Source organism: Weizmannia acidilactici (genome assembly GCF_008974185.1).
Lineage (GTDB): Bacteria > Bacillota > Bacilli > Bacillales > Bacillaceae_C > Weizmannia > Weizmannia acidilactici.
In genome coordinates, this window is sequence record NZ_BKZP01000021.1 from 1 (window position 1) to 57,671 (window position 57,671).

At 44.7% G+C, this 57,671-nt stretch carries 46 protein-coding genes and 2 pseudogenes (1 of these 48 running past the window's edge); 16 read left to right on the forward strand and 32 right to left on the reverse strand.

The window, feature by feature from the left end; genetic code table 11:
• Nucleotides 1-98 precede the first annotated feature (98 nt).
• The 3 genes from BpJC4_RS10165 (at nucleotide 99) to BpJC4_RS10175 (ending at nucleotide 2,754) form a co-directional block, all read left to right on the forward strand.
• A complete protein-coding gene (locus BpJC4_RS10165; RefSeq protein ID WP_151680658.1) occupies nucleotides 99-392 on the forward strand; it encodes a hypothetical protein in 294 nt (97 codons plus the stop codon).
• A 155-nt stretch (nucleotides 393-547) separates the two neighbouring features.
• Nucleotides 548-859, forward strand: coding sequence for an SDR family oxidoreductase (locus BpJC4_RS10170; RefSeq protein ID WP_253693660.1), 312 nt, complete (start codon nucleotides 548-550; stop codon nucleotides 857-859).
• Between the two features lie 233 nt (nucleotides 860-1,092).
• Nucleotides 1,093-2,754: a methyl-accepting chemotaxis protein gene (locus tag BpJC4_RS10175; protein WP_151697859.1), complete on the forward strand. Its 1,662-nt coding sequence runs from the start codon at nucleotides 1,093-1,095 to the stop codon at nucleotides 2,752-2,754.
• A gap of 385 nt (nucleotides 2,755-3,139) precedes the next feature.
• On the opposite strand, the gene BpJC4_RS10180 is transcribed toward BpJC4_RS10175, so the two are convergent.
• Nucleotides 3,140-3,682, reverse strand: a complete 543-nt coding sequence (locus BpJC4_RS10180) for a GbsR/MarR family transcriptional regulator (protein ID WP_151680660.1) — start codon at nucleotides 3,680-3,682, stop codon at nucleotides 3,140-3,142.
• A gap of 205 nt (nucleotides 3,683-3,887) precedes the next feature.
• On the opposite strand from BpJC4_RS10180, the gene BpJC4_RS10185 reads away from it, so the two are divergent.
• The 4 genes from BpJC4_RS10185 to BpJC4_RS10200 are packed head-to-tail and all read left to right on the forward strand — an operon-like array spanning nucleotide 3,888 to nucleotide 7,323.
• The gene (locus BpJC4_RS10185) at nucleotides 3,888-5,036 is read left to right on the forward strand and encodes a betaine/proline/choline family ABC transporter ATP-binding protein (protein WP_151697860.1); all 1,149 of its coding nucleotides are present in this window, start codon (nucleotides 3,888-3,890) and stop codon (nucleotides 5,034-5,036) included.
• An 11-nt stretch (nucleotides 5,037-5,047) separates the two neighbouring features.
• The gene (locus tag BpJC4_RS10190) at nucleotides 5,048-5,701 is read left to right on the forward strand and encodes an ABC transporter permease (RefSeq protein ID WP_151697861.1); all 654 of its coding nucleotides are present in this window, start codon (nucleotides 5,048-5,050) and stop codon (nucleotides 5,699-5,701) included.
• A 15-nt stretch (nucleotides 5,702-5,716) separates the two neighbouring features.
• The gene (locus BpJC4_RS10195; RefSeq protein ID WP_151680663.1) at nucleotides 5,717-6,628 is read left to right on the forward strand and encodes an osmoprotectant ABC transporter substrate-binding protein; all 912 of its coding nucleotides are present in this window, start codon (nucleotides 5,717-5,719) and stop codon (nucleotides 6,626-6,628) included.
• Between the two features lie 14 nt (nucleotides 6,629-6,642).
• Nucleotides 6,643-7,323, forward strand: a complete 681-nt coding sequence (locus BpJC4_RS10200; RefSeq protein WP_151680664.1) for an ABC transporter permease — start codon at nucleotides 6,643-6,645, stop codon at nucleotides 7,321-7,323.
• A gap of 638 nt (nucleotides 7,324-7,961) precedes the next feature.
• Here the strand turns inward: BpJC4_RS10200 and BpJC4_RS10205 are convergent.
• The 6 genes from BpJC4_RS10205 to BpJC4_RS10230 form a co-directional block, all read right to left on the reverse strand.
• Nucleotides 7,962-10,190 (reverse strand): alpha-galactosidase, encoded by a 2,229-nt coding sequence (locus tag BpJC4_RS10205; RefSeq protein ID WP_151697862.1) that lies wholly within the window; start codon nucleotides 10,188-10,190, stop codon nucleotides 7,962-7,964.
• A gap of 33 nt (nucleotides 10,191-10,223) precedes the next feature.
• Entirely contained in the window at nucleotides 10,224-11,969 is a 1,746-nt protein-coding gene (locus tag BpJC4_RS10210) for a solute:sodium symporter family transporter (protein WP_172968359.1), read from the reverse strand.
• Between the two features lie 314 nt (nucleotides 11,970-12,283).
• Nucleotides 12,284-14,281 (reverse strand): beta-galactosidase, encoded by a 1,998-nt coding sequence (locus BpJC4_RS10215; protein WP_151697863.1) that lies wholly within the window; start codon nucleotides 14,279-14,281, stop codon nucleotides 12,284-12,286.
• A gap of 887 nt (nucleotides 14,282-15,168) precedes the next feature.
• Complete coding sequence (gene wrbA, locus BpJC4_RS10220; RefSeq protein WP_151697864.1) at nucleotides 15,169-15,780, reverse strand: NAD(P)H:quinone oxidoreductase; 612 nt, start codon at nucleotides 15,778-15,780, stop codon at nucleotides 15,169-15,171.
• 835 nt (nucleotides 15,781-16,615) lie between these two features.
• Nucleotides 16,616-17,815, reverse strand: a complete 1,200-nt coding sequence (locus BpJC4_RS10225) for an MFS transporter (protein ID WP_061086993.1) — start codon at nucleotides 17,813-17,815, stop codon at nucleotides 16,616-16,618.
• The gene (locus BpJC4_RS10230) at nucleotides 17,812-18,240 is read right to left on the reverse strand and encodes a MarR family winged helix-turn-helix transcriptional regulator (RefSeq protein ID WP_151680668.1); all 429 of its coding nucleotides are present in this window, start codon (nucleotides 18,238-18,240) and stop codon (nucleotides 17,812-17,814) included. Before BpJC4_RS10230 ends, BpJC4_RS10225 begins: the two co-directional genes overlap by 4 nt.
• A 354-nt stretch (nucleotides 18,241-18,594) precedes the next feature.
• Between BpJC4_RS10230 and BpJC4_RS10235 the strand changes: the two genes are divergently transcribed.
• Nucleotides 18,595-18,927 carry a hypothetical protein gene (locus tag BpJC4_RS10235; RefSeq protein ID WP_151680669.1) on the forward strand — a complete coding sequence of 111 codons (333 nt, stop codon included), beginning with the start codon at nucleotides 18,595-18,597 and terminating at the stop codon, nucleotides 18,925-18,927.
• A 19-nt stretch (nucleotides 18,928-18,946) separates the two neighbouring features.
• Here the strand turns inward: BpJC4_RS10235 and BpJC4_RS10240 are convergent, their stop codons facing one another.
• The 10 genes and pseudogenes from BpJC4_RS10240 to BpJC4_RS10285 all read right to left on the reverse strand — a co-directional run bounded on the left by BpJC4_RS10240 (nucleotide 18,947) and on the right by BpJC4_RS10285 (nucleotide 31,077).
• Nucleotides 18,947-19,774 carry an AraC family transcriptional regulator gene (locus BpJC4_RS10240; protein WP_151697865.1) on the reverse strand — a complete coding sequence of 276 codons (828 nt, stop codon included), beginning with the start codon at nucleotides 19,772-19,774 and terminating at the stop codon, nucleotides 18,947-18,949.
• Nucleotides 19,775-19,795: 21 nt separating this feature from the next.
• Entirely contained in the window at nucleotides 19,796-21,883 is a 2,088-nt protein-coding gene (locus tag BpJC4_RS10245) for a beta-galactosidase (RefSeq protein ID WP_151697866.1), read from the reverse strand.
• Nucleotides 21,884-21,913: 30 nt separating this feature from the next.
• Nucleotides 21,914-22,747 carry a carbohydrate ABC transporter permease gene (locus BpJC4_RS10250; protein ID WP_061086913.1) on the reverse strand — a complete coding sequence of 278 codons (834 nt, stop codon included), beginning with the start codon at nucleotides 22,745-22,747 and terminating at the stop codon, nucleotides 21,914-21,916.
• A 2-nt stretch (nucleotides 22,748-22,749) separates the two neighbouring features.
• A pseudogene (locus tag BpJC4_RS10255) lies at nucleotides 22,750-23,599 on the reverse strand (carbohydrate ABC transporter permease).
• A 65-nt stretch (nucleotides 23,600-23,664) separates the two neighbouring features.
• Nucleotides 23,665-24,933, reverse strand: coding sequence for an ABC transporter substrate-binding protein (locus BpJC4_RS10260; RefSeq protein ID WP_253693663.1), 1,269 nt, complete (start codon nucleotides 24,931-24,933; stop codon nucleotides 23,665-23,667).
• A 236-nt stretch (nucleotides 24,934-25,169) separates the two neighbouring features.
• A pseudogene (locus BpJC4_RS16355) lies at nucleotides 25,170-26,117 on the reverse strand (glycoside hydrolase family 53 protein).
• A gap of 20 nt (nucleotides 26,118-26,137) precedes the next feature.
• Nucleotides 26,138-26,350: a hypothetical protein gene (locus BpJC4_RS16370; protein ID WP_216643725.1), complete on the reverse strand. Its 213-nt coding sequence runs from the start codon at nucleotides 26,348-26,350 to the stop codon at nucleotides 26,138-26,140.
• A gap of 580 nt (nucleotides 26,351-26,930) precedes the next feature.
• Nucleotides 26,931-27,989: a tartrate dehydrogenase gene (locus BpJC4_RS10275; protein WP_151680678.1), complete on the reverse strand. Its 1,059-nt coding sequence runs from the start codon at nucleotides 27,987-27,989 to the stop codon at nucleotides 26,931-26,933.
• A 275-nt stretch (nucleotides 27,990-28,264) separates the two neighbouring features.
• Nucleotides 28,265-29,485, reverse strand: coding sequence for an MFS transporter (locus tag BpJC4_RS10280; protein WP_151680679.1), 1,221 nt, complete (start codon nucleotides 29,483-29,485; stop codon nucleotides 28,265-28,267).
• Nucleotides 29,486-30,063: 578 nt separating this feature from the next.
• The gene (locus BpJC4_RS10285; RefSeq protein WP_151680680.1) at nucleotides 30,064-31,077 is read right to left on the reverse strand and encodes an NADP-dependent oxidoreductase; all 1,014 of its coding nucleotides are present in this window, start codon (nucleotides 31,075-31,077) and stop codon (nucleotides 30,064-30,066) included.
• 413 nt (nucleotides 31,078-31,490) lie between these two features.
• Between BpJC4_RS10285 and BpJC4_RS10290 the strand changes: the two genes are divergently transcribed.
• The 3 genes from BpJC4_RS10290 (at nucleotide 31,491) to BpJC4_RS10300 (ending at nucleotide 35,380) form a co-directional block, all read left to right on the forward strand.
• On the forward strand, nucleotides 31,491-32,678 hold the full coding sequence (locus tag BpJC4_RS10290) for a CaiB/BaiF CoA transferase family protein (protein ID WP_151697867.1): 1,188 nt from the start codon (nucleotides 31,491-31,493) through the stop codon (nucleotides 32,676-32,678).
• 12 nt (nucleotides 32,679-32,690) lie between these two features.
• Nucleotides 32,691-33,902, forward strand: coding sequence for an acyl-CoA dehydrogenase family protein (locus BpJC4_RS10295; RefSeq protein WP_151680682.1), 1,212 nt, complete (start codon nucleotides 32,691-32,693; stop codon nucleotides 33,900-33,902).
• Nucleotides 33,903-34,129: 227 nt separating this feature from the next.
• Complete coding sequence (locus BpJC4_RS10300; RefSeq protein WP_151680683.1) at nucleotides 34,130-35,380, forward strand: MFS transporter; 1,251 nt, start codon at nucleotides 34,130-34,132, stop codon at nucleotides 35,378-35,380.
• A gap of 13 nt (nucleotides 35,381-35,393) precedes the next feature.
• On the opposite strand, the gene BpJC4_RS10305 is transcribed toward BpJC4_RS10300, so the two are convergent.
• From BpJC4_RS10305 to BpJC4_RS10340, 9 genes are all read right to left on the reverse strand, one after another.
• Complete coding sequence (locus BpJC4_RS10305) at nucleotides 35,394-35,717, reverse strand: DUF3870 domain-containing protein (protein ID WP_151680684.1); 324 nt, start codon at nucleotides 35,715-35,717, stop codon at nucleotides 35,394-35,396.
• A gap of 206 nt (nucleotides 35,718-35,923) precedes the next feature.
• Complete coding sequence (locus BpJC4_RS17315) at nucleotides 35,924-36,031, reverse strand: Rpn/YhgA-type helix-turn-helix domain-containing protein (protein ID WP_503827273.1); 108 nt, start codon at nucleotides 36,029-36,031, stop codon at nucleotides 35,924-35,926.
• Nucleotides 36,032-36,181: 150 nt separating this feature from the next.
• Complete coding sequence (gene uraH, locus BpJC4_RS10310) at nucleotides 36,182-36,541, reverse strand: hydroxyisourate hydrolase (RefSeq protein ID WP_151680685.1); 360 nt, start codon at nucleotides 36,539-36,541, stop codon at nucleotides 36,182-36,184.
• A 17-nt stretch (nucleotides 36,542-36,558) separates the two neighbouring features.
• A complete protein-coding gene (locus BpJC4_RS10315) occupies nucleotides 36,559-38,007 on the reverse strand; it encodes an NAD(P)-binding domain-containing protein (RefSeq protein ID WP_151680686.1) in 1,449 nt (482 codons plus the stop codon).
• Nucleotides 37,985-38,533, reverse strand: coding sequence for a 2-oxo-4-hydroxy-4-carboxy-5-ureidoimidazoline decarboxylase (uraD, locus tag BpJC4_RS10320; protein ID WP_253693665.1), 549 nt, complete (start codon nucleotides 38,531-38,533; stop codon nucleotides 37,985-37,987). The genes BpJC4_RS10315 and uraD overlap by 23 nt, the downstream gene beginning before the upstream one ends.
• A gap of 13 nt (nucleotides 38,534-38,546) precedes the next feature.
• Complete coding sequence (locus tag BpJC4_RS10325) at nucleotides 38,547-39,872, reverse strand: nucleobase:cation symporter-2 family protein (RefSeq protein ID WP_151697868.1); 1,326 nt, start codon at nucleotides 39,870-39,872, stop codon at nucleotides 38,547-38,549.
• Nucleotides 39,873-40,064: 192 nt separating this feature from the next.
• Complete coding sequence (locus tag BpJC4_RS10330; protein WP_151680688.1) at nucleotides 40,065-40,301, reverse strand: hypothetical protein; 237 nt, start codon at nucleotides 40,299-40,301, stop codon at nucleotides 40,065-40,067.
• Nucleotides 40,302-40,389: 88 nt separating this feature from the next.
• A complete protein-coding gene (locus BpJC4_RS10335; protein WP_172967467.1) occupies nucleotides 40,390-40,854 on the reverse strand; it encodes a transposase in 465 nt (154 codons plus the stop codon).
• A 705-nt stretch (nucleotides 40,855-41,559) separates the two neighbouring features.
• On the reverse strand, nucleotides 41,560-43,158 hold the full coding sequence (locus tag BpJC4_RS10340; protein ID WP_151680690.1) for a PucR family transcriptional regulator: 1,599 nt from the start codon (nucleotides 43,156-43,158) through the stop codon (nucleotides 41,560-41,562).
• A 195-nt stretch (nucleotides 43,159-43,353) separates the two neighbouring features.
• Here BpJC4_RS10340 and allC point away from each other — a divergent pair, with 195 nt between their 5' ends.
• The 3 genes from allC (at nucleotide 43,354) to BpJC4_RS10355 (ending at nucleotide 47,519) form a co-directional block, all read left to right on the forward strand.
• Nucleotides 43,354-44,592 (forward strand): allantoate deiminase, encoded by a 1,239-nt coding sequence (allC, locus tag BpJC4_RS10345; RefSeq protein WP_151680695.1) that lies wholly within the window; start codon nucleotides 43,354-43,356, stop codon nucleotides 44,590-44,592.
• A 290-nt stretch (nucleotides 44,593-44,882) separates the two neighbouring features.
• Nucleotides 44,883-46,097, forward strand: coding sequence for a pyridoxal-phosphate-dependent aminotransferase family protein (locus BpJC4_RS10350; protein WP_151697874.1), 1,215 nt, complete (start codon nucleotides 44,883-44,885; stop codon nucleotides 46,095-46,097).
• Between the two features lie 9 nt (nucleotides 46,098-46,106).
• Nucleotides 46,107-47,519, forward strand: coding sequence for an allantoinase (locus BpJC4_RS10355; RefSeq protein ID WP_151680691.1), 1,413 nt, complete (start codon nucleotides 46,107-46,109; stop codon nucleotides 47,517-47,519).
• 262 nt (nucleotides 47,520-47,781) lie between these two features.
• On the opposite strand, the gene BpJC4_RS10360 is transcribed toward BpJC4_RS10355, so the two are convergent.
• The 4 genes from BpJC4_RS10360 to BpJC4_RS10375 all read right to left on the reverse strand — a co-directional run bounded on the left by BpJC4_RS10360 (nucleotide 47,782) and on the right by BpJC4_RS10375 (nucleotide 54,136).
• Nucleotides 47,782-50,901, reverse strand: coding sequence for an alpha-mannosidase (locus tag BpJC4_RS10360; RefSeq protein ID WP_151697870.1), 3,120 nt, complete (start codon nucleotides 50,899-50,901; stop codon nucleotides 47,782-47,784).
• A 23-nt stretch (nucleotides 50,902-50,924) separates the two neighbouring features.
• Nucleotides 50,925-51,755, reverse strand: a complete 831-nt coding sequence (locus BpJC4_RS10365) for a carbohydrate ABC transporter permease (protein WP_151697871.1) — start codon at nucleotides 51,753-51,755, stop codon at nucleotides 50,925-50,927.
• A 9-nt stretch (nucleotides 51,756-51,764) separates the two neighbouring features.
• Complete coding sequence (locus tag BpJC4_RS10370) at nucleotides 51,765-52,676, reverse strand: carbohydrate ABC transporter permease (RefSeq protein ID WP_151680697.1); 912 nt, start codon at nucleotides 52,674-52,676, stop codon at nucleotides 51,765-51,767.
• An 86-nt stretch (nucleotides 52,677-52,762) separates the two neighbouring features.
• Complete coding sequence (locus BpJC4_RS10375) at nucleotides 52,763-54,136, reverse strand: extracellular solute-binding protein (protein WP_253693668.1); 1,374 nt, start codon at nucleotides 54,134-54,136, stop codon at nucleotides 52,763-52,765.
• A gap of 307 nt (nucleotides 54,137-54,443) precedes the next feature.
• Between BpJC4_RS10375 and BpJC4_RS10380 the strand changes: the two genes are divergently transcribed.
• Entirely contained in the window at nucleotides 54,444-55,535 is a 1,092-nt protein-coding gene (locus tag BpJC4_RS10380) for a GntR family transcriptional regulator (protein WP_151697872.1), read from the forward strand.
• A gap of 65 nt (nucleotides 55,536-55,600) precedes the next feature.
• Here the strand turns inward: BpJC4_RS10380 and BpJC4_RS10385 are convergent, their stop codons facing one another.
• Nucleotides 55,601-56,014 (reverse strand): MerR family transcriptional regulator, encoded by a 414-nt coding sequence (locus BpJC4_RS10385; protein ID WP_172967468.1) that lies wholly within the window; start codon nucleotides 56,012-56,014, stop codon nucleotides 55,601-55,603.
• Nucleotides 56,015-56,133: 119 nt separating this feature from the next.
• Between BpJC4_RS10385 and BpJC4_RS10390 the strand changes: the two genes are divergently transcribed.
• Nucleotides 56,134-57,051, forward strand: coding sequence for an aldo/keto reductase (locus BpJC4_RS10390; protein WP_151681975.1), 918 nt, complete (start codon nucleotides 56,134-56,136; stop codon nucleotides 57,049-57,051).
• 445 nt (nucleotides 57,052-57,496) lie between these two features.
• On the opposite strand, the gene BpJC4_RS10395 is transcribed toward BpJC4_RS10390, so the two are convergent.
• On the reverse strand, nucleotides 57,497-57,671 hold the 3' portion of the coding sequence (locus tag BpJC4_RS10395) for a zinc-dependent alcohol dehydrogenase family protein (RefSeq protein WP_151681974.1). 866 nt of this gene lie beyond the right edge of the window; the window shows 175 of its 1,041 coding nt (coding positions 867-1,041); its start codon lies off the right edge, out of view; the stop codon is at nucleotides 57,497-57,499.

A 57,671-nucleotide genomic window follows, 5' to 3' on the forward strand; every position in this document is an offset into this window, starting at 1 on the left:
TTATTATTATAATATACTGCATATCTTGCTGTCATGCATAAAAACACGCCGTCCGAAAAAACTACCCCTGTATATCATAAAAAGAAATGGGGAGAACAATGAAGGAAATTTTGGAACAAATCAAAGAAAAACTGGAAAATGCCTACAACAATCCCGAATCCGCCGATTTGGAGGAATGCATCCGACAGCTCCAGGAAGCCCGGCAGCAATACGGGGATAAAGGCACCATGATCCAAGACGCGATCACAGCGCTGGAGCAGGCAAAAAATTCGCTTCCTGAGCACCGGCACGTGGGCACGGAATCATCCGCATCCGCTTTCGGCCAGGCCTACAACGCGCTGGAACACGCCATCGAGTCGTTCTCGGGCACCACAAATAACGATCCTTTCTAATCTTGGGTGTCACAAGGTTTGAGAACCGCCTGCTTCAGAAAGAAGATCCGGAAAATGAGAAAAATTCGTTTTCTTAACGGGTTTTTCTTGTTTAAACACGACTTTTGGGACAACCCCATTTTTAATGGGTGTCACAAAAACCGGAACACTGCCTTTTGGCTGAACATGCAAGAAGCGATCTCGAGAAGCAGCCGGCCCATTACATGTCGATGATTTTCCCGCCGCAAGCCGTTGCCGGGGACTTCCTTTTGCGGTGGAACATCCGAAACAGGATATGTACGTCGGTTCACAGGCAAAAAATTGTTTTCATCCCCGGCCGGCTTTTGCCGGGGCTTATGGAAAAAATCATGGAACTGATGATGTACCACACCCGGCATAACGACCGCCCGAAGTCGAAAGCGGACAGCGCCCTGTACCATCCCGGATACGGCCTGCTTGAAAGGGGCACGAACAAAAGCTGGATGTGAAAGAACAACTTTTATTTCAAAATGAGCAAATATCCTCCCGCCCCAGCCGCGGTCGCAGTCGGGCCCGGGGCGGCTTTGCTTGCTTTCGCCAAGCGGAAATAATATGGTGTCTGGATTGGCGCCATTTTTTTGTTTTTCTGCTTACATAATATTTACAAATCCTTCATCTTTTCTTAACAAAGGGCAGATTAAATAAAGTTAGGAAAATTTTTCTAAGAATAGAGGATTTGTAAATGCAGAAAAAATTGCAACATCATACTTTTAAATTATCCACCATGCTCATCCTGCCGTTCGTTGCCTCCATTTTAATTTCATCGGCATTAATTGCTTTCATCAGTTATGAGAAAAACAAGGCGATGATTGTTCAATCTGTAGAACGGGATTTGACCACTTCTTTAAATACGATGGAAGAAAAAATTACCCTGTTAAAGTCCACCGTCCCGAAAGAACAATTTGACCAGGAACTGTCTTACGCCCTGAAAATCAACAGGAACAGTTTTATGGAAAACGGGCTGGGCCTTGCACAATTCCAACTCCAAAAAAACGGCGCCGTTAAAGCATTCGAAAATAAAAAAAACAGCGGCATTGGTTTGTCCAGGCAGGTGCGCAGGGAAATTTTAAAGAACAAAAAAGGCATCTTGCATCAGGATGGCATGTTGATTGCTTACTCCGACCAAAATGAAATCAGCGGGGCGATCCTCGTTTTTGCTTTAAAAGACTCCGATTACTTGAAACCGGTGCGCCAAAACCGGAATACGATGATTTGGATTACTGTATTGACAATTGCCGCTATGGGTACCATTTGTTATTTCATTACAAAAAGGGCTATGTATCCAATCATAAAATTAACCGATACCATGAAAAATGTTTCAAACGGCAATTTCGGCGGCCGCATCGAAATTTCCTCTTCTTCAAAAGAAATCCTTGCGCTTGCCGCCGGATATAATACGATGATCAGCCAGCTCCATTCGTTAATCCGGCATCTTGAACAAAGCACCGGTCATTTGGCTGCGGCATCGGACAAGTTGAGAAATTATGCCTCGGAATCCAAACATGCTTCCGAACAAATTGCGGTTTCAATGAATGCTGTGGCAGAAGGCGCGGAAAAACAGCTAGATACCGTAAATGAAATGGTGGAAGAGTTTACGCAAATTTCCGAAAGTATCCGGCTTATCCATGACAGCCTCCGTACTGTCCAATCATCCATGAAAATTGCGGAAAATCAATCTTCAAAAGGAACAGAACTGGCGAAACTGTCTGTCGAGAGGATGGAAATCGCCAGGGAATCGGTCCAAAATGCTTCAGACGTGATTTTTGCATTGGAAAAGGGATCCACGCAAATCAAGGATATTATTTTACTCATCAAAAACATTGCCAACGCGACCAATTTATTGTCCCTGAATGCGGCAATCGAAGCCGCAAGGGCAGGGGAACACGGGAAAGGATTCAATGTCGTTGCCCAGGAAATCCAAAAACTTGCCGACCAATCGAAATTATCCGCAATTAAAATAGAAGAGATCATTGAAAAAATTATGGAAGAAACTGGCAAAGCCGTTGCAACCATGAAAGAAAGCCTCGCCTTATTAATGAACGGTATCGAAAAAGTAAATGAAACAGAACAAGCTTTTTCAGGCATTACCCGTTCTGTCGGCACCGTCTCAAAAGAAAGCAATGAAGTGTTCTGTGCGATCGACAAAGTAGATCAGGAAACGCAAAAGAAAGTGAAAGAAATGGAGAAGATTGCCGGGATCGCCAAGCAATTCTTCTTGAATACCGAAAACGCGGCCGCGGCCGCCCAGGAACAAAACGCCTTTATGGAGGACGTTTCTTCAGAATCGCAAAATCTCCATTTATTATCAATCCAGTTAAAAAAGGCATTGGAAAACGTCCGATGAATATCAGAGCTGTCCCAAAAATCGGTAAACTGACTTAGGGGGCTAAAATTTTCCCAAATGAAACAGTTCTGAGAAGCATACTCACGACTGTTTGAGCAAATATTCCCTGAAGAAACGGTTCTGAGAAGCTCTGTCACGACCGCTAGAGGAAAATTTCTGCTTAAAAGGGGCTTTTGGGACAGCCCCCGCTTTTCTTTCCGGCAAGGGGCGTATTCATGCCTTTCATCTTTTGCTGGTGATGGCACTTAAAACAGGAGCCCAAACCGCTTATGAAAAAAGGGTGCCCCGATCGTTTTGAGGCAACCCCTTTCCCATCTTTCCGGCGCAAGATCCCGCTTATAAAGCAGCACGGCCTTGACCCTGTATCCCCAGTTTTTTCAACTGTTCACCGCTTTTGCTTCGGCACATACTCAAAAATTTTCCCGCTTTCGAAAAAGTCGACCAACCGTGTCAGCCATTCGTAATATTCCGCCCATTTACCCAATTCCTTTAAAAATTCATTCAGCTGCTTTTCCTCTTCCGGGGACAGTTCTTCTTTTTCTTTCATTTGGGCGAGTTCGCGCGCAAATTTTTTTTCAAAATATTTATTGCGGCTGATGATTTTTCGCCAGCTGGACGTGAAAATTGCCACAAAAGTGTCGTAAAAATCCATATCGACGTTGTAAAGATCTTTTCGGACCCCTTTTTCGAACACTTTCTCCGCGATATTCATATCGACCATTTCCCGGACAACCTGGCTCATTCTTGTTTTGCTCATGCCCGTTGCCTTTGACAGTTCATCCAGCGTCATCGGCCGGCGGTTCATGTAGATGATGCCGAGAACACGCCCGACGGTTGGCGGTATCCCGAAAGCGCGGATATGATCCGCAATTTTTTCAATATATTGTTCTTTCGCCTGGGCGACCATGTCCAACGTCTTTTCTTCCATTTTTCTGAAATGCTCCTTTAGACCGGTTTTTCATTTTATGCCGGGAAAACTGTACCATATAAATACAAGAATCTCTATATGTCCACACTTCCAAATATATATCATAAATACAGTATATACAATCTGTAAACTTTTCATTTTACAAACTTTAAGTTATACTTATAGAGTAGCTATTTTATCACCCTAAATATTGGAGGTGCAGTATATGTTAAAATTTGAGCATGTCACAAAGATTTACAAAGACGGCAAAAGGGCAGTTGATGATTTGAACCTGGAATTCGAATCCGGCCAGTTTATCGTCTTCATCGGGCCGAGCGGTTGCGGAAAAACAACCACAATGAAGATGATCAACCGGTTGATCGAACCGACGGAAGGCGCAATCTACATCAATGGAAAAAACATCAAAGAAACAGACCCCGTGAAACTCAGAAGGGAAATCGGATACGTCATCCAGCAAATCGGTTTATTTCCCCACATGACCATCCAGCAAAACATCTCTCTTGTTCCCAGACTATTGAAATGGCCGGAAGAAAAACGACGCGAACGGGCAAAAGAACTGCTCAAACTCGTCGATATGCCGGAAGAATTTTTGGACCGTTACCCGTATGAACTAAGCGGCGGGCAGCAACAACGCATCGGCGTCCTCAGAGCACTTGCAGCAGACCAGCCGCTGATATTAATGGATGAGCCGTTCGGCGCACTCGACCCGATCACGCGCGACAGCCTGCAGGATGAATTAAAAAAACTGCAACAACGGTTGGGGAAAACGATTGTATTTGTCACCCACGATATGGATGAAGCGATCAAACTGGCCGACCAAATTGTCATCATGCGCGAAGGCAAACTTGTCCAAACCGGCACGCCGGATGAGATCCTCCGCGAACCGGCAAATGAGTTCGTTGAAACGTTTATCGGCAAAGAACGCCTGCTGCAGGCCCGGCCGAATATCCAGACGGTCGAACAAATCATGAACCCGAATGCAGTGACAGTCACGATCGACAAAACTTTGTCCGAAGCGATCCAAATCATGAAAGAAAAACGGGTTGACTCCCTGCTTGTCGTAGACAGGCGGAAAGTGCTGCTCGGCTATATCGATGTAGAAATTATTGACCAGAACCGGAAAAAACCGGTCCATGTCAAAGATGTATTAGAAACAAACTTAATCGCAGTCGAAAAAGATACACTCGTCCGCGATACGGTCAGAAAAATTCTAAAAAGAGGAATCAAATACGTCCCCGTTGTCGACCATGAACACCGGCTTGTCGGGATCGTCACCAGGGCAAGCCTTGTCGATATGGTATACGATTCGATCTGGGGGGACGAAGAAGAGGCATTATCCCAAAACATTGGTTAGGAGGGAAACAGATGGATGCATTCATGCAGTTTATGGCATCAAATTGGAACGAGTTATTGCTGAAGACGTGGCAGCATTTCTATATCTCGATGATCGCCGTGATACTGGGCATTTTTGTTGCGGTTCCGCTCGGCATTTGGCTGACAAAATATCCGAAGGCAGCCAATATCGTCATGGGCATTGCCGGTGTCATTCAAACATTTCCAAGCCTTGCCATCCTGGCTTTTTTCATCCCGGTTTTAGGCGTTGGCAAACTCCCGGCCATTGCCGCATTATTTTTCTATTCGGTCCTGCCTATCTTGCGGAACACGTATACCGGCGTAAAAGGGATAGACCCGAACCTGCTTGAAGCGGGGCGCGGGATGGGGATGACCGGATGGGAAAGGATCCTGCATGTGGAACTTCCGCTTTCCATCCCTGTGATCATGGCCGGCATCCGCTTGTCCACCGTTTACTTAATCGGCTGGGCTACGCTCGCTTCTTTTATCGGAGCAGGCGGCCTCGGCGACTATATTTTCAGCGGCCTGAATTTGTACCAGCCGGCAATGATTGTAGTCGGCGCTGTCCCGGTTACCCTTTTAGCCTTGATCGTCGATTATCTTCTCGGGAAACTTGAAAATTTTTCCACTCCAAAAGGCATCCGGAAACAAAAACAGGCCGCTTAGAAAGGAGTACGGCACATGAAAAAAATCACATCGATTATGCTTCTCATTTTATCCCTATCCATTTTCACGGGCGGCTGCTCCCTGCCCGGATTAAGCGCATCAAGCGAAAAATCGGTCAAAATCGGCATGACAAACTCCACTGAAACGCAAATACTCGGTTACATGGAAAAAGATATGATTGAACATTACACCAATTTAAAAGTCGATATGGTCAATAATCTCGGTTCTTCTATCGTGCTCCATAAAGCGATGACAAGCGGCCAGATTGATATTTCAGCGGTCCGTTACACAGGAACAGACCTGGCAGGGGCCCTCGGCATGGAACCGGTAAAAGATCCAGAAAAAGCATTGAAGATTGTGCAGAAGCAATTTGAAAAAAGATTCCACCAGACATGGTTTGACTCTTTCGGATTTGCGAATACCTATGTCTTTACAATCACCAAAGCTCTGGCTGAAAAAGACCATCTTTCAGAAGTTTCACAATTAAAACCGATTGCGAAAAACTTGCGGCTCGGCGTCGATAACTCCTGGCTGAAACGGAAAGGCGACGGCTATGAAGGATTTGTCAAAACATACGGGTTTGAATTCGGCAAAACGTATCCGATGGAGCTTGGCCTGGTTTATAAAGCAGTAAAAAGCGGAAAGGCGGATGTCGTGCTCGCTTATTCAACGGACGGAAGAATCAATGCCTACAACCTCGTCATGCTGAAAGACGACAAACATTTTTTCCCGCCTTATGACGCTTCCCCTGTCGTCCGCGATGACATATTAAAACAGCATCCGGAAATTAAGAAAGTTTTGCAAAAACTCGTCGGGAAAATCGGCACGAAAACGATGCAGCAGTTGAACTACGAAAGTGACGTAAAAATGAAGGAACCATCGACTGTGGCAAAAGAATTTCTTCAAAAACACCATTATTTTGAATAAAAGGAGGGCCGGACATGGAAACGTTAAAAGGAATACTGGACTATTACGCCCAAAACGGCAGTTACGTATGGATGCAGTTTTACCGCCACTTTTTAATGTCGGCTTACGGCGTATTATTTGCCGCAGTTGTGGCGATTCCGCTCGGGATTTTCATGGCCCGCCGCCGGAAATTAAGCTCGTGGATTCTGGCGATCGCCAACATCATCCAAACGATCCCGTCCTTAGCGATGCTCTCGATGCTTATGCTGGTGATGGGGCTGGGCACCAACACCGTTGTGCTTTCGCTGTTCCTTTATTCACTTTTACCGATTTTAAAAAATACGTACACCGGCATCACAAGCGTGGACCAATTTCTGCTCGAATCCGGCAAGGCAATGGGCATGACAAAATTTCAAATACTGCGGATGGTTGAACTCCCGCTTGCCTTATCGGTCATCATGGCCGGGCTGCGGACGGCGCTTGTCATTGCAATCGGAATCGCGGCAATGGGCACATTTGTCGGTGCGGGCGGCCTCGGAGACATTATCGTCCGCGGAACAAGTGTTTCAAACGGCACAAATATGATTTTAGCCGGGGCCATTCCAACCGCTTTAATGGCCGTCGCCGCCGACTTTTTCATGGCCCAGATCGAACGCCGCCTCTCCCCTGTGAAAAAGAAATCGCGTAAACAGACGGGAATTGGGACAGCGGCATGAATAAAAAAAGGGGCTGTCCCCAAGTCAGTAAAAGTGGCCTGGGAGCACCCCTTTTTTAGCTATCATCCGATTTTGATAATAGCGAAGTTTACGGGACTCCTGCGAAAAAAGAGTAAATTTCGCCTTCCTCACAGTAGTTCAGAAGCAGCGGCCGAGCGCCTCCTCTCATTTTGCGGAATCGGCGGAAACCGCGGAAATATCAGCGGACTTATCCAAAAAATCAGCAATTATGTCAAAATATCGGCGGAAAATGGCGGAAAATCAGCGAAGGGCAGAAAAGCAGGGGAAAAAACGCCGCCTTTTTACAAAATGACTAAAAAATGGAGGGGATTGTCCAAGACTACGAACGTTCTTCCCTTCCGTTTATACGAAATCAGCACAGCTCCCGGAAATATCAGCGGACTTATCCAAAAAATCAACGATTATGTCAAAATATCGGCGAAAAATGGCGGAAAATCAGCGATAGGCAAAAACAGCGAGAAAAGACGAAAAAATAGCAGCAAAGTCCGCAGCGAAGACACCACGTAGTGAAAGATCATTTTCCCAACATATTTCTTTCGTAATGAAATTGTCCAATATTTGAAAGAATACATAACCCAAAAAAGGTGCCCCTGATCCTTTTTGGGGCACCTTGGCTTTTATTCTTCCACCATAGACAGCTTAAAGATTACCGCGTTAAAATCGAGATACTGCCCGGATTTTCCTTGTTGCGGCACAAGGTCATCCAACAGCAGGCCGGCATACATCAGCTCATCCCCGTAAAATACTTTGCCGCTTCCTTCCAGCCTGTACTGCTTATCCGGAGCCAAGCCTTTAAAATACAGGCGTTCCCATGCCGGGTTCGGCTTTGCCAGCACCTGGTATCGCGCCGCAACCGCCTCTTTTTGATCAGGGGAAACAACCATCCAGCTTGTTACATTACCATCCCCTTCAAACGGGCTTTCAATACGGTAAAAATTTCCAAATTGCAGTAGTTTGCGGTTTTCTTTATAAAATGCAATCTGGTTCTTGACCGCTTGTTTTTCTTCATCGGACATCTTAGTTACATCAAGCTCGTAGCCGAATGTGCCAAAATACGCCACGGCAGCCCGTGTTTCAAGCGGAGTGAAGCGCCCGACCTGATGGTTTGGCACGGCCGACACATGTGCACCCATTGAGCTGAGCGGATAAACAAATGATGTGCCGTATTGGATTTTCAGGCGTTCCACCGCATCTGTATCATCGCTCGTCCATGTTTGCGGCGCATAATACAGGATACCCGGATCAAACCGGCCGCCGCCGCTTGCGCATGACTCAAACAAAACGTCCGGATAATCGGATGTCAGTCGGTCATAGAGACGGTACACCCCGAGAATATAGCGGTGGGCGGTTTCCTGCTGCCGCTCCGGTCCGCGCCCGGCAGAGTAAATCTCGCTCATATGCCGGTTCATATCCCATTTGATGTAAGACAAACTGCCTTCTTCAATTGCCGAGGAAATCCGTTCATACAAATAGTCCACCACTTCATCCCGGCTAAAGTCGAGCACATATTGGTTCCGCCCCGGTGACATCCTTCTTCCCGGCGTACGGATCACCCAATCCGGATGCGCTTGATAAAGTTCACTCCCGATCGAAACCATTTCCGGTTCAAACCACAAGCCGAATTTCAAGCCCAATCCCCGGATCCTTTCAGACAAGCCTTTCAATCCGTTCGGCAGCTTGCGCTTATCCACAAACCAATCTCCAAGAGAGGTTGTATCATCATCGCGTTTGCCGAACCAGCCGTCATCGAGTACAAACAATTCCACGCCAAGCTTTTTGGCCTCTTCTGCAATGGAAACAATTTTGTCTTCATCAAAGTCAAAATACGTTCCTTCCCAGTTATTGATCAAAACCGGGCGTTCCACATCCCGCCATTTGCCGCGGGCAAGCCTTTCCCGGTAAAATTTATGGAATGTTTGGCTCATGCCAGTAAGGCCGCAGCTTGAGAATATCATGACAGCTTCAGGCGTTTGGAAAGCCTGCCCGGGATCGAGCCGCCAGTTGAAATCAAATGGGTTGATGCCCATTGTCACTCTCGATACGTGGTAATCATCCACTTCTACCTGGGCGAGAAAATTGCCGCTATAGACAAGGCTGAAGCCATACACTTCGCCGAAATCTTCCGTCGTATCCTGCCGCCTCAAAGCAAAGAACGGGTTTTGCTGGGCGCTGCTTGCCGCCCGTGTGCTCGATATGCTTTGCACGCCTGGCTGCAGTTTCCGCTCGTACAGGTGCCGTTCCCTTGCCCAGGAGCCGGACAGTTGCATCATGACATATTCAGCATCCGGCAGATCAACCGACATGCTCATGGCAACCGGGAGCTCAATCTTCTGAGCCCCACGGTTGAAAAATTTTACACTTCTTGTAATGGCATTATATTGATCAAACACCGTATAGAACAAGTGAAGATCCACCTGCAAAAGCTCATCCGTCAGTAAAATATCGAGCGTCTCCGCTTCTTCACTGCTTTCAACATATGTGGCAGGAAGGCCTTCCAATTTCGGCTTTCCTTTGATCAGCCGGTAGCCTTTGTATTCAAAATTTGTGATGCGGCTGCCGTTTGCCTGCTTAACCATATAGGCCGGGTACCTGAAGTCCCCTGTTCCGTATGCCGGATATTCCTGCTTCAATGTTGTCAGCGAAAAGTGCTGGTCATCCGGATAAACGTTTACAACATTGGGCCGGAAACGCGGTTCAAATAAATGCCCGAAGCTCTCCCGGTGGTTTATCCGTTTTCCGTAATACAGCTGGCCAAGCTGTTTGTTTTTCATCACGTGAAAAATATAGCTCGTATGCTGCGTTTGCAGATGAAATTCTTTATTCTCTTCATTGATGAAAATTGGCATATCAAACACTCCCGGCTCAAATAGTCTTAATCTTTATTTTACACGGACATCCTGGGTTCCTTTTACGGCTGCTGTAACAGGGCTTTCTGCAACTTTGTCCCGCTTTTTGAAATACAGCACGCCGGCAAACGAGACCACTGCAGCAATCAAAAGCCATAATGCCGTCATTGCGGTGAAGCCGTTTGCCCCTGCAAAGCCGAGTTTAGAGAATAAAATGTAAGCCGCAAATACCATGAAAATAATGAATCCACCCGCTTCATAACGGTGCTCCCATGGTTCAATTTCGACAAGGTTGTTGATTGGCATCACATAAGGCGTTTCCCGCGGTTTCATTTTGCCGATGACCAGCATCATCGCACAGCTGATCACGAACAGAATCGCTTCTTGGTACAAGAAACTCATTTCAGGCTTAATGATCAATTGGAGCACAGCATAGGTGCCGACAAAGAACACGAGGGAAATTTTTGCCGCAATGGCCGGAACACGTTTTGTCACATAACCCATGAAAATCACAGTGAAAATCGGCACATTAAAGAAGCCGCTTACAACTTGGACATACTGGAATAAACCATCCGGCGCATACATGATGAGCGGTGCAATGAACATGGAAACAATCCCAAGCAAAAATCCGAACCGTTTCCCGTTCCTTACAATTTCTTGGTCTGTTTTTCCTTTGCCGAAAAGCGGTTCATACACGTTTAAGGCAAACAAAGTCGCCGTACTGTTGATGACACCGTTGAATACGCTTAAAACGGATCCGAACATGACTGCTGCGAAAAAACCAACTAACGGCGCCGGCAGCACTTTATTCACCAATTGCGTATACATTAAGTCTGGGTTTGTTGTTTTACTGCCCAGCAGTTGGAATGCAATAATCCCCGGAATACATACAACGATTGGCGTCAGGACTTTGAAAAAACCTGCAAGCATAACGCCTTTTTGCCCTTCTTTCAGGTTTTTCGCCGCCAATGCCCTTTGGATAATCGACTGGTCTGTGCCCCAATAATAGAAGTTTACGAGAATCAAACCGGTAAGTGCAGCGCCAAACGGCACAACATCATGATTGTTTCCGATCGCGTTAAATTTTTCAGGTGTTGCGGTGAACAAATGAGACAAGCCTTCACCAAAGCTGCCGTGGCCAAGCGCAAGCAAGCCGAAAATCGGAACAAGCAGCCCGCCGATTAATAAGCCGATGCCATTGATCGTATCCGAAATGGCGACCGCTTTTAATCCGCCGACAATCGCATAAAAGAAACCGATAATACCGATGCACCAAACGGTAATCCAAATGCTTGCTTCATAGCTGAGCCCGAAGTTTTCCTGAATATGGAACATCCTAGTAATCGCAATGGCCCCGGAATAAAGCGTAATTGGAATCGCATTCAAAATAAACATCAACAGGAAAAGAAAAGATACAATGCCTTTTACTTGCTTATCATAACGGCTCTCCAAAAAATCCGGGATGGTCGTAATCCCTTGTTTTAAATATCTCGGCACCAATAGCAGCGCTACAACAACAAGCACAAAACCTGAAGTAACTTCATACGCCATATTCGTCATATTTCCGCTGAAAACCTGGGCACTCATGCCGACAAAGTTGGTAGCGCTTAAGTTTGTGAGCAATAAAGAAGCCCCGATCACACCACCGGTCAAACTTCTGCCCCCGAGAAAATAAGAGCCTTTCGATTCATTTTTATTGAAGCCGCGCATTTTCATATATGTATATGCAGCGACAAAACCAAGGACAAAAAGAAACGAAAGTATCGTAAAAATCTGCATAGCTGTATCCTCCTAAATAATATTCATTGGAATAATAAAGTTCAATCGCTGTACGGATTTCAGTATGCAACATTCCTCCTTTTCAACGGTCAACTACGATCATGTCCTGCTTAAAAATTAGAAACCGATTTCATATTTGTATTCTACCTTCTTTTCAGTAAAACTTCAATATAATTTTACTAAAAAATATTTGGTTATTTTCCTATTATTTTTTATGCAGATCTGCAGAAAAGCAGAACCGTATACTTTTATGAAACTGCCTCGATCCAAACAAATGCCCCTCCGCTTTTCTTAGAGGGGCCTGATTTCGCGCCCTATTCTTTTATCATTTGAAAAATTTTTACGTCCTGCGGGGCCAGCTGAACGGTTTGCGATCCGGTCCGGCCGTGAATCAGCTCAACATATTGGCCGCCCAGCTTTACAAACTGATCCTTGTCTGAATGATTCAGCAGGAACAAATATTTTTCATTCCCTTTCTTGCGTATGACCGCTTCCACGCCGGCAGGAACATCCAGCACCGGGCGGACATCCGCTTCATGCAAAATATCTTTGATGAGATCCGACAAATACCGTTCATCCGGATGTGTCCCGATATAATACGCTTTGCCATTCCCATATGCATTTACCGTCACAGCCGGGGATCCCGCCAAATAGCCGTCTTTAAAATACGCCAGCGCTTTTGCACCTTTCAGATGGATTTTTTCTTCCCAAATTTGGATGTCCGCATCGCCGTAACCGGTCCGGATTTGATGGACTGCACCTTTTTCCATCGGCGCAAATTCTTCGACATAGATGCCGAGCATGTCGCGGTAAGCGCCCGGGTAACCGCCGAGATACACACGGTCATTTTCATCCGTAATGCCGCTGAAGAAATTCGTGACATAAATACCGCCGTTTTCCACGTAGGCTTTTGCTTTATCCGCAAACGCTTTTGTTACCAGGTAGCTTGCCGGCGCAAAAACAACTTTATAACGGTCCAATTTTTCATTCGGATGAATAAAATCTACGCCGATATTTTGCGTATGGAGCGCCCTGTAAAACGGCAGAAGCTGCTTGATATATTTCACCAATGCGCTAGGTTTCGAATCCAGTTCAAGCGCCCACCAGTTTTCCCAGTCAAATACCATTGCAACGTCCGCAACATAATCCGAACCGATAACTTTCTGCAAGTTTTTCAGCTCATTGCCAAGCTGGACGACTTCCTGGAAATTCCGGCTTTCTTCATCTCCGGAATGTGGCACCATCCCGCTGTGGAATTTTTCCGCGCCGCCCTGGGATGCCCGCCATTGGAAAAACATGATGCCGTCCGCCCCGTGCGCCACGGCTTCATAACTCCAGAGCCGCATCTGCCCTGGTGTTTTCACGGCATTTTGCGCACGCCAGTTGACTGCGCCCGCCGCCTGTTCCATCAACAAAAACGGTTGCTTTTTCAAACTCCGCATTAAATCATGGGCCATAAACTGCGCATACGGAATATGGTCGAAAGGATCCGGATATGCATCCCATGTCACGACATCCATTTCTTTCGCCCATTTAAAGCCGTCAATCGGTTTATGTAGCCCCATTAAATTCGTCATCACCGGCACATCCGGCGTATATTTTTTGATGACATCACGCTCCATCTTATACAGCTTTAAAAGCGAATCATCCATAAAAGCCTTGTAATCAAGCTGCTGTTTCGGATTGGCGAATGTCGGCGTTCTTCCCGGCAAGCAGATTTCTTCCCATTCATAATAACGTTGGCTCCAAAAATCGGTCGACCAGCTTTGGTTTAAGTTTTCAATCGTCCCGTATTTTTCTTTCAACCACTGCTGGAATGCGTGCTTACAATGATCGCAGTAGCATTCGGAAATATGGCAGCCGTATTCGTTGTTCACATGCCACATCACAAGCGCCGGATGGTTTTGATAACGTTCCGCAATTTTCTCAACCAGTTTTCCGGCAAGCCGCGCATAGTCTTTGCTGTTCGGGCAATAATGCTGGCGCGACCCAGGCAAAAGCCTGGTTCCATTGATGTCAATCGGCAGCGAGTCCGGATATTTCCGCGAAAGCCAGGCCGGCGGCGCCGCAGTGGCAGTGGCAAGATTCGCTCCAATGCCATTTTCTGCCAGCATGTCCATGATTTTATCAAGCGTCGAAAAATCGTAAGTCTCTTCATTCGGCTGCAGCCTTGCCCAGCTGAAAATATTGATGCTTACATAATTGACGCCGGCTTTTTTCATCAAGCGCATGTCTTCTTCCCAAACCGATTCATCCCACTGCTCAGGATTGTAATCTCCGCCGTAGTAAAATTTCTTTTGTTTTGTTGGCATGGTTTCCCCTCGATTCTTCATTTTTTGATAACGATTGCAAAAAACGGTAAATATTTTAGGAAAAAAAATATATTTTTTCCTAAAATGAAGTATAGACCGATTCTAATTATTTGTAAATGATATCGCTTCCAAATAATTTAAATGACTTAATCGCAAGGCTCGAATCTTTCCGGAATATTCAATGGTCAATGGCAAATGAGTATGACTTAGTGGATATCGTTGGGCAAAAAAAGTAAAGATGCATGGGATGATTTCATCTAATGCGTTGTTGATAAAGATCCTTACGCCATCTACCTTTCCATTCATAACTGGCATCACCCGCCGTTGCACAATACAAATACAAGCCATTGGTACAACCACACAAAACCAAATATTACACACGCCACCATTCAGCATGATGACTTATTCTTTGTCCCAAAATGGATGAAAAAATTGAAAAAGCCAGTCATAATCAATGAGTGCTGGTATGAAGGCAATCTAACAACGGCCGGGGAAACATGACACCCAAGAAACTGGTGCAACAATTTTGGGAGGGTGTCGCCGCGGGACATATGTCACCCATGGAGAAACTTATTTAAATGAAGACAGCACCATTTGGTGGGCCCATGGCGGAAAGTTATCCGGAGAAAGCCTGGAAAGGATGCGTTTTTTAAGAAGCATAATGGAAGCAGGAGGACCAAAAAGACTGTTACATGGCGAAGACCTTTTGGTTCATTCAATGAAATGATCCTCCTGTTTTGATATAGACATGAAGGTTAAAATCAAATCTCGAATTCAAGACAATAAGAATGATGAAAAGATATAGCACAACTTTGGCTATATCCTCTCATCGTTTCTTCGTCCTTCACTTAAATAAATAGATATTTGCGTGTCGACTTTTTAAAAGCTCACTGTTGCCCTTTTTTCACCCATTCCGCAACTTGAACCGTCCGCTTCGCCTGATGTTTGACAGCGGCTTGTACATCATCTTTCATTTTTCCGTCTTCACCAACAGTGACACTGGTGCCATACGGATTGCCGCCGGCTGCAAATAATGCAGGATCCGTATAGCCCGGTGCTGCAATAATCGCACCCCAGTGCATCATTGAAGTATACAATGATAAGATGGTTGCTTCCTGTCCTCCGTGCGGGTTTTGAGCAGAAGACATGGCACTTACAACTTTGTTGACTGTTTTTCCGGAAGCCCATAACCCGCCTTGCATATCCAAAAATTGTTTCATTTGCGAAGGCATATTGCCAAAGCGGGTCGGAACACTAAAAATAATGGCGTCTGCCCACTCAATATCGGCTGAAGTGACAACAGGAATGTCTTTGGTTGCTTCTGTTGTACGTTTCCATCCTTCATTTCCTTCAACAACCGATTGCGGCGCCAATTCTTGGACTTTAAAGATTTTAACTTCTGCACCGGCTTCTTCAGCAGCTTCTGCAGCCCATTTGGCCAATTGAACATTCGTTCCACCCATGCTGTAAAAAATAACTGCTAATTTCACATTTGTCATTTTTTTCGTCTCCTTTATTGATTGATTTCCAAATTATTTGGATAAAAACCCCATTGGTATTCACAATCTCTATTATTCCTCATATCCGAGGAATTAAGCAGTTGTTTTATTTGATATATAAAATGAATCATTTCCGCTTGATCCGTATCAAATCCCTCACTGGACAGATATATTCCGGCCCTTTTCCTTTATAAAGAAAACATGACCGTCGACCAGCATCTTTATCTTGAAATCAAGATTTTTTTCAAATTGATCTCTTATTTTCTCCAAAAGGTGCACCAGCAATCCTGATAGATCCGCGCGTCTAATGCAAAGAAACTTTCTCTCATGTTTCTTCTTAAGTGAGGCAAGAAACGGATGGTTTTCCTGCCTTTCTTAAAAAACTTCTAAAAATCATGAATACTAGTGAATCTCTTTAGAAAGCTGCAGCTAGAAAAAGATATCGGACAAATACGGACACTTTACCTCGACCAATATGTCTAAGCGATTTATCTTCAATTCATATATCTTTACTTCAAGATAATAATAAGCCACCCATTGTTTGTTGTCAAGTATTTACGATTTCATTGCTCTGAGGAATCATAAAAGCGGTTAATAAAACGCACGGGTTGATTCCCTCCCTTCATATGTTGAAGCTCCATCCATACGGAGTACCGCATCCAATTTTTGCCGGAATCCATCGGGTTGACTGATGATAAAAACCAGAGCGGTACTACATTGGCCAGATAGACATTTCTTCTTATAAAATATCCAGTACGGCGGCTTTATTCTTATACAATGAAATCAAAGGAAAAAAAGCCCGGAGATCGTCTCCAGGCCCGTTTCTAAACAATGATTATTCCGCTCTTTCCATCAAACGCTCCGCACCCGCTGCTTTCTTCCCGTACACAAAATAATAAAGGAACACACAGATGAAGATCACGGCAGCCATAATGGCGTACAATCCGTGGTAGCCGGCAAACGGGACCAATAGTCCGAGCAGGAATGGCCCGACCCCGACGCCCGCATCCAGGAAAATAAAGAACGTCGATGTCGCAAGCCCGATACGGTGTTTCGGCGATACTTTAACTGCAATCGCCTGGCCGCTTGAAGAGAACGTCCCGTAACCGAGGCCGACAAAAATGCCAGCAAGCAAAATCATGAACCCTTGATCAGCCTGATTCAACAGCAGGAGGCCAACTGCGAACAAAATAAACGACGGATACATCACGAAATTCTCGCCTTTTGTGTCAAACCAGCGCCCGGTAAACGGTCTTGATACAAGGACGGTCCCGGCATAGACGATAAAGAAAAAGCTGGAGATATCGACGAGATTCATTTCTTTTGCATAGGAAGTGAGGAAAGACAAAATGCTGGAATAGCCAAGCCCGACAAACGCGCTGATGATGGCGATCGGGAATACTTTCGGTTCAAAGAAATTGCCAATCTTGAGTCCTTTCATTCTTTCCAGTTCCATTTTGGACAATTCGATCTTCGGCACATTTAAGAAGATCGACGAAACAAAACTCAATGCAAGCAGCACGAGGCATAAAATAAATATCATATTGAAACCGGCATGTCCGATCATAAACATGCCGACAAACGGTCCGACAGCCGCAGCCAGCGTTACGCTCAACGCATAATAACCAGTCCCTTCCCCCCTGCGTTCATTCGGGATAATCCCCGCCACGATCGTCCCGGTTGCGGTTGAAGCAATCCCGAGTGCCGCACCGTTTAAAAAACGGACAGCTAGCAACACAGCAAGATTTTCAGTAAAAAAGTAAAACAGCGTAATGATTAAAATCGAAATAAAGCCGATATACAGCATTTTTTTCCTGCCGATCCGGTCAATCGACCTGCCCGCAAAAAGCCGCGCGATTAAAATCCCGACGACAAAAATGCCCGATGCCAGCCCGGCAATACTTGGTGAGGCATGAAATTGTTCCGTTGCATAAAGCGTAATGGTTGCCATCAATAAATAAAAAGTAAAATAAAGAAAAAAGTTTGCGGTCGAAACAATTAAAAAATCTTTCGTCCATAATTTCGGCCTGTTCAATGTATCTCCTCCCCTTGATCATTCAAATTTTCCCTGATTTGCGGAAGCAGTTCGAATAATATCTTTTGTTGTGCTTCCGGAATCCCCTTCATGGCCTGCCGTTCCAAACTTGTGATTTCCGTACGGCAGGCCAGGTAAATGCCTTCCCCTTTTTCCGTCATGTGGATCACTTTTTCGCGACGGTCTTTCCCCGGGATCTGCTCGACAATTCCCTGTTCTTCCAGCCTGTGCACCATCCTTGTCACATTCGGCCTTTCGACTTCATAGTATTTGCAGATTTCAACAAGCGTGCAGGGTCCGAAATTCCGCACGTAAAAAATGACCTGCCAAAGCGAATACGACAAATCATATTCCCCCAGCAATCCGTTCAGTTTTTTGACCAATGGCCGGTATAAACGAATATAGCGGTAAAAAAATCCCTGCATAAGGAAACCTCCTTGATCACTTGTTGTCCGATTGCTGTTTTAAATGACCGTGTGTCGTCCGGTATGCGAATCTGGCTCCCGGATTGCTCTTGTCCCGATGCTTTCCGGCCATCCACAACCGCGGCGTCCCCCGGAAATGACCGGCCCCAAGCGAAAAAGAATTCAAACTTATTCGTTACCCTAAGTAATATTTCACGAAAATAAATATACAGAGTTTTTCAGCCAGTGTCAATGGGCGAGTGTATAAAAAGGCAGATGAAAAGTTTTTTTCATAATCGTCTTTTCATTATATAATTGAAATAGATTTATTGCGTTTGTCCACAGCGGTGAAACAATCAATACGGAGGAAACACAATGATTGAAGTAATTACATATGCCGATATCACGGTACGGCTTCCCGAAAAAAATCATTATGAAGCATTTATCAAGGAGCTTTTCGCCAAACTTGAGCCGCATATCAAATCCGAACAAATTATCTCGATATCAAAACCAAGTATAAATCCGGATAACATGGCGATTGAATCCAGCGTTCTTGCCAAACTGATGCTGTATATTCCCGAAAAAACACCAGGACTGAAAGTAGAAGAATATATCGATGATATTGTACCTTTCCTTAAGCGTCATATTCCGAAATGCGATAAAGTCGCAAGCACGAAAATAGTACAAATGAAAAGAATGATTGAATGACAAACAAATATCGCCAGCTTTATAACTTGTTAAAAAGATGGCGATATTTGTTTGGTGTTATGCCTTCTATTTTTTTAAAAGTAGCGATAAAGTGGCTCGTATCATTAAATCCGACTGCTTCTGCCACTTCTTTTAAAGAAAGTTCGGAACTTGCGTATAACAGTTTCTTTGCCTCGCGTATCCGGATATTGATCAAAAAGGCATACGGGCTGACGTTAAACGCTGCCTTGAATAAAGAGGTTAAATATTGGGGGCTCATTTGGGCATAATCCGCGATTTCCCTTAGGCCGATATTTTCGGAATACATCGTTTCCAGCCATTGTACAATAGACCTCATCCGATCCACGTTTTGAGAACCTTTATTGCGAAACTGATTATATTTTTTCAGTAAAATAAGGAAATGGTATAAGTACTCCGAAGAATCCAACCTGGAAAGTTCATTGTCTTTCTTTACCGTATCCAGAATTTTTTCAATCGTTTTAGAAAAAGCCAGTTCCGCGCTCTCAATGTACATTGATGAAAAATTGATCTCAAGGGAATTCATGATGGCTTCGGTAACGTCCCCGCCAAAAGTGATATAGAGCGTCGACCAGTCGCCTTCGTTCGCATAGTATGAATGGGGAGTAAATGGTGTCAAAAGAATGCCTTTTCCCGGGGTTAACAAATATTCCTGACCCCCATACGTAAAAACACCTTCACCTTTTACCGTTTGTAGCCAGTGGTAATAAGGATAACCTTCAGGCCTTGCGAAATCCTCTTCCCTCGGGTTATAACCGACGCTTTCAATAAATAAAGGAAGCGGTTTTCCTACTGATAAAAAGGTATAGCGCTTTTTCTCCCCATTCATTCTTCCTGCTCACCTGCCATTCTACTTCTCTATTTTAATGACCGAAACCCCATATGGCTTCAAAACAAATTCGTTCTTCATCCGGTTGCCGGACAACATTTCAACGCCATCAAATCCGGCTGGCAATCCCATCTTTACTTCTGCTTCATTAAAATTCATTATAAAAATATATTCGTGATTTTTACCCGTTCTCTTTGAAACACTTACGCCATCCGGAAGTTCAACATTCAGCACTTTTTGCAGCTGCAATTTTTCGATTAATATCCGGTAAAAATCATCAAGGCATTTCTGCTCAAAATGGGCAGCCATATAATAGGCTTCGCCATGTTTTAATCGTTTTACCGTCAAAGCCGCTCCGCCTTTGTAAAAATCGTTTTCATATTCAGCCAGTACATGGGCTGTTTCCGGGTGAATGATTTCACAATAATCTTTGACTTCATACTTACCCTTCAGCGGAAAGTAACCGTTTTTATTCATTATAATTGTATTTTTCTCTTCATCATATAAGGAATCGATTTCTTCCGACCAAATTCCCAATAAATTCCGCAACGGTCCAGGACTTCCGCCCAAGAAGCAGAGATCATTTTCATTGACCATTCCGCTCCAATAGGTCATCACCAGGGTACCGCCTTTTTTCACAAAAGACTCCAGCCGTTCTGCCGTGCCTGCCCTGACCATGTACAACATCGGGGCAATAATAAGTTTGTAATCATCCAAATGTTTTTCCGGTGATATCACATCTACAGAAATGCCTTGTTTTCGTAACGATTGATAATGTTCCTGGCAAAGTTGGATATAATCTTTACGACCCAGTTTCAAAGCCTGTGCATCATCAATGGCCCACTGGTTTTCCCAGTCATAGATTACAGCCGCTTCTGACTGGATCGTTGTCCCGGAAATTTCTGAAATTTCCTCCAAAGCTTTACCAACATCTGCTACTTCTTGAAACACACGTGTATGTTCATGACCGGCATGGCTGACAACGGCGCCGTGGAATTTCTCCGGTCCCCCCCGGCTTTTCCGCCATTGGAAATACAAATTAGAATCCGCGCCGTGGGCAATGGACTGCAAGGAAGACAGCATATGTATGCCCGGTTTTTTCATTTTATTCACTTGATGCCAATTCACAAGGCTCGGCGTATTTTCCATCACGAGAAACGGCTGGTCTTTTTTCATTGAACGGTACAGGTCATGCATAAACCCTACATCCGCAGCCAACTCCGCCGTTGCCTGCATTGGAATGTGCCAAGCCGGATAAGCATCCCAGGAGACAACATCCACTTCTTTTGCAAACTTATGGTAATCAAGGCCAAGGTAAGGGCCCATATGAGGATAGTCCCCCATAAAGTTTGTTGTAACCGGTATATCCGGTGTGACTTCCCTCAGTGGCGCAATTTCGTTCAAATAAAAATCGATTGTCTGGTCCGTCACAAAACGTTTCCAATCCAAGTTTTGCGCATGGATGGCATTTTCGCCCTGCGGAGCCGGAGATTGGATTTGTGACCAGTCCGTAAAAGTGTGACTCCAAAAAGCGGTCCACCATTCATGGTTCAGCCGTTCCAAACTTTGATATTTCTTTTTCAGCCAATTCCGGAACGCTTCCTGGCAAAGGTCACAGTGGCATTCTCCGCCGTACTCATTGGAGACATGCCACATGATAAGCGCCGGATGATCTTTATATCTCTCAGCAAGCAGCCGATTGATGTTCCGGGTCTTTTCCCGGTAAACGGGCGATGTATAGCAATGGTTGTGGCGCTTGCCAAATAAATTCCGTTTCCTATCCGGGCCCACGCGGAGCACCTCTGGATATTTTTGTGCCAGCCACGCCGGCCTTGCCCCGCTCGGTGTGGCAAGAATCACGTGTGCCCCCTGTGCAGCGAGCCTGTCCATGATGTCATCCAGCCAGCCAAAATTGTATTTTCCTTCTTCAGGCTCAATCGCACTCCAACCGAAAATATTAAGAGAAAACGTATTGCAATGGGCCAATTGCATCAGGCGGAAATCTTCCGAGAGGATTTCCGGATAATCGAGCCATTGTTCAGGGTTGTAATCACCGCCGTGCAAGAAACCTTTCACTTTTTTGCGGACGGTGGAATATCGATTGTTCATATGCGTGTTCTCCTTAAAAATTTGTGTTTACTACTTGACAGCACTTCCAAGCATTCCCGAAATGAATTGCTTTTGAAGAACTAAAAAGAAAATTATGATTGGAATAGTGGCAATGGTAATGCCCATCATCACTTGGCCGTAATCGATAATGGATATACCGATTAAACTCGACAAAGCAACTGGGAATGTATACATATCACTGGAGGTCGTAGCAACGAGCGGCCACATGAAGTTATTCCACTGCATCATGAATAGATAGATGGCAGTGGCAGCCAGTGCCGGTTTCATGGAAGGTAGCACGATCCGAAAAAAAATCCTCAATTCTCCCGCACCGTCAATCCGTGCCGATTCAATCAGCGCATCCGGAAAAGCAAGGAAATTTTGCCGCATTAAAAAGATCGCAAACGGATAGCAAAGCTGCGGCACAATCAGTGCAAAGTACGTGTTTAATAGATGCAGTGAGCCCAGCATCCTGAATAAGGGGATTAATGTAGCCTGATAAGGAATCATCATCGAAAGCATCAGCACGGTAAAGATGATCTTGTCGCCCTTGAACCTGAATTTCGATAACGCGTAAGCAGCAAGTGTACAAACGGTTAAAGACAACAAAACAAACATCAGGGAAACAAACAATGAGTTGAACAACACACGGTAAATCCCGATTGAATCATTCAAGTTATGAAGATTTTCCATTAACCGGTTCCCGAACGATAATGTCGGCGGATTGGTAAACATTTTACTTGTATTATTCGTTGCACCCACTAACATCCAATAGAAAGGAAAAATTGATATAAAGAGCGCAATAATCAAAGGGACATATAAACCAATCGTATCTCTGATCCTGCGTATTCTACTGGTCGGCATCGTCAATCATCTCCTGTCACTTTCATCTGAATGTACGACAAAATGCCTACAATAATTACGACCACATAGGCAATTGCCGAAGCATATCCGAAATCAAAATATTTGAACCCGTTCTGGTAAATATACAACCCAAGTGTCATCGTGCCGTTCGCCGGGCCGCCTTTTGTCAAGTTGTAAGGTTCAAAACAATTGAAGCGTTGAGATCGTTGAGATGATGGCTGTAAATAAAATAACCGGCTTTAACTGCGGCACGGTAATATTGAAAAATTTTCTAATCCTGCCGGCTCCATCAAGTGAAGCTGCTTCGTAAAGTTCTTCCGGAATATTTTGCATAGCCGCAAGATAAATGACCATGTTATAGCCTGTCCATCTCCACGTCAAAGCGAGAATAATGGATACCTTTGCCCAAAACGGATCTGTTAACCAAGGGATCTTATGGATTCCGAATAAACCAAGAAAGTCGTTAATCAAACCGCTGTCCTGCAGCAATATCGAAAACAAAATGGAATACGCAACAAGCGATGTGACAGCCGGCATAAAAAATCCAACCCTGAAAAATCCGCGCAGTTTAAGCAGCTGGCTGTTTAGAGCCGAAGCGAGGATTAAAGCCAAAATTAACATAATCGGCACTTGGATAATTAGAATAATAAACGTGTTATACAATGCCTTTAAAAATACAGAATCATGGAATAATCTGATATAGTTTGCAAAACCGGCAAAAACATATCTCCCTCCATCCATTTTTTGAAAGCTGAGAAGCAGGGAGGAAATAATCGGGTATATCGTAAAACATAAAAACAATATAACTGCCGGGGCGACAAACCAATACGGAATCATTTTACTTCTGCTCAATTTACCCACCTCACTAAGAAACAGCAGATAACAAGAACTTCTCGTTATCTGCTATCGGTTTCCGTTTACTGCACGTGGTTTTCAACACGTTTCTTCGCGGCATTTACAGACGTTTTCACATCTTTGCCTCTGACAATTTCCGCCTGCATGTTAATGGCTTCGTCCCGTCCTACAGCATCATTAGCCGTATATAATACGGAAGGAATTTTCTTCATTTCACCAGAGAAGAACGTCCATACTTTTTGGTTGCCAAAATATTTTTCAGGCTGTGTGAATAAGCTTGATTTATAAACCGGCAGATAGCTCGGGAATAAGCCGCCCTTCATTGCTAATTCCTGCGCATTGTAATTGGTTGTGAAATATTTCAGGAAATTATAAGTAGCATCGATATTTTTGCTTGATTTCGAGATGACGAAGGAACTTCCGCCCTGGTTCGCTGATCGGCTTCCGCCTTCTTCAAAGGCAGGCAGATTCATGACTCTCCATTTTCCGGACAACTTCGGCATTTGCTGTTCCAATGTTCCAACCAGCCATGCACCGGCAATCGCTGTTGCAGTCTTGCTGTTCTGCAGCGAAGATACCCACGCGTTCCAGCCGGATGCGCCTAACAAAATTTTATTGTTTGCCATATCCTGCAAAAGCTGGGCAGCCTTGATCGATTCCGATGTCCCTAAATTGGCATTCCCGTTTTTGTCAAAATATCCCAACCCTTGCTGGCTCAATAAAATTGTGTATACGGTAATATCTGTGTTGTCATAGCTTAGCATGTCCACGCCCGTTTTTGCCTTGATTGTTTTACCGGCTTCAATATAATCGTCCCAAGTTTTAATGCTGTTTGGATCCACGCCGGCTTTTTCAAAAATATCCTGACGGTAGAACAAACCGACCGGACCCGCATCAAAAGGAAGCGCATAAAGGTCGCCTTTATAGGTTACACTGTCCAGTTTATATTTTGGAAAATCCTTCGCGTACTTTTTCTCAAATCCTTTACTTGAAATGTTCACGAAAGCGTTCGGAAATTTTTCAAGGTAACCGTTAATGCCGTCATCTACCAAAAGTGCCGCATCCGGAAGCCCCTGCCCCTGCGCCTGCAGTCCGGTGGTAAATTTTGAACGGATGTCATCATTTGCCATTTCTACAACTTTAACATTAAAATTCGGATGGTCTTTCTTATACGTTGCAGCCGCTTTTTTCAGCAGCGGGACGTTAATGTTCGTTGCCCAAATCGTAATGGTAGTATTTTTGCCGCCGCTTGAACTACTGCTGCCGCATCCTGAAAGCGCCAACACAAGGATGCACATGAAACTGGCTAAAATTGCGATCGATTTCTTCACCATCATTTCCTCCTATTCTTTTTAAAAATATAAAAACCTTAAACAAAATAACTGCTGCAGCCGATGGGGCTCTCTTCGCTACACATCGATTATAAAACGTTTTCATATTCATTTGAATATAATAATCAACCAAAAAAATATAAAAATATTAAACTTGGCTATTTTTTTGATATTCTTATATTCATACATAGAAAAAGGGCTGCCGCTTTTGCAGCAACCCCGGAAACGAATCTACATTAATTACGTTTTACAATAATTGGCCGGTTTTCCTTAAATACGTTCAAAGACGGCAGCGCATTGCCATTAAAATCAAATAAGGCTTGATTCTCCCATCCGTCTCCGCCGCCGGAAATCCACCCGGCACCAGGAACCGGTATCCAGGCCGGTTCCCAATAAAAGAAGCCCAACCCGCGCTCGTCCGGAACACTATAAATAGTTTTCATTAAGTCTTTCAGGAATTTTGCCTGGCCCTGCACAGACACATCACAACCTTCAACGGCATCACTTGCAATAAACACATTCGGCTCATTGTCCGCCTCCTGCAAAGTGTAGGCATAAGCTGTTTCCGCGATGACGACGTCTTTATTGTATCTTTGGCTGATATCGTTCATATTGTTTTGCAAATCGGCAAGTGCACCATTCCAATACGGGTAATAGGAAAGCCCAATGACGTCAAACGGCACTCCCCTAGCCGCGAGTTGATCAAAAAACCAACGCGATTTGCTGTTGTCTCCCCCGCCATCAATATGCATCATGATTTTAACATATTTCGGGTCAATCTGGTCATAAACACCTTGGACACCTGCTTTTAACAATACTGCAAGTTTGTCAAAATCGCCCGATCCTTCTCCCCATGTCTTGCCATCCGGCCAGAGGATTCCGCTTGTTATTTCATTTCCAATTTGAACCATATCCGGTGCAGCACCGGCTTCTTTCAATGCCCTACTACTTTGCTCGTATAATCACGAACCGCAGCAGTTAATTGGTCAAAATTCAAGTTTTTCCAGGCTGCCGGCTTGCTCTGTTTTCCCGGATCAGCCCAAAAGTCAGAGTAATGGATATCGAAGCAAAAACTTAAATCCCCTTGTCTTTTCCCTTTTTGCAACTGCGATCGTATTGGACAAATCATTGTAACCGTTAGCCTGCACAGGGTTATACCACAGTCTGAGGCGGATATAATTCACCCCGTGTTTCTTTAAGATCTTCAGCAATCTTCCTGCTTTCCATAGTCATAATATTTGCCGCCGTGGTCTTCAATTGCTTTTAATGTAGAAATATCTGCCCCTTTGATAAAAGTCTCTTTCAGCGTTTCCTTATTAGATTTCGCATAGGAATCACCGGAATTGGAGAACCATGCGCCCGCCATCACAACCAGAACCGTTATTACAGCATCCACAGAATTTAACATTTTCCCCATCAGTCTATCCCCCTTATTTTTCTGGTACCTTATCGGTTCAAACTATAGAGCGTTTTCATTTTACTGAATATATAAAAACATCATTTGGGGATATGAAGATATGAAAATAAAAAAGAGGACTGCAATGTTTCAACATGTTAAGTAGTCCTCTTTAACATATTTCTTTATTTAAGTCCAATACCTTTTCGAATGTAAGAATAATTTTTTCATGGGAGGTGCTGTATATAAACTTATCCCCTTTAGATTTCAGCAATTCATTTGTCGTATCTTTTTCTGTCATTGTCCCATTGAGTGCTACTCCTTCAATGATTTCTTGCCCCGTTCCCCATCATTGATGATAATGCTATTAACTTAACAAAATTCGGATACCTGCCCTTATTCCGGCCATTTCATACTAGATCTATCCTTGTATTGAGTTTTGTTAAACAACAGAAATAATCCATTTAATCTCGGCAAGTGCTCTTATTCTCTTTGACTCCAGATCTTTGAACCAGATAAAATCATATCTCTTTTCCTACTATAAGAAAAAGGGAAGCTCTCCCCTATTAAAATACATCCTGATCCGACAAGATAACCACGCTCACTTCTCCAAAATCCTCCCGCAGACCGCTTCCGTTACTTCAGCCGTTGTAGCCGTCCCGCCGATGTCCGGCGTCTTAATGCCTTTTGCAATCACCCATTCGACAGCCTCCAATATTTTTCCACCCAGTTCTGTTTCGCCGAAATGGTCGAGCATCATCTTTGCCGTCCAAATCTGCCCGATCGGGTTGGCGATGCCCTTTCCGGCGATGTCCGGCGCCGAGCCGTGGACCGGTTCAAACATCGATGGGTATTTTCCGTTCAGATTAATATTTGCTGACGGGGCAATACCGATACTACCCATGATCGCACCACCGATGTCTGTTAAAATATCACCGAACAAATTGCTTGCGACAATCACATCAAACAATTCCGGCTTAATCACAAGAAACGCGGACAGGGCATCAATATGCGTACTGTTTACGGCGACATCGGGATAATCCGCTTTCAATTCGTTAAACACTTCATCCCAAAACGGCATGGTGTGGAAAATGCCGTTTGATTTCGTTGCGCTTGTCAGACGCCGGTTGCGTTTTTGCGCAAGCTCAAAAGCATAGCGCATCGCCCGCTCGGTACCTTTTCTCGTAAAAATGGCGTTTTGAATCGCGATTTCATCTTCGCCTTTATGAATCCTGCCGCCGACTTCGCTGTACTCGCCCTCGCTGTTTTCCCGTACAACGACAAAATCAAAATTTTTCGGATCGGCAAGCGGCGAGTTTAACCCTTTGAAATACTTTGCCGGCCGGATGTTGAGCACCTGCTCAAACCCGCGCCGGATTTTTAGCAGCAGCCCCCACAACGACACATGATCCTCCACCAGCCGCGGATTGCCGACTGCCCCGAGAAAAACGGCCTCGTAATCTTTTAAAATTTCAAGCCCGTCATCCGGCATCATCTTTCCGTGTTCGATGTAAAAATCGCAACTCCACGGGAACTCGGTAAACTCAAATTTGATCCCGCCATGCAGTTCCGCCGCCGTGTGCAACACCTTGACCGCAGCAGGTACAACCTCTTTTCCAATCCCATCCCCGGGAATGACGGCGATGTGGTATGTTTTCATAAAGATTCCCTCCGTAAAAGCGCTGTCATCCCTATCATTTTAACATAATTAATTGGTCAACCACCTATCGAAATCAACCTTATTTACTATTTTAAGGAAGCAATAAAGGGGTAAGATAAACATAATGATCAATTTAGGAAACACTTATGGAATTTTTTAACGGGTTATTACTTAATCTTATGTTTTGGACACTTGTGACCATTGTAATAAAAGCCGTGATTCACTAGGATTAGTCTTCCTATATCAAAAACCCATGCCCCCAGCATGGATTTTAATTAGTCCCCTATTGATTTCGCATTTTCCGGAGCCGCTGTTTTCAGCATCGGGAAAACAAAGAACAGGCCGATGATAAAAAACAGGGCGGCCAGTTCAAATACAGCGGTAATTGACAGCAGTTCCTTTAAAAGGCCGGCCAAGCTCATCGTAATCACCATGGAGCCGGTAAATAACGGGCTCAATGTGCCGTTGACCCTGCCGATGAAGTCCGCTTCCGTATTTTGCAGGATCATCGTGTTGATGCCGATTTGGATGCATGGCATGAAGAAGCCTGCGAGCAATTCCGCAGTAAGCGTCAGCCAGAGGGAAGTCGACGCGCCGATCACCGCAAGCCCTACAGCATTTGCAAGCATCCCAGTTAAAAGCATTTTTTGCGGCGGCGTGGATTTTGAAAAAGCCATTGAAAAGGCCCCGCCTGTGATCATGCCGACTCCGTTGACCATTACGAGCCACTGCAAATTTTCTTTCGGCAGGCCCAAGCGATCGGTCACGAGGAAAATATTCATTGGCTGAATAAAACCGACACCAAGCCCGGCAGCCAGAAAACCAAGGCCAAGCAGCTTCAGTTCCCTTTTCGACAGCACATAGCGGATACCGCTTTTCATCTCCTGCCAAAGATGAGTTGTTTTCTCCGCTTCTTTTTCTGAAGCGCGGTCACGCGGAATAAACGATAAAGAAGCGGCGGAAAGCAGAAAGGCGATCCCGGTAATAAAAATGGAAATATTGATCCCGAACTTCTGATAGGCGAACGTTCCAATCACAGGGCCTAAAATCATGAATACGGCAAAAATGGTCTGATAAACGGCCATCGCCTGCTGAATCATATTTTCCTCTAAATGTATTTTAAACAGCTTCATCCCGGACGGCTGCGAAAACTGTGATAAAATGGATGAGATAAGCGTTGCGAAAAAGACAGCTTGCCACGAGCCGAAAATCAGTGCGCCGATTACGGCAAAAATAGACACCGCACTCAGCAAATCGCACCAAACCATTGTCTTCTTCGGCTGCCAGCGATCTGCAAAAGTCCCTCCAATAAAACTAAAAATAAAAATCGGCAGGAATTCCGCAACGGATATCATGGATACCGCCAGCGCATCTCCATTTGTTTTTTCCGTCACAAACAAAAGGACGGCGAAATTCCGCACCCAAATTCCCACTTGCAAAAACAATGCGGAAACAAACACCATCCGGACAAACCTGTTTTTCCATAGCCGGCCCATTGGCATTCCCCTTTACCCAAAAGACTTGTGTACTTCATCGTGTACTTATCATACCCGAATTGCCGGTTGTACGCAATGGAGAGTTTTCTAAGAAATGCAGGCTGCATCTCTCATCCGAAAAAATTCAGACTTACATGTATCCATTTTTGGCACCTAATATGAGTATCCGTTGCATGCTACCTAATATTTTAAATATATCGTTTCTCAATTAAGCAGAGTTAAGAGAGAGGAAGATCCGTGAAAACGGTCTTTGAAATAATGTGTTATTAGATGAATGAGGCCGTGGAAGGGGGCATTATTAAAAGCATCAAAACAGCTTAGAGGAGACATGGCATATATCTTTGGATGATGATACTGTGAAAATACGAATATGAATCAAAAACAAGTGCAACGGTTTATATGATGAAGGAATAAGCGTACGCGGTAAAGGCGCGCAATATACCTTAATTAAACGTAAGGGCAGATAGAGAAAATAGGGAGATTAATATATTTTGATGTTTTGTTAAGAAAAAAGCACCTATAAATGGAGGGATCTCCACTTATGGGTGCCATCAATGTATCGGCTGCGCCTGGAATTTTTACTCAAACTCGCTGATTTTCACAAGCTGTTTCCCCAGATTTTTTCCTTTAAACAGATCCAGAAAAGCCTCAATAATCGAATCAAATCCTTCCTTAATGGTTTCTTCGTATTTCAATTTCCCTTCATTTAACCATGCAGCAAGCTGGGCACCACCTTCTTTAAACCGGGAACTGTAATCTCCTACAGTAAAACCTTTCATGAACGCACTTGTTTTAATTAAATACGTTTGCACGCGCGGCCCGATATCCGCTTCCGTTTTATTGTAAGCTGAAATCGCACCACAAACCGGAATGCGCGCAAATTTATTTAACAGTGGGAAGACCGCATCGGAAATTTCCCCGCCGACATTGTCAAAATAAACGTCAATTCCATCCGGGCATGCTTTTTCCAGCACCTTTCCAACCTCTTCGGTCTTATAGTTAATCGCCGCATCAAATCCCAATTCATTGATAAGGTAGCTGCACTTCTCTTCGGATCCGGCAATGCCAACGACACGCGCCCCTTTAATTTTCGCGATTTGGCCGACAGTCGAACCAACCGCGCCCGCAGCACCCGAAACAACGACCGTTTCACCTTCTTTCGGCTGTCCAATATCCAACAGGCCAAAATAAGCGGTTAAACCTGTCATCCCGATAATCCCGAGATTTGCGGTAACCGGCGCGAGCGCAGGATCCAATTTTCGGAGCGTTTTTTCATGGGCAACGGAATATTCTTCCCAGCCGAGCATCCCAATCACAATATCCCCTTTGGCAAAATGGGCGGATTTCGACTCTACCACCTGGCCGATCACCCCGCTTATGATGACATCGTTCAATTGAAACGGCGGGATATACGATTTGACATCCTCCATTCTGCCCCTTAAATAAGGATCGACTGAAATATACACATTCCGGATCAGCACTTCCCCTTCACCTGGCGTACCGATCGGTGCTTCTGTAAAAGAAAAATCTTCTAAAGTTGGCGTCCCGACCGGCCGTCTTGCCAAACGGATTTGTTTATTGCTCCCATCCATTTTAACCCCTCCTGAAAAACAGTCTAATATCCTCTAATGTAGCATCACGTAAAAGCGGGGTCAAAAAAAATGAAGTGGATAGATAAAATATAAAAAATGTTTAAAAAACTATTTACAAATCTTTTTCAGTTGTTTATCATAAAAAATACAAACCACCCGCCAAGCTTTGTGCGAAGTTCCATGCCGGGATACGCAAACAAAGCCAGCGCGTGGATGATTACGCTGAAAATAACGCTGTTTATTCTGCCTGTTTATCACGCAAGACAAAGCGTCCGGCAGAAAAAAGCCAGTAATTTTTATTCCTGCAATGGTTGCACAAGGAATGGAAATTATTGGCTTTTTCTATTCTCAAAAGGCTTTGTCTGCAGGCGAATTTCGCAGACATCGAACCTATCAAGAAAGGAGGTGATCGCTTGCCATCCGCATTATCAGGCATCAAAGTCCTTGATTTGACAAGAGTGCTCGCCGGACCTTTCTGCACGATGATCCTCGGCGATCTAGGTGCAGAGGTCATCAAAGTAGAAGCACCGGGAGGAAGTGACGAAACGCGGGGCTGGGGGCCGCCGTTCCAGCAAAACGTAAGCGCTTACTATCTTTGTGCCAACCGAAATAAAAAAAGCATGACCGTGAATTTAAAAAGTGAAAAAGGGAAAGAAATCATCCTTAGGTTGGCCAAAAAATGCGATGTGGTCATCCATAATTTTAAAACCGGCACAATGGAGCGGCTCGGGCTTGGCTATGAAACACTGGGCGCGCTGAATCCGCAGCTCATCTACTGTTCGATCACGGGATTCGGGGAAACCGGTCCGTACAAAGATTTGCCAGGCTATGATTTTATCATCCAGGCGATGAGCGGGCTGATGAGCATTACCGGCGAGAGTTTTGGCCCTCCGCTCAAAACCGGGGTCGCCATCACGGATGTTTTAACCGGTCTGTACGCCTGCATCGGCATCCAGGCAGCCCTTTTGGCAAGGGAACACACCGGGAAGGGGCAAAAAATGGACCTATCGCTTTACGACTCAGCGGTAAGCGCACTCGTGAATATTGCGGGCAATTTCCTTATGTCCGGCAACATCCCGGAGCGGCTTGGCAACCGGCATCCGAATATCGTCCCCTATCAAACTTTCCAAACAAGCGACGGGGAGATCGCGATCGCCGCGGGAAACGACCGCCAGTTCAGAGAGCTTTGCCAAATCCTTGGCCTGCCGCAGCTCGCAGCTGATGAAAAATTTTCCACAAATCCGAAGCGGGTTGAAAACCGTAAAACACTGATCCCGATCCTGGAAAAAGTTTTTCAAACAAAACCGTCCGCTTACTGGCAAAAAGCTTGCGAAAAGCAAAAAATTCCGTGCGGGCCGATCCAAAATTTGCAGGCGGTCGCGGCGGATCCGCAGCTGAAGGTAAGGGAAATGTTTATTCAACTGGACCACCCTGTTGCCGGGGAGATCAAACTTGTCGGCAGCCCTTTAAAACTTTCACAAACCCCGGTCCGCTATGAAAAACATCCGCCGATTCCGGGGGAACATACCGAAGAAATTTTGCGTGAACTCGGCTATTCATCGGAGGAAATTGCCCAATACCAACAAAAACAAGTGATTTAGGAGGCTTGAACAATGAATTTTGAACTGACGGAAGAACAGGAGCTTTTAAGGAAAACAGTGAGAAATTTTGTAGACAAAGAGATTATGCCCTATATCCGGGAATGGGATGAAAACCTCCATTTTGAAACAAGCTTATTGAAAAAATTGGCAGATCTTGGCTTGATGGGCGTCTGCATCCCGGAAGCATACGGCGGGAGCGGCATGGATTACAACTCCCTCGCGATTGTGTGCGAGGAACTGGAACGAGGGGACACCGCCTTCCGGACCGCGGTCAGCGTGCATACCGGCTTAAACAGCCTAACACTTTTGCAGTGGGGAACGGAAGAACAGAAGCAGAAATATTTGGTCCCGCAGGCAAAAGGTGAAAAAATCGGCGCATTTGGTCTGACGGAACCGGGTGCAGGTTCGGATGTGGCCGGTATTGGCACCACTGCCGTGAAAGAAGGGGATCATTATATTTTAAATGGACAGAAAACGTGGATCTCCCTCTGCGACGTAGCGGACCATTTCATTGTATTTGCCTACACGGACAAATCGAAAAAGCATCACGGCATTTCCGCCTTTATCGTTGAACGTACGATGCCCGGCTTCTCTTCCAAAGCGATCAATGGCAAACTCGGTATCCGCGCCGGCAATACAGGGGAATTGTTCTTCGATAACGTGAAAGTGCCGAAAGAAAATCTCCTTGGCGAAGAAGGGGAAGGTTTTAAAATTGCGATGTCGGCGTTAGATAACGGGCGCTTCACCGTGGCTGCCGGTGCGTGCGGCTTGATCATGGCGTGCCTTGAAGCGAGCGTCAAATACTGCCATGAACGGAAAACGTTCGGCCGTGAAATTGGGAAACACCAGCTTGTCCAGCAAATGATCGCGAAAATGGAAGCCGGATACCAAATGAGCCGCCTCCTCGTCTTCCGCGCCGGCGAGCTGAAAAACCAGGGCAAGCGGAACACACGGGAAACATCCCTCGCCAAATGGCAGGCTTGCGATTTCGCCAACGAAGCCGCCAACGATGCCGTCCAAATTCACGGCGCCTACGGTTACTCGAGTGAATATCCGGTTGAACGCTACTTGCGAAACTCGAAAGCCCCGGTCATTTATGAAGGCACACGCGAAATCCATACCATCATGCAGGCGGAATACGTCCTCGGCTACCGCACGGACAAACCGCTGAACAAAACCCTGCCGGCATGGCCGTTTGAAGACAGCGGAGTGTTGAAGTCGTAAAATAATAAGGCTGTTTAAGAAGCCAATTGACGACCTCGGTACCCCTTTTAAAAAAGGCAATTCGGCGGTAGCACGCGCCCGATCTGTCTTTTTAAAACATTCAATAAGACAATTCGGCGGGCCGTCCGTCGCAAACTGTCTTTTGGAAGTTCTTTGTAAAAGGGATTGGGTACATCTCTCCTGAATTGAAAGCGTTTTATATCAAACGGATTAAGGAGGTTACCATTATGAATATGCCTGTCCATCATGCGCCGGGTAAATCCAGCCAAAAAATGAGCAGAACACAAATCAATATTTTGGTGATTGTTACATTGGCGTGGATCTTCGACGCATTTGATTATTTGATGCTGACATACATTGCGGTCGACATCATGAAAGAATTTGATGTTACCGCTGCTGTATTTGGAACCGTCACTTCGATCACTGTTCTTGCAAGACTGATCGGCGGCGCGTTGGTCGGTACCGTCGCAGATAAATGGGGGCGCAGAATCCCATTGATCGTGTCGATGATTTGGTATGGCATTTTCCAATTCGTTTCCGGTTTTTCTCCAACATTTACATTCTTATATGCCGTACGTTTTCTGTTTGGCCTCGGGATGGGCTCAATGTATTCCGTAGGGGTTCCGCTTCTTATGGAATCCGTCCCTCCAAACAAGAGGGGGTTGGCTTCCGGGTTGCTTGAAATCGGCTTTCCTGCCGGCGGGATTTTGGCAAGCCTCCTGTATTTGGGCATTTATTCAACGGGAAGCTGGCGGGAAATGTTCTATATCGCTGCGGTTCCTCCGATTCTGTTGGGCATTTATACCATGCTCACTTTAAAAGAAACAAAGAATTGGATAAAACAAGAAACGGAACAGCATGGAATCGATAAAGTTCCGCTTGTAAATCTATTCGTCGGAAAACAGTTTTGGAACACCATTCATTCCATTCTGGTCAATGCCGGATTTTTGGTGTTGTTTTACTCGATTTGCTCCTGGTATCCGACGTTTTTAAAGGTCGAACACCACTTCACTGTGACAATGATCAGCATCGTTACAATTCTATTAAATTTATCAGCTGTCATTGGCAGCATTATATTTGGTTATTTTTCAGACAGAATCGGCAGGCGCTGGACGATCACCATTTCAGCACTCGGTTCTATGATTGGCGCGCCATTGTTTGTCATGCTTCATAATAATATTCTTCTTTATATCGGCGCCATCATTGTCGGATTTTTTGGCCCCGGCGGCGTTTGGAGCATAAATGCGACCTATACCGCAGAACATTTCCCGATCCGGATGCGGTCTGCCGGACACGGGCTGACATACAATGCCGGTAATTTCTTCGGCGGCATGCTTACACCGGTGATCATCGGCCTGCTTTCCGGCACGTACGGATTCGGAACTGTCATGACGGTCGGCGTCCTGTCTTCGGCAGCATTTCTTATTCTTATGACATGGATTTGGAAAGAAACAAAAGATATGGATATGTCGCTTTAACTTGTGGGGGATGCTACTCCCCCCGTTTTGATTTCAGCATGATATGATACTGCTTGTACAAATCTTTAAAAGCAGAAATCAATGCATTCGAAGCTTTTCCCAAATAAAATTCCTGGAGCTGTTTAAGCGGCTCTTCAATCCCGTCATTTAAGCTGTACCCTCTAAGCAGATTGGAAATAAATCTTCTGCCGTGTTCCGTGGCTAATGTGCAGGAAACATCAAGGATAACGCCATACTTCATTTCAATTTCAGCAGTGATTGTCAAAGTTTCATAAATACTTTTGGCGGCCATCCCGGAAGGCAGCTTGGCGTGGCCGGCGATAAAAGCAGTTTGCAATTGCACTTCCCCCATTTCATCTAATCAACATACATGTTTCTTTTTTATTCGATAAAGGGGGAGAATTTCCTTTTACATACTCATCTTTTACCCCTGATGATTGATTCTGGAACTATAATCAAGGCCTTCCGCAAATGTCCGCGAAGGGCCTTGTTTTTTTCTGACAAAACGATTGCTGATCCGTCAAACCGATTTTTTAAATCACACTACTCCTTCATCTGCTGCTTTATTTTCAGCACTTCATCCTCACTCAGGCCGGTCACTTCTGTAATAAATTTTAGATCCAGCTGCTTTTGAAGCATTTTGACAGCAATTTTTTTACCAAAATGTCCCTTAGCTCTTCCCTAAGAGACATTTCAGCAAAATATTTTATCCGAAATCGGACTTAGCCCCTCCCCGCCCCGAAGCAGTCCGCCACGCATTTTGCCCTAGAAAAACAAGGCGCATGCCTGAAGGTTGCTAACTTAACTCCCACGGTACAATTGGTACCCCCACGGAGAAACGAGCAGCGGAATATGGTAATGCGCGGAAGGGTCGGAAATCCCGAACTGGACGGGCACTTCTTCTAAAAAAGGCGGTTCCGGCAGTTTCGTTTCCTGGCTGCGGAAATAGCTGCCGATCGAAAAAATAAGCTGATACACCCCGATCTTCATCTCTTCCCCGGAAAGAAGCGGGGCATCCAGCCGGCCGTCCCCATTCGTTACGGATTCTTCCAAAAGTTTCCAATCTGACAATGAATCTTCAAACTTATACAGCCGTACTGCCACATTGGCCGCAGGTTTGCCATGTGTTAAATCCAAAATATGCGTCGTTAAACCAGACATCATATCTCCCTTTCCGATCATGAATTTTCAGCGGACGCGAAAAACACTGCATTTTCCGTTCCCGGCCACTTTCCGGTAAATTCGATTTCACGGTATGCAAAATAATCTTTTAATATTTCCGCGCGGTCGTCAAGAAATAGTTGGTCGGCGATGCCCTGCACGAGTTTCGGCAGCGCAAATCTTAATCCGGATAAAGCAGAAGCGGAGAGGCCGCAGCTGATCAAGGCCGAGTAATTGAAAGCAAACAAGCCGTGCAACCGATGTTCCCCCCGTTCATCACGCCCTACAAATGCAAAATCCGGGCCGAGATATGGATGGGCATCAATCAAAAGATTGGCGATATCTTCAGGCGCGCGGTACCGGTCACCCCAGCGGGCAATGTAAGGCTCCACAAGCCGCAATTCCGGCCGCAGCGATGGGTCAGAAACAAGCCCCGTTGCGAGAATCAAAAAATCAAATTGAAAATCTCCATGCGGGGTGGTGACAACCGCCCCGCCGCCTTCCGCCTTTACATCGAGCCAAGGCGACCCGGTATGCAGCCGGAATCCGGGCCATGCGCTAGCGCGGTTAAAAATATCGTTTGTCGGCGGCTGATTGTATTTGAAAAAATGGGCCATTACCGCATACTTGTCATGATCAGACAAAGCATGGTACCGTTCAATCATGCCCGAAACTTCCATCTGGCGGATCGGATTAATCCGTTTTAAATCGTCGCTGCGGATAAACACATGGGCTTCCGCCGCACCTTCCGACAGCACATAATTCGCATTGTCAAAAGCGGATGCGCCGCCGCCTAAAATGCCGATTTTCCTGCCCCTCAACCTTTCCATATCCATCGTTTGCGAGGTATGGGCATATAAATAGGAAGGAAGTTTTTCTTTGATCATCCGCGGCACATGCCACTCCCCTCCGCCCTGAATGCCGGTTGCCAAAACTACTTTCCGGGCCAGCAGGAAGCTTGACGGCGCGCCTTCCCCTCCGATATGCAATCGGTGGATCCCTTTTTCCGGCTCAATCAGTTTTAACGTAACTTGGTTCAGGACAGGAAGACGAAGCACTTTCCGGTACCAGCGCAAATAATTCATCCATTCGCCGCGCGGGATTTTATCGAGATCGTCCCACGCCTTCTCCCCGTATTGCGCTTCCCACCAGGCTCTGAAAGTCAGGGAAGGGATACCGAAATCAATTGATGTCAAATGCTTCGGGGTTCTCAGTGTCAACATCCGTGCATACGTATCCCACGGGCCTTCATAACCTTCGAGATTTTCGTCGATCACCAGGATGTTCGAGATCCGCTCCCGCAGCAGACCGAACGCAGCGCCGAGGCCGCATTGCCCTCCCCCGACAATCACCACGTCATACACATGCCCTTCCGGATGGCTGAACGGGCGCACCCAATCCGGCCCTCCAAAAGCAAGGCAGGAAAGATCTTTATGTACCCGCTCATTCAGCGCTTCTAAACTCATGATCTTCCATCCTTTCATTCTCAATTGATGTACGGAACAGTTCCTCTAACCGAAAGTACGCAATTTGATAGATTTGCTGGAGCGCCGTTTCAATTTCTTCTTCCCGGCTGTTGTCCAGCCTAGCCAGCATTGCCCCGTAAATTTGGCCTTTGTTTTTACCGCGCACCGCTAAAATAAACGGGAACCCGAATTTCTCCATATACTGCGCGTTGGCGGTTTTAAATTTTTCATATTCATCCCTTGTAAGGTCACACAACCCGGCCCCTTTTTGTTCCGATACGGAATCCTCACTCATCGCAATCCGCTCTCCCAAATTCGGATGCTCCCGGATCAAGGCAAGCTTCAAATCTTCACCCGAATTTTCTACAATTTGGACCATCGTCCGGTGCAATTCATCCAATGAAGAAAATGGCCTGAAGGATGCAGCTTTTTTAGGAATCCAAGGGGAATGTTCAAAAATCCCCCCGAGCTGTTCCACAAATTCATCCTGCGTGGCTTGATTCAACTCATGGATTGTCAACATCATGCCCAAAACCCCTTTAGCCTTCCCTTAAGCCCGCTTCCACTGCCGGAGCCGGAACTGCTTCAGCCGGTTTGCGCCCTTTCTTTGGCAGCAGGAGATTTAAAATAATGGCACAAAGGCTGCCGCAAATAATCCCGTCATTGACGAGAATTCTGAACATGGAAGGCAAAACATGGAATAAATTCGGCACAACCGTCGCACCAAGCCCGAGTGATACTGAGCAGGCAATAACCAAGAGATTGCTGTTGTCGGAAAAATCCACTTCCCGCAACATCCGGATCCCCGCGGATACGACCATCCCGAACATCACGACGGTTGCGCCGCCGAACACTGCTGTTGGAATGATCGTCGCCAACGCGGCAATTTTTGGCAACATCCCGAGACAGATCAAAATCAGCCCGGCTGCAATCGTCACTTTTCTCGTTTTAATGCCAGAAAGCTGGACAAGCCCGACATTTTGCGAGAACGTGCTGTACGGAAATGCGTTGAAAATACCGCCGAGAATAAAGGAAAGCCCTTCTGCGCGGTAGCCGTCCGTGATGTCATCCCCGGTTAATTTCCTGTCCGTCATTTTTCCCAGCGCGAGGAAAGCCCCCGTAGATTCCACCAAAATCACCGTGCCGACAATGATCATTGTAATGACCGGGACAATGTGGAACGTTGGGACACCAAAATGGAAAGGGTCCGGGACACGGAACCAGGAAGCCTCAGCAACCGTTTTGAAATCCACCTTCCCCATGAATGCCGCCGCAATGGTTCCGACAATAATACCGAGCAAAACGGAAATGGCGCGGAAAAACCCTTTAAAGAAACGGTTCATCACCAAAATCAACGCGAGGACGCCGAAAGAAAGAGTTAAATTCTCAGCGGACCCGAAATCTTTGCTGCCTTGCCCGCCGCCCATATTATTGATGCCGGTCGGGATCAGGGATAATCCGATAATCATGACAACGGTCCCTGTCACAACAGGCGGGAAAAGCTTCAATAATTTCCCGTACACTTTGGAAAACAAAATAATGAACAAACCGGCGGCGATGATGGAACCGTAAACCGCGGTAACGCCGTATCTGGTGCCGATCGTAATCATCGGGGAAACGGCAACAAAGGATGTCCCCATCACAACCGGAAGGCCTGTTCCAAAAAACTTAGGTGCCCACGACTGCAAAAGCGTCGCCAACCCGCATGTCAGCAAATCGACCGAGACGAGAAAGGCCTGCTGTTCCGGCGTAAATTTCAATGCCCCGCCAACAATGATCGGAACCAAAATGGCCCCCGCATACATCGCAAGCACATGCTGCACGCCAAGCGAAAAAATTTTCGAAATCCCGATTTTCTGATCCACATCAAATCCTCCCTCACTGTCACCGTAGAATTTTATAACATTTTCAAGTTATATTACTTCACATAATAACCAAATATCTCTCGCTATTCAATGTACACCTTAACTAAAATCAATGTGTTTTTCTGGTGAATTTAGATAATAATCAAAAAAATTATGTAAGTAAATCTAACATAATTAAGAAAAGCTAAGGTGCTATCCCAAAAACCCCTTTTTAAACAAGAAAAACCGTTGAGAACATAATTTTTCTCGACGGTTTTTCTTGTTTCCAGGGTCTTCTTTCTGAAGCAGGCGGTTCTTTTCCGCGAGTTTCTTGTAAACTTTTTGTTTTGATCGATACACTGCCTTTTTCTCTTTCTTAATTTCTTTGTCTTTTTCTTGGTCTGCGTCTGATTCAGCTTCTTTGACTTTTTGCTCCACCTTTTTTTGCAATATTCTCCAGCTGCTCTGCACTAACGCGTTCAGCTTGTTCTTTCATTTCTTTTAACGTTTTTTTCATCTAATTCGATTGTTTCTTCGATCAACTGAAACGTCTTTTGAAGATTTTATTGGAGTTTCTCTTCATATTTTTCTGTCGCTTTTTTCCAGACAAACGTGTACTTATTGGCGTTTGCTTCGATCTTCGTGCCGTCCATAAAATAGTTTTCCATCGTAATATATTTTGTTCCAATAAAAGCTTAATGAGTTCGGTAAAAAGGGGCTCGATCATGTCTTTCATCCGTTCCGAACGGAATCGGTTGATGGTTCGGAAATCTGGCGTTTGTTGCCCAGACAGCCACATCATCGGAAGATTTTCAAGAAGGGCTTTTGCGATACCCCGGCAAGAATAACTTTTTTCAGCGTAAGCATAGAGAATTACTTTTGTCATCATTTTAGGGTGATACGAAGGACGGCCTCCGCCTTTATAATACGAGAAGAAGAAGTCGTCGCTGATTTGATTCACCATATCCTTAACAACGCGGGCTACATGGCCTTTTGGAATCATGTCACTGAAATCCATGGAAGAATGAGTTGTCCCATGTTATAATCAATAAAGGTAGCTGAATAGTTACTCAAAAAAACCGCCTCCATTCAATGTTTGCTAGTCACTTACATTATAATGGAAAAGGCGGTTTTTTTGCGCTTTCTTCGTTTAGCACGCGTTGATGATCGCGAAATTTACGAGACTCCTGCGGGAAAAGCGAGCAAGAAGAGACCCCGCAGCGAGTGACGTGAGGAACAAGCGAGGAGGCTCGCGACGCATGCGGAAAGCGAGTGAATTTCGCGATCATCAACAACCTCCAACAATGCTTTACACAAAGAAGGGGCGTCCCCCAGCCAGATTACCGCCCTTTGGGACAGCCCCTTTAGAAAGTTGTGGCGATGCGGCCGGCCCCCACAATGAACATCTACGGAATGACAGATTGCCTTTGATATGACCGAACGCGTTTTCCACCCCGATTTTTCTCCGGGCGTGAATTTGCGCGCCCCCGCCAGACCAAAGGATCTTTTTGGCCTTTGCTTTCGTACACCTCTCTTTCAATGGGCAGTCTGTACAGTCTATCTCAAGACATATTTTTCCGTGGAAACGATTCTGAGAAGCTTTGTCACGACCGTTAGAGCAAAATAAAACTCCTAAAATGATCCCAAGAAGTTTTATAAAGACCATTGAGAAAAATTTCTGCTTAAAAGGGGCTTTTAGGCCAGCCCCTTAACCGATCGGCTCGAGCATGTTGCGGATTCTCAACGCGATCCTCAACTGAAGGTTGGTATCCGGATCTTTTAAACTTTTTCCAAGCAGCTCTTCACATTTTTCAATCCTGTAAACGACCGTATTGCGGTGGACATAGAGCCGCTTTGCCGTTTCGGAAATTTGGCAGTTCGTTTCCAGATAAACGGACAATGTGGCAAGCAGGGACTCCCGTTCATCGGATTTCATATGATAGAAGTTTTGAAGCGCGAATGCATAAAAATTTTCCAGATCTTGGCGCGGAATCAACCGCAACAGCGCCATCACGTCTTTTGTCAAATAAGTCTGGATGTAACCGGTTTTTTTCGATATCTCCCCCGATTTAAGGGCATCGGCCGCTTCTTTATAAGCATTTCGGACCTGCAGGAAAGAATGACTCAAATTGCTGATTCCGAACGAAATTGTATGTCCAAAATAAGCGGAGACTTTCTCTTGGATATACCGCAGCAGGTCTTCAATAGAAAAGCTTCCGTATTCCTGCACTTCATACAGCAGGATGCAGTAGTCTCCTTTTGTAAAAAAATGGGCTTTCGGATCCGTTTTCGCAACCTCATCCTCGATAAATTCATAAATCTCCTCCTGCTGCCTGAGATCGGCATGCCCACAACTGCCGTCGATTTTTCCGGCAACACAAATATACGACTGGTCATTGCGCAAGGAAAATTCAGCAGCGCGGTGGATCATTTCTTCCCGCGATGAAAAAGCCCCCTCGAGAAAATGCAGGAAAAAATCATTGCGGATGCTGCGCGCATGCTGCTTGATCGCCTGCTCTTTCATCAAAGCAAAAGAAATGACATTCATCGCCTGCTCTATAATCAGGGCGCTCAAATGGTCCGTTTTGTCCAGCTCCCCGTGGACCGCCAAAAAACCGATCTTTTTTTCGTTCATGTGCATCGGAAATAGCGTGTACGTCTGCCTTTCCGCTGCAGCCGAAAACATTAAAGGAGAGGATAAGGTTTCTGCCGGAAAATGGACGGGCAGGACGGTTTCCAGTGCGGAAAAAACGGCGCCGGCACCCGGATTACGTGCAATCACGTTTAAGTGCTGGTCGATACATTCAGAAGGGTGACGGATCATTTTCGACAGTTCATGGAGGAGCGGCCGGATGCCGTTTCCTTGCATAATGACATGCGTAAACCGCTTATGGGCCTCGAGGGCGATCGTTAATTCCTGGGCCGTTTTGTCCACGATGGCCCGTAATGTGAGGTCCACCACTTCCCCGAGCGCCAAGTCAAGCGGCAGTTCAATCACTGGGAAAGCCAACTGGTCGGCAAGATTAAGCGCATCTTTCGGGACTTCCTGCAAAAACCGTTTTGTTTTGATCCCCAGCGCAGCGCACCCCTTATCAGACATCGTCCTGATCAAATCCGCAAGTTTTTTCGGATCATCTTTAAAATGGTACGCGGTAGTGACCAGAAAAACATTCGGTTTTAAAAAATGGACAATATCAGGTGCATCCATCATATTGACCGTCTGGACTTCATGATCTTTTCCCGATTTTCCCGCGATGAGCGACATGCCGGCGAGCTTTGGAATCTCGAACAGTTCGTATACTTTCATGGGGACGCCTCCGATTTCCAAAATTTCTAATTTTGACTTATTGTACCACGAATTAGTGAACATGAACAAAAAACTTTGAAAATTTGTGCAGGATCCATAATGAACTTTTCCCGAACAGTCGGTAAACTTGATTTATCATAATTGTTTATGTTAGGAAAAATAACATTCAATGTGAAAGGAGTGGCCGGGAACGCCATGCTCGTCAATCCAATATCCGAAACAAATCAAATCAGTGCCATGATCGAGTGGCTTGCTTCATTCGGCAAAACAGAGAGCGGCGGGGTCACAAGGCTTTTGTACACCCCCGCCTGGAAGGAAGCACAGCAGGCCTTAAAAGCAAAAATGGAAGAAGAAGGGCTGCAAACGTATTTTGACAGCGTCGGCAATTTATTCGGGAGATTACAAGGAACGGAAAATAGCGGAACGATTTTAACCGGTTCGCATATCGACACGGTTGCGGAAGGCGGGAAATATGACGGCGCGTACGGCATTATCGCCGGATTCATTGCCGTTACAAGGCTGTTCCGGAAGTACGGCGCCCCGAAAAAAACGATCGAAATCGTTTCTTTGTGCGAGGAAGAAGGCAGCCGCTTTCCTTTAACATTTTGGGGCTCAAAAAATATTTGCGGCATCTACAATCTGAACGTCGCCAAAAAGATACAGGATACGGATGGCATTGCCTTTTTGGATGCCATGCGTGCCTCAGGATTTGACCCGCAACACTATACGCCTCCTGTCCGCCCGGATGTGAAAAAATTCGTGGAGCTTCATATTGAACAAGGCATGGTGCTGGAAAAAAATGAAAAAGCCATCGGGGTTGTGACGCACATCGTCGGGCAGCGGCGCTATACAGTCCGGATCAAAGGTGAAAGCAACCATGCCGGGACGACACCGATGCAGTTGCGGAAAGACGCGGTCAGCGCAGCCGCAGAATTTATTTCTTATTTAACAAGAAAGGCAAAAGAAACGGATCCCCGATTGGTTGCCACAGTCGGCCAAATCGATGTCAAGCCGAATGTCTCGAATGTCGTGGCGGGCGAGGTGGCGTTCAGCCTGGACGTCCGCCACCACCAATCGGAAGTCATCGAGCAATATTGCGAAGATATTTTTGCGGCATTTGAACGGGATGCCGCAAAAATGGGGGTTGGCGTGGCCGTGACGAAATGGCTGGATGCTGAACCGGTTGAACTGGACCGGGAACTGGCCGAGACGGCGCGGTCAATTGCAAAACAGCAAAAGATTGCTTTTCAGGATATAGTCAGCGGCGCCGGCCATGATTCGCAAATCTTCGGCCCGTTCTGCCCGACTTTGCTGTTATTTGTCCCGAGCCAAAACGGCATCAGCCATTCCCCGAAAGAATACACCGCCATCCGGGACTTGGAAACCGGTATCCTTTTATTGGAAAATATTTTATACAAGCTGGCTTATGAATAAGGAATCGGCGGCATGTGGATAAGGGGCGCCAGAAATTTTCAGAATGATATGTCCGCATTACGGCTCACGCAATATTTGCGGGAGATTACAGATGTGGCATTGCCGGCCGGTTCACGAAAAAAGCAGGGTTACGAAAAATGCACAAGTTACACGGCGTTCATTACTGACAAATTAGGTGTCGAATTGGAAATCCGGAAAATGGCACCGGCATTGCGGCCAAAACATTTTATACAAGTTGGGAGAGGATCATTTTGGCTTACACGGAATTATGTACTCCAAAAAGAATCATTATGACACCCGGCCCGGTTGAGGTCGACCCCCGGGTATTGCGGGCAATGAGCACACTGATCCTGGGGCAGTTCGATCCTGCTTTTACAGCGATCATGAACGAAGTAATGGAAATGCTCAGGCAGGTGTTCCAAACAAAAAACCACTGGGCGTTCCCGGTCGACGGCACTTCCCGCTCAGGGCTCGAAGCGGTATTATGCAGCATTCTTGAGCCGGGGGACCGCGTTCTTGTCCCGATTTACGGCAGATTCGGCCACTTGTTCGCGGAAATTTGCGAACGGTACGGCGCAGACGTCCACACGATCGAATGCCAGTGGGGAGAAGTATTCGAACCTGGCCGGGTCATTGCTGAAATGAAAAGGGTAAACCCGAAAGTGCTGGCAATGGTGCACGGCGAAACATCCACAGGAAGAATGCAGCCGCTTGAAGAAATCGGGAAGGCTTGCCGCGAACAAGGCGTCCTCCTTGTCGTCGATGCAGTCGCGTCCATCGGGGGTGTCGATGTCAAAACCGACGAATGGTTTATTGATGCCCTTGTTGCCGGAACACAAAAATGCCTGTCTGTCCCATCCGGCATGGCTCCGATCACGTACAACGAACGGGTCGAAAAAATCGTATTGGCGAGAAAAAAAGTGGAACGCGGGATCGCCACAGATGAAGACCACGCTTACACGAGAAGCATGCGCCCGATTGCCAGTAATTATTTTGATTTGGGAATGCTCCAGGATTATTGGAGCCCGCGCCGGTTGAACCACCATACAGAGGCTACTTCCATGATCTATGCATTAAGGGAGGGCTTGCGGCTTGTATTGGAAGAAGGCCTTAAAGCGCGGTTTTTGCGCCATAAATTGCATGAAAAAGCGCTCATCGCCGGGTTGGAAGCAATGGGCTTAACCTTATTCGGCAATCCGGCGCATAAGCTGCCTTGCGTGACATGCGTGGAAATTCCAAACGGGACGGACGGCGAATCGGTGCGCAGCATGCTCCTTGACGAATTCGGCATTGAAATTGCCTCTTCCTTCGGTCCGCTCCATGGAAAAATATGGCGGATCGGTACAATGGGGTACGGCTGCCGAAAAGATAATGTTCTTACACTATTAGGCGCATTGGAAGCGGTGCTGATCCGGCATGGTGTAAAGTTAAACCGCGGCGAAGGATTGCAGGCGGCACTGGATGTGTACGCAGCAGAAAAAACAAAATCCGTTGTGATGAATTGAGGTGGAAAAATGGCAAATTATGATCTTCTCCTGCGTAACGGTTTTATAGTGCTCCCGGATGAAGTGAAGCAGGCCGACATTGCCGTGATAGATGGAAAAATTGTCCGCATTGGCCCTAAAATACCCGGAAACGGCCAAAAAGAAATCGACGCAGCCGGCAAATATGTTTTTCCCGGGATGATTGATATCCATGTGCATTTTAACGAGCCGGGAAGGGAAGACTGGGAAGGTTTTGAAACCGGTTCAAAGATGATCGCTGCAGGCGGCGGCACTGTCTTTTTTGATATGCCATTAAACGGGATCCCCTCTACCGTAACGAAAGAGGCGCTGCTTCAGAAAGCGGAAATCGCTACGCAAAAATCCGTTACCGACTTCGGCTTATGGGGCGGGCTCGTGCCCGGGAATCTCGCTGATTTAAAAGATTTGGCCGAATCCGGCGTGATCGGTTTTAAAGCTTTTTTATCCGACTCCGGAAATCCGGAATTTGAACGCGCGGACGATTTTACCCTGTTAAACGGCATGAAAGAAATTGCCGCATTTGAGAAAATCCTTGCACTCCATTCCGAAAGCGCGGCGATTACGGATTGGTTAAAACAGCAAAAGGAGCAGCAAGGTGCGCTGAGTGCGGATGATTATTTGGAAACCCGCCCCGTGCTTGCGGAAGCCGAAGCCGTTGAACGGGCCATCACCTATGCGAAACTCACGGGCTGCGCCTTGCATTTCGTCCATATCAGCAGTGAAGCAGCCATTCAAAAAATTGAAGCGGCAAAGCAGGAAGGCGTGGATGTGACTGTCGAAACTTGCCCGCATTATTTATTGTTTACGCATGATGACCTTGACGAAAAAGGGGCGGTTGCGAAATGCGCACCGCCGCTCCGCCAACAAGAAGAGCAGGAGAAACTGATTCAACTCTTCATAGAAGGCAAGTTTGATATGATTGCTTCCGACCATTCCCCTTGCCCATATGCATTAAAAGATCCGGCCGTACACAGCCTTTTTGAAGCATGGGGCGGAATCAGCGGCGGCCAGTTTACCCTTCTCTCTGCCATTGAGCTGGCCAAAAAACACGACATTCCGCTTACTAATGTGGCAAAATGGACGGCCGAAAACCCGGCGAAACGGTTCGGCCTTTCCGGAAAAGGCAGCATCGCGGAAGGAAAGGATGCGGATTTTGCTGTTGTTGCCCTTGACGAAACGTTTACGGTGTCGGAAGAAAACTTTTTTGCCAAACATAAACAAAGCCTTTATACCGGGCATACGTTTCCTTGCAAAATCAGCATGACCTTATCCAACGGCGAAGTGATTTATGAAGAGGGCCATTTTAAAGAGAGAAAAGGAAAATGGCTGGTTCCGCAGGAGTCTGCATTTATGAATCCGCGACAAAATTTTCACTCAATCTCGAAAAGTCGGCATGAAATCTAGTATAATAGGGCGATCATTCCATTTTAACCAATTCCACAATCAGGTGATTTTTTTTAAATAAGAGTCTACAAATGAACGGATGATTGCCAGGTTTATTTTTAAAAACTGTAAAGAAAAGGGGCTGTCTCAAAACCCCCTTTTCATTTTTTCCATGAAGTGGTCTTTAGCAAGTTCAGCAGCCTTCTCTGGACCGTTTGCTCATAATTTTTTCTCCTGAAACGGCCTTCTCAGCTCTTAAGTGGTATCCCGTTCCTTAACAGATTTAATGAAATAAAATGGTTTTAATTTCATACGGTTTAAATGACAGTTCGGCGGCATCCGACTGTTGCGCAACCTTGCCATCTATTATATTTTCCAATAGATCCGTTTCTACCCATTGATGAAAAGCAAAAGTAGGGCGAAGCTTAACTTTTGTCTTTGAACCCGTAAATTCATGGATTCTGACAATCAGGCCGTCCCCGTCTTCCTGTTTTTTCACCGCATCAATAATAACATGCTCGCCATTTTCAATTTCAAAAAACGGCGTATGTCCAAAAGAAGTAATACCCTGCATTCCTAAAAGGGGATTGTTCAGTTCCCATGCGGCTTGTTCAACCCATCCATCCACAAAATCACCTTTGTGTGGAAGCAGGCTGTAGGTAAACGCATGTTCCCCGATGTCAGCTTCTGTGTCCGGATAAATCGCACCTTTTAGCAGCGTAATTCTCATCGTATGATCTTTTACATCATGCCCGTATTTACTGTCATTCAAAAGGCTAACGCCGTAATCTCTTTCCGACAAATCAACCCATTTGTGTGCCACAGATTCAAATCTCGCCATATCCCAGCTTGTATTCCAATGTGTCGGTCTTTTTACATTACCAAATTGAATGTCATAAGTTGCCTGAGTTGCACGGACATCAACCTCGAAAGCAGCTTTTAGTAGTTGTTGCCGTTCGTGCCAATCTACTTTTGTTTCAAAATCGATTCTCCGATTATCCCGATAGACTTTCATATATTGCACAATCCGGGATTTACCGAATTCGTAGGTAAATTGGATCACCGCATACAGTGCGTTTACTTCGATCATTTCAATAGATGAAGCCTTCAACTCTTTTTTCTTTTGGATATAATACAAATCAATATCCCAAGCATCAAAATTCATAGGTTTGTCTTCAAACAATTGGAGGATATTTCCTCTCCCACTTTCATCCAGGACATTCCTTTGATATTCCTTATCGTATATTTTTGTTAGTTGCCCTTCATTATTCCATTCAATATGATAAAACGGCGTTTCGATTCTTTTTTCCCTTGCCCTAAACGGGATTTCTTTTTGCCCATTTTCCGGGCCCGTGATAAACGAAATTTGTTTGCTTCCTAATGCAGGCAAACCGGTTAATTGAACTTCATAGCCTTCATTCGTTTTTACACTGTTTAACTTTTGTCCGTTCTCATCGAGAAAATAGCCTTCTTGGTGAACCGGTATCTTGACAATATCATTTCTTTCCCAGCCGGCGGTATTCATAAAAGTCCAGGAACAGCCGGATGCCTTAAACAATTTTTTTGCCATGTCTTCTTTTAATTCAGTGATGATTTTTAAAGCATTTGCGTAATCCTCTTTATTATCCTGATATACTTCATGTATAGAAGATCCCGGAATAATATCATGGAACTGGTTCCTTAAAATGATTTCCCAGCCGGCATGAAGCTTTTCAGCGGGATATTCCCAATTTGGCAATGTTTTGTACGCCCACGACTGCAGCAGTTCCATTTCCCGATAAGCAAATTCTAACCTTCTGTTCATTTTTTTAACATATGCCTGAGAAGTATAGGTCCCCCGGTGATATTCCAGGTAAAGCTCCCCATCCCATGTGTGAACATATTGATCTGTATCATTAATGGTTTCGTGAAGCTCCTCAAAAAAATCTTTAGCTTTTCCGGTTTTCACATACGGCAACCCCGGAATTTTATCCAACCGTCTCCGGTTTTCAAGCATATCTCGATTTACTCCGCCGCCCCCGTCCCCGTAACCGTAAGACAAAAGCAAATTTTGATTGATATTCTTATCGCGGTATCCGTCATAAATCCCTTTTACCGTACTCGGCTCAAGCAAACCGTTATACGTATAAAACCATGAACCCGTCCCAATATTCTCCGGTTCCGGTGTAGTGATAAAATGCGCCAATACTTCACTTCCATCAATTCCCCGCCAAATAAAAGTATCATGGGGCATCCGGTTGTATTGATTCCAGCTTATTTTCGTTGTCATAAATGTGTTGATGCCCGATTTTTTCAAGATTTGCGGTAATGCCCAGGAATAGCCGAATACATCCGGGAGCCATAAATAATGGATATCCTGATTGAATTCTTTTTTGATGAAACGGCTGCCGTGGAGAATCTGGCGGACAAAGGATTCACCGGACGGAATATTACAGTCCGCCTCGAGCCACATGGCACCGTCTATTTCCCATTTCCCCTCTTTAACTTTCGATTTAATTTTTTCAAAAATTTCCGGATAATCTTCTTTTATAAATTTGTAGAGTTGCGGCTGTGTTTGCAGGAAAACATAATCCGGGTATTTTTCCATCAGGCGCAAAACGGTGGAAAACGAACGTGCCGCTTTTTCCCTTGTATGTTTCAGCCGCCACAGCCAGGCCACATCAATATGGGTGTGCCCAATTGCTGTAATATTCACAGAAGTATTCTTTTCCATCGAGGACAATTCTGCCGTTAGCACTTCATTTGCCTTTTCACAAGATTGATAGAATATTTCAGAACCCGGATAGGACCAGTCTATTTCCCGGAAAGCCCTTTCCAAAGCATTTAATAGCCGCACGCTTTCGGGCAGATTCGGATCGATGGCTTCGACCGTTTTTAACATATTATTTGACGTGTAATACAAATCATCCACCGTAGGATTCAAAATAGCACAATCCCCGTATTTGAAATGGTGTCTCATAATTTTCTGCGGTCCCCCGCCCTCAAGGCCCGACCAAAGTTTTAAAGCCAGTTCAATCTTTTTGCCAAAATACTGTTCGTCCAGAAAAACTTCTTTATGATTTGAATCCACACCTTGATAGGGTTCACCGTTTATAAATAACAATGATTCAAAACCGGAGTTATGACCCCCGCCTGTTTTTCCAAAATCAAATAAAAGAACCAGTTCTTTTCCCCTGCAGTCCGGAACTTGAAATTCAGCCCGAAGCCAGAGATACTTGTCTCTTCCCTCCCAATATTCCCCCATTTTCAAGTGTTCCCATGATTCGTCTATTTCAGGAGGATATTTCAACGATTTTGTCGGATCCTCTTTCTTTAACCAGCCTGTAACCGGCGTCCGTTCCATATAACGGTAAGGCTCTAATTCTTTTATTCTGGCTTTCAATTTTTCTTTAAAAAAAAACATTTCCTTCACTCCCCTTTGTTAAATCAACCTTTTGTGGCGCCGCCCAAACTAAATCCTTTCGACATATAGCTTTGAGAAAATGCATAGAACACAACAACAGGAATGGTGTAAAGCACCGAAAATGCAGCAAGCCTTCCATAGTTGACCATTCCGAAATTCCCAAAAAACTGAAAGATCGTAACAGATGCGGGCATTTTTTCAGGTGTTTGAATGAGGATATACGGAACAAAAAAGTTTCCCCAGCTTCCTGCAAAAGTAAAAATCCCTACTGTAAAAATGCCCGGCAACATTAATGGTGCTACAATGGACCTGATCCCTCTCAATGTGGATGCACCGTCAACCCAAGCTGATTCTTCCAGTTCGATCGGCACAGAATCCATGAAATTCTTCATCATCCATATGCCGTACGGGAGTGAAGACGCGGTGAGAAACAATGTTGTAGCGATCAATGAATCCTGCAGCTTTAACGTCAAAAATAATTGATAGACCGGTACCATAACCGCTGTGATCGGTAAAGAAGTCAGAAAAAGAATCGTCATCATAAAAGATTTTTTATATTTTAAAGTATAGCGGGATAAAGGGTAGGCTGCAATAATGCATAAGAACACCACCAGCAAAGCCTGCCCGCCGGAGATGAAAAACCCAATGACAAATGAACGCATCAGTCCCGGATCCGTTAAAATGGAGTTGAAGTTTTGTAAAGTCACTTTTTCCGGAACTTTCAAAGCCTGAATGGCATTCGGGTCTACTGAAGCAAACAGCATCCATAATAGAGGCAGCAGAAAGAGAATGCCTAAAATGCTTAAGATCAGATAATGAATGGCTATCTCGAAGCGATGACTACGTTTTGCCATAATGATCGCCTACACTTTCATCTTTAAAGTTTTCATATACAACAAACTCGCCACAACGCCGATTAATAATAGCGTCAAAGATATGGCTGTGCCGTAACCAAGCTGATAACTTACAAAAGCCTGTTTATACATAAGCACCGGCAAGGTCATCGTAGCATTTCCAGGGCCCCCGCCTGTCATCGTATAGATTAGCGTGAAAACCCCTAGCGTCTGGAGTGTTACAAGCATCATATTGGTAGCAATCGTCCCTTTTACCATCGGAATCGTAACTTTCGTGATCACTTTCCATTTTGAAGCACCGTCAATGATCGCTGCTTCTTCTATTTCTTTCGGAATATCATCGAGTGCGGCCTGAAAAACCATCATGGAAAAAGCGGTCCCCCGCCAAATATTTGCAATGATGACACTAATCATTGGGAAAGTGAATAACCAGGCAATTGGCTTAAAATGAAACAATTCAATTAACTGATTCAATGTACCATTATCGCCCAAAAATGCCACCCAGCAGAAAGACACAACCACTTCAGGGGTTACCCATGCCGCAATAATGATCAATCCGATGATTTGCCGAAACAATTTGTTCTTTTCTTTCATCAGAAATGCAATGAAGAAGCCGAAGAAGCATTGCCCAATAATAGCGGAAAAAAACAGAAAAATAATTGTCTTGTAAATGCTGCTTCTAAATTGCGGGTCTTCAAAAATATTTACAAAATTCTGAAATCCAACAAATTCCAATTTGCTTGCTGCGGATCCTGTCAAAGATAAATTTGTAAAGGAAAAAAAGATGGTCAGCAGCATTGGTGTGATAAAAAACAGGAGCAATAGAACCCACGATGGTGCCAAGAAAAAAACAGATTTTAAACCATCATTTCTTTTCCTCGTTATCTGCTTTACCTGATGTTTTGCCTCCTGATACTGCATTGCCATTTTGCCACCCCGATTCATAGTCCGAAGTTTTTTGAAAAAGGAGCAGATGTTGCGTCCATTCTACTCCTTTCCAATATGACTTATCGCGTAATGACATTGTCCGATCCTACAATTCGTGTTACATTCTTCTTAAATGTTTGGGCTGCTTTTTTAGGTGTTGCTTTTCCGCTAGCAACCGATTCGACCATACTCTGGATTTCTGTAGAAACATTTGGATACTTGTCATTCGCCGGTCTGAAATGCCCGTTTTTCAAATATTTGGTAGCTTCAGGAATAAAGGTTCTGTTTTTGTAAGCAGGCATAGCAGCCGAATCGGAACGTACTGTTAAGTTTCCTTCAGAAATGGCTCTGGCCGCCTGGTTTTCTTTACTTCCCAATGCTTTAATGACCTTCCATGCTGCGTCATGATGCTGTGATTTAGCCGGAATTGCCCAGGTCCATCCCCCGACCATTGTCGTGGTGCCCGGTTTTTGCCCGTACTGTGTCGGCATTGCGGCAAACCCGAATACTTTATCTACATTTTTAATCGGAACCGCACCATCAGGTTTATAGTTTCCTAAATTCCAATAGCCGTCTAAAATAATTCCCGCTTTTCCTTTCGGCAGTTTATCTTGAAACATAACAGAACCATAATTACTATTCATCGCGATTGATAAAGGAGGACCTAATTTCTTCTTATTAAATACTTCATCTATAAATTTCAAAGAATCATTGATTCCCTTACTTGAAACAATCCACTTTTTGATGTTATCGTCGTACAATGTATCATTTGTTCCATAGAGCAGCATTTCAAACGTCTGCATCGAAACCGATTCGCCATTTGCCTTTGCTACCCCCATTGATAATGGCACAACATCCGGAAGTTTTTTCTTAATCGTTTCTGCTACAGTGATGATGTCATCCCAATTTTTTGGCTGCCAATTTGTCGGCAATCCTGCTTTTTTAAATACACTCTTGTTATACCAAAGTCCCCTCGAATCAGATGTTCCAGGTATCGCATAATAGCTCCCGTTCTGTGCTCTGGAACCCGCTTTTAAGTTTTCTTCATATTTGCTCCATTCATCCCAGGATTTCAAATAGTGATCAAGCTTTAATAAATAGCCTGCGTTTGCATCCGAATTTAACATGAATGAATCCTCCGCCACGACGTCCGGAGCTGTACTGCTTGACTTCATCGCAAGCGCAACCTTTGAGAAATAATCTCCTTCACTTGCCTGGATCGGGCTCAAAACAATTTTAATATCAGGGTTTTCTTTCTCAAATTTAGGAATAAAAGTTTTCGTCAGGAATTGTTTTAGGTTGTCATGCTCCCCCTGGTCTCTCCATGTAATTTTTATTTCTGTTTTTCCACTGCCGGATCCTGATGATTTTGAACTTAAACAACCGGATAAAACAACCATTAAAACAAGAATTGCACAAAACAAAACATTTCTTACCCGCTTCATTTTTTTCATTTTTAAAGCCCCCCGGTTAGTTTTATGCTTTAGACATCACAGCAGTGCACCATTTGATTAACGATTCCGGCAAACATTTCAAGGCACTCCCACCATAAGATCCCCCCTTTTCGTTTTAAAGCGCTTACATTATGTTTTTATATTAATATGTATAGATTGACATGTCAATATGTATATTTATAAAAATATCATGACATTTTAAAAAATGCTTATATGTTTGTTTTCAAAATTAAGGATTTAAAGGTTTCCTTTGCGCATACAAATGTTATATAATATGTATATAACATTTGTATATCAGGAGGCAGTCATGGAGAACAAACCCATTTATCAGCAAATCCATGATGATTTGGTCCAAAAAATAGAGCGCGGATTTTATCAACCTCATGACCAAGTCCCATCAGAAAAAGAACTATGCGAAAAATATAATGTAAGCAGAATCACAGCAAAAAAAGCACTAGATCTCATTTCTTCGGAAGGATATATTGAACGGAAGCCAGGGAAAGGCTCCTTTGTAAAGCCTTCTCCCATTGTGAAGCATGGAACTTCTTCTTCAAAAAAAACCATCGCCTGCATATTGACAGAATTCCGTGACTTTGCTAACAAAATGCTGCACGTGATTGAAACTGCAGTCAGCAGCAGAGGAGATCACCTGATTCTAAAACTTACACATGGGAAAGGAGAACTGGAAAAGAAATACATTAAAGACTTAATTGACGAAGTGGACGGATTTATTATCATGCCTGCCCAAAACCAATATTTCAATGAAGAAATTCTCAAACTGGTCGTCCGAAAAATTCCTTTAGTGCTTGTGGACAGAATTTTAAAGGGGATACCGACTGTTTTCGTCGGCACAAATAATATCAGATCGAGTGAATTACTCATTTCTACTCTCATTGAGCAAGGGAAAAAAAGAATCGGCATCATCACACCGAATGAAAAAGGAACTTCTTCAGTCGAAGATAGAATTACAGGATGGGAAAATGCTTTATTGAAATATAACTTAGTTCCTGACAAGGCATTAAGATTATCAAATATTACCAGTACCATTCCGAGCAATGACTCAGAAAAAAACATTGCCGATGACCTGGACCATATTAAACAGTATTTACGCGATAACAAAGGAAAAATAGATGCCATTTTTGCCGTTGAGTATAATATCCTTTTATTAGTCGAGCAGGCGATAAAAGAGTTACATGACAAACCGTTTCAATCGATTGAGCTGGTTTGTTTTGATGCTCCAAGTTCAAAATATTTTCCGAAGCACCACTACACGCATATAATGCAAAATGAAAAAAAGATAGGTGAAATTGCAGTAGAAAAATTGTATGAAATGTTTACCGAGCCTCTCCCGCCGCAGGAAATTTTAGTGGATGGCATTTTAATTTTAAAAGATCAATAATTTCCATACAGTTTTCATGGACGATCCAAACATGGGAGAGGGAATATTCTGCCCTCTCCTTTTCCTCATTTATTAACGTACTTTCCGCCGTTGTGTTCGGTATGAATTGCTTCCGTGCCCGCTTCCAAAGCGGTTTGATAATACCAGATTTTATGATTAATTTTTTCCAAATTTTTTTGAAGGTTTTTGATTTGTTCCTCCACGGCTTTTTTATGCTCTTCAAACATTTTGAGCCGGAGCGCCAGAGTGGAATCGCCTTCCATGCACCATTTTACAAATTCCCTAATTTCTTTAATTGACATGCCGGTTTCTTTTAAACAACTGATCACGCTTAAAAAAGAAAGATCACTATCTTTAAAAATTCTTATCCCGTTTTCTGTCCGATCCAAAAAAGGCAGCAGCCCCTGTTTGTCGTAATATCTTAAAGTATATTTAGAAAAACCGGTGATTTTTGCAACTTCTCCAATCGTGTAACGCATGATCCATTCCACCTCTGCTGCAAATCTTTTATTTTTCTATTATAAACCTAATCGTTGACTTAGAGTAAGGTCTAATCCCTAAAATAAGGTTGTGGGAAATTTTTTTAGGAGGAATTGCAATGAAACGAATTAATCTTGGCAAAAGCGGTATTTTGGGATCAGAGATTGCTTTAGGCTGCATGCGTATGGATGCGTTATCAGAAAAAGATGCTCAAACGATGATTGAAACGGCAGTCGAACACGGAATTAATTTCTTCGATCATGCGGATAAGTATGGCAAAGGGGAATCGGAAAGCATCTTTGCAAACGCTTTGAAGAATACGTCCATTAAGCGGGAAGATATCATTCTCCAATCAAAATGCGGTATCGAAGACCGGATGTACAATTTCTCCAAAGAGCACATTTTGGAAGCAGTTGATGGCAGCTTGCAACGGCTGAAGACGGACTACCTGGATATATTGCTGCTCCACCGCCCTGATCCGTTAATGGAACCGGAAGAAATTGCCGAGGCTTTTTCGATTCTCCAAAATTCCGGTAAAGTTCGCCAATTTGGCGTCAGCAACTTCCATCCTTACCAGGTTGACCTGGTGCAAAAATATATTTCACAAAAACTCATTGTCAATCAATTGCAGTTCAGCATTGCTCATACAGGCATGATTGATTTTGGAATGCATGTAAATATGAAAGACGAACGCAGCATCAACCATGATGGCGGTGTGCTGGAATATTCACGCCTGCATGATATTACAATCCAAGCCTGGTCCCCATTCCAATACGGTTTCTTTGAAGGCGTATTTATTGATAATCCGAAGTTCCCTGAATTGAACGAAAAACTGGGCCAATTAGCGGAAGAAAAAGGGGTTTCTAAAATGGCGATTGCAACTGCATGGATCCTCAAGCATCCGGCTAAAATTCAAGTGATTGTCGGAACCATGAATCCGGGCCGCCTGGAAAAAATTGCAGAAGCATCGAACATAGCCCTCACCCGCCAAGAATGGTACGATATCTATTTTGCTGCCGGTAATGATTTGCCATAAGCGTCTATCAAAAAGGACCCATTCGCAAACAAGCTTAAAATCCCATTTTAGGCGATCACTCCAAAAGAATGTGCCAAATTTCAATAAGCATTATAAAATTAGGTTGCATACCCTTCTCAGATAGATAGAAAAACAACAAGAATTGTAATCAGGTAAAGAAACCTAATCCTGGAATAGACAGCTGCTGAACAATAGAATGTCTATTCCAGGATTTATCATTCTTATTATAACCCGCGAATACTTATATTCTTGAAGTTTTTTTGTACAAAAGCCCCTCTCATTGGGCACTACTTTTCCTTTTCAATAACAATATTACTATCGGCAGGTACACATTTTTCAAATACATCCGGATTCCGGCTTATATAAGTGATTCTATGTCACCAAATTATCCCATCAAAAAAGAGAGGGCATTTTCTTTCTCCCTCTCACACGTCAAACATTCTCCTTATTCATTCGTAATTAATACTTTCAAAGCCTGATTCTCCGCCGCATTTCCAAACACTTCATACGCTTGCATGATATCTTGAAAGGCAAAGCGATGTGTGATCAACTGTTCCGGTTTCAATTTTTCGGATGTGACTGTTTTTAGCAACATCGGAGTTGTATTCGTGTTGACTAAA

Excerpts from the sequence above, each read along its gene's own strand:
- BpJC4_RS10165 (WP_151680658.1), top strand. The coding sequence starts at position 99 with ATGAAGGAAATTTTGGAACAAATCAAAGAAAAACTGGAAAATGCCTAC.
- BpJC4_RS10175 (WP_151697859.1), top strand. The coding sequence starts at position 1,093 with ATGCAGAAAAAATTGCAACATCATACTTTTAAATTATCCACCATGCTC.
- BpJC4_RS10180 (WP_151680660.1), bottom strand. The coding sequence starts at position 3,682 with ATGGAAGAAAAGACGTTGGACATGGTCGCCCAGGCGAAAGAACAATAT.
- BpJC4_RS10185 (WP_151697860.1), top strand. The coding sequence starts at position 3,888 with ATGTTAAAATTTGAGCATGTCACAAAGATTTACAAAGACGGCAAAAGG.
- BpJC4_RS10190 (WP_151697861.1), top strand. The coding sequence starts at position 5,048 with ATGGATGCATTCATGCAGTTTATGGCATCAAATTGGAACGAGTTATTG.
- BpJC4_RS10195 (WP_151680663.1), top strand. The coding sequence starts at position 5,717 with ATGAAAAAAATCACATCGATTATGCTTCTCATTTTATCCCTATCCATT.
- BpJC4_RS10200 (WP_151680664.1), top strand. The coding sequence starts at position 6,643 with ATGGAAACGTTAAAAGGAATACTGGACTATTACGCCCAAAACGGCAGT.
- BpJC4_RS10205 (WP_151697862.1), bottom strand. The coding sequence starts at position 10,190 with ATGCCAATTTTCATCAATGAAGAGAATAAAGAATTTCATCTGCAAACG.
- BpJC4_RS10210 (WP_172968359.1), bottom strand. The coding sequence starts at position 11,969 with ATGCAGATTTTTACGATACTTTCGTTTCTTTTTGTCCTTGGTTTTGTC.
- BpJC4_RS10215 (WP_151697863.1), bottom strand. The coding sequence starts at position 14,281 with ATGCCAACAAAACAAAAGAAATTTTACTACGGCGGAGATTACAATCCT.
- wrbA (WP_151697864.1), bottom strand. The coding sequence starts at position 15,780 with ATGACAAATGTGAAATTAGCAGTTATTTTTTACAGCATGGGTGGAACG.
- BpJC4_RS10230 (WP_151680668.1), bottom strand. The coding sequence starts at position 18,240 with ATGCAGGGATTTTTTTACCGCTATATTCGTTTATACCGGCCATTGGTC.
- BpJC4_RS10235 (WP_151680669.1), top strand. The coding sequence starts at position 18,595 with ATGATTGAAGTAATTACATATGCCGATATCACGGTACGGCTTCCCGAA.
- BpJC4_RS10240 (WP_151697865.1), bottom strand. The coding sequence starts at position 19,774 with ATGAATGGGGAGAAAAAGCGCTATACCTTTTTATCAGTAGGAAAACCG.
- BpJC4_RS10245 (WP_151697866.1), bottom strand. The coding sequence starts at position 21,883 with ATGAACAATCGATATTCCACCGTCCGCAAAAAAGTGAAAGGTTTCTTG.
- BpJC4_RS10250 (WP_061086913.1), bottom strand. The coding sequence starts at position 22,747 with ATGCCGACCAGTAGAATACGCAGGATCAGAGATACGATTGGTTTATAT.
- BpJC4_RS16370 (WP_216643725.1), bottom strand. The coding sequence starts at position 26,350 with ATGGGGAAAATGTTAAATTCTGTGGATGCTGTAATAACGGTTCTGGTT.
- BpJC4_RS10275 (WP_151680678.1), bottom strand. The coding sequence starts at position 27,989 with ATGAAAACATACCACATCGCCGTCATTCCCGGGGATGGGATTGGAAAA.
- BpJC4_RS10280 (WP_151680679.1), bottom strand. The coding sequence starts at position 29,485 with ATGGGCCGGCTATGGAAAAACAGGTTTGTCCGGATGGTGTTTGTTTCC.
- BpJC4_RS10285 (WP_151680680.1), bottom strand. The coding sequence starts at position 31,077 with ATGGATGGGAGCAATAAACAAATCCGTTTGGCAAGACGGCCGGTCGGG.
- BpJC4_RS10295 (WP_151680682.1), top strand. The coding sequence starts at position 32,691 with ATGAATTTTGAACTGACGGAAGAACAGGAGCTTTTAAGGAAAACAGTG.
- BpJC4_RS10300 (WP_151680683.1), top strand. The coding sequence starts at position 34,130 with ATGAATATGCCTGTCCATCATGCGCCGGGTAAATCCAGCCAAAAAATG.
- uraH (WP_151680685.1), bottom strand. The coding sequence starts at position 36,541 with ATGTCTGGTTTAACGACGCATATTTTGGATTTAACACATGGCAAACCT.
- BpJC4_RS10315 (WP_151680686.1), bottom strand. The coding sequence starts at position 38,007 with ATGAGTTTAGAAGCGCTGAATGAGCGGGTACATAAAGATCTTTCCTGC.
- uraD (WP_253693665.1), bottom strand. The coding sequence starts at position 38,533 with ATGATGTTGACAATCCATGAGTTGAATCAAGCCACGCAGGATGAATTT.
- BpJC4_RS10335 (WP_172967467.1), bottom strand. The coding sequence starts at position 40,854 with ATGATTCCAAAAGGCCATGTAGCCCGCGTTGTTAAGGATATGGTGAAT.
- BpJC4_RS10340 (WP_151680690.1), bottom strand. The coding sequence starts at position 43,158 with ATGAAAGTATACGAACTGTTCGAGATTCCAAAGCTCGCCGGCATGTCG.
- allC (WP_151680695.1), top strand. The coding sequence starts at position 43,354 with ATGCTCGTCAATCCAATATCCGAAACAAATCAAATCAGTGCCATGATC.
- BpJC4_RS10350 (WP_151697874.1), top strand. The coding sequence starts at position 44,883 with ATGACACCCGGCCCGGTTGAGGTCGACCCCCGGGTATTGCGGGCAATG.
- BpJC4_RS10355 (WP_151680691.1), top strand. The coding sequence starts at position 46,107 with ATGGCAAATTATGATCTTCTCCTGCGTAACGGTTTTATAGTGCTCCCG.
- BpJC4_RS10360 (WP_151697870.1), bottom strand. The coding sequence starts at position 50,901 with ATGTTTTTTTTTAAAGAAAAATTGAAAGCCAGAATAAAAGAATTAGAG.
- BpJC4_RS10365 (WP_151697871.1), bottom strand. The coding sequence starts at position 51,755 with ATGGCAAAACGTAGTCATCGCTTCGAGATAGCCATTCATTATCTGATC.
- BpJC4_RS10370 (WP_151680697.1), bottom strand. The coding sequence starts at position 52,676 with ATGCAGTATCAGGAGGCAAAACATCAGGTAAAGCAGATAACGAGGAAA.
- BpJC4_RS10375 (WP_253693668.1), bottom strand. The coding sequence starts at position 54,136 with ATGAAAAAAATGAAGCGGGTAAGAAATGTTTTGTTTTGTGCAATTCTT.
- BpJC4_RS10380 (WP_151697872.1), top strand. The coding sequence starts at position 54,444 with ATGGAGAACAAACCCATTTATCAGCAAATCCATGATGATTTGGTCCAA.
- BpJC4_RS10385 (WP_172967468.1), bottom strand. The coding sequence starts at position 56,014 with ATGCGTTACACGATTGGAGAAGTTGCAAAAATCACCGGTTTTTCTAAA.
- BpJC4_RS10390 (WP_151681975.1), top strand. The coding sequence starts at position 56,134 with ATGAAACGAATTAATCTTGGCAAAAGCGGTATTTTGGGATCAGAGATT.